55 protein-coding genes (1 of these 55 cut by a window edge) are annotated in these 55,894 nt (G+C 75.5%); 19 read left to right on the top strand and 36 right to left on the bottom strand.

Features of this window, described 5'->3' with window-relative positions; genetic code table 11:
- Together U5M74_RS13835 and U5M74_RS13830 are read right to left on the bottom strand one after the other, a co-directional pair.
- Nucleotides 1-302, bottom strand: partial view of a LuxR C-terminal-related transcriptional regulator gene (locus U5M74_RS13835; RefSeq protein ID WP_410909513.1) — the beginning only. Its footprint begins 388 nt before the window's first position; only the first 302 of its 690 coding nucleotides appear in the window; its start codon is at nucleotides 300-302; its stop codon lies off the left edge, out of view.
- Nucleotides 299-1,777: a PspC domain-containing protein gene (locus tag U5M74_RS13830; protein ID WP_410909512.1), complete on the bottom strand. Its 1,479-nt coding sequence runs from the start codon at nucleotides 1,775-1,777 to the stop codon at nucleotides 299-301. Before U5M74_RS13830 ends, U5M74_RS13835 begins: the two co-directional genes overlap by 4 nt.
- Before the next feature lie 148 nt (nucleotides 1,778-1,925).
- Here U5M74_RS13830 and U5M74_RS13825 point away from each other — a divergent pair, with 148 nt between their 5' ends.
- The 3 genes from U5M74_RS13825 (at nucleotide 1,926) to U5M74_RS13815 (ending at nucleotide 5,538) form a co-directional block, all read left to right on the top strand.
- A complete protein-coding gene (locus U5M74_RS13825; protein ID WP_410909511.1) occupies nucleotides 1,926-3,416 on the top strand; it encodes a PspC domain-containing protein in 1,491 nt (496 codons plus the stop codon).
- A complete protein-coding gene (locus tag U5M74_RS13820; protein WP_410909510.1) occupies nucleotides 3,413-4,231 on the top strand; it encodes a hypothetical protein in 819 nt (272 codons plus the stop codon). Before U5M74_RS13825 ends, U5M74_RS13820 begins: the two co-directional genes overlap by 4 nt.
- A gap of 131 nt (nucleotides 4,232-4,362) precedes the next feature.
- Nucleotides 4,363-5,538, top strand: coding sequence for a glycosyltransferase family 4 protein (locus tag U5M74_RS13815; RefSeq protein ID WP_410909509.1), 1,176 nt, complete (start codon nucleotides 4,363-4,365; stop codon nucleotides 5,536-5,538).
- 168 nt (nucleotides 5,539-5,706) lie between these two features.
- On the opposite strand, the gene guaA is transcribed toward U5M74_RS13815, so the two are convergent.
- The 4 genes from guaA to U5M74_RS13795 all read right to left on the bottom strand — a co-directional run bounded on the left by guaA (nucleotide 5,707) and on the right by U5M74_RS13795 (nucleotide 9,410).
- Nucleotides 5,707-7,326 (bottom strand): glutamine-hydrolyzing GMP synthase, encoded by a 1,620-nt coding sequence (guaA, locus tag U5M74_RS13810; protein ID WP_290438894.1) that lies wholly within the window; start codon nucleotides 7,324-7,326, stop codon nucleotides 5,707-5,709.
- Between the two features lie 114 nt (nucleotides 7,327-7,440).
- Complete coding sequence (locus U5M74_RS13805; RefSeq protein WP_410909508.1) at nucleotides 7,441-8,130, bottom strand: OmpA family protein; 690 nt, start codon at nucleotides 8,128-8,130, stop codon at nucleotides 7,441-7,443.
- Nucleotides 8,127-8,783 carry a hypothetical protein gene (locus tag U5M74_RS13800; protein ID WP_410909507.1) on the bottom strand — a complete coding sequence of 219 codons (657 nt, stop codon included), beginning with the start codon at nucleotides 8,781-8,783 and terminating at the stop codon, nucleotides 8,127-8,129. The genes U5M74_RS13805 and U5M74_RS13800 overlap by 4 nt, the downstream gene beginning before the upstream one ends.
- Nucleotides 8,784-8,900: 117 nt before the next feature.
- Nucleotides 8,901-9,410, bottom strand: a complete 510-nt coding sequence (locus U5M74_RS13795; RefSeq protein ID WP_410909506.1) for a DUF3817 domain-containing protein — start codon at nucleotides 9,408-9,410, stop codon at nucleotides 8,901-8,903.
- 70 nt (nucleotides 9,411-9,480) lie between these two features.
- Between U5M74_RS13795 and U5M74_RS13790 the strand changes: the two genes are divergently transcribed.
- Nucleotides 9,481-10,725: a MalY/PatB family protein gene (locus U5M74_RS13790; protein ID WP_410909505.1), complete on the top strand. Its 1,245-nt coding sequence runs from the start codon at nucleotides 9,481-9,483 to the stop codon at nucleotides 10,723-10,725.
- Nucleotides 10,726-10,762: 37 nt separating this feature from the next.
- On the opposite strand, the gene U5M74_RS13785 is transcribed toward U5M74_RS13790, so the two are convergent.
- The gene (locus U5M74_RS13785) at nucleotides 10,763-11,656 is read right to left on the bottom strand and encodes an SURF1 family protein (protein ID WP_410909504.1); all 894 of its coding nucleotides are present in this window, start codon (nucleotides 11,654-11,656) and stop codon (nucleotides 10,763-10,765) included.
- A gap of 244 nt (nucleotides 11,657-11,900) precedes the next feature.
- Here U5M74_RS13785 and U5M74_RS13780 point away from each other — a divergent pair, with 244 nt between their 5' ends.
- The 4 genes from U5M74_RS13780 to U5M74_RS13765 all read left to right on the top strand — a co-directional run bounded on the left by U5M74_RS13780 (nucleotide 11,901) and on the right by U5M74_RS13765 (nucleotide 19,003).
- A complete protein-coding gene (locus tag U5M74_RS13780) occupies nucleotides 11,901-14,405 on the top strand; it encodes a phosphoketolase (protein ID WP_410909503.1) in 2,505 nt (834 codons plus the stop codon).
- 172 nt (nucleotides 14,406-14,577) lie between these two features.
- Nucleotides 14,578-16,740 (top strand): phosphate acetyltransferase, encoded by a 2,163-nt coding sequence (pta, locus tag U5M74_RS13775; protein WP_410909502.1) that lies wholly within the window; start codon nucleotides 14,578-14,580, stop codon nucleotides 16,738-16,740.
- Complete coding sequence (locus tag U5M74_RS13770) at nucleotides 16,737-18,011, top strand: acetate/propionate family kinase (RefSeq protein ID WP_410909501.1); 1,275 nt, start codon at nucleotides 16,737-16,739, stop codon at nucleotides 18,009-18,011. The genes pta and U5M74_RS13770 overlap by 4 nt, the downstream gene beginning before the upstream one ends.
- 68 nt (nucleotides 18,012-18,079) lie before the next feature.
- Nucleotides 18,080-19,003 carry a DUF4031 domain-containing protein gene (locus U5M74_RS13765; RefSeq protein ID WP_410909500.1) on the top strand — a complete coding sequence of 308 codons (924 nt, stop codon included), beginning with the start codon at nucleotides 18,080-18,082 and terminating at the stop codon, nucleotides 19,001-19,003.
- 90 nt (nucleotides 19,004-19,093) lie between these two features.
- Here U5M74_RS13765 and U5M74_RS13760 read toward each other — a convergent pair whose 3' ends face one another.
- On the bottom strand, nucleotides 19,094-20,716 hold the full coding sequence (locus U5M74_RS13760) for a succinic semialdehyde dehydrogenase (RefSeq protein ID WP_410909499.1): 1,623 nt from the start codon (nucleotides 20,714-20,716) through the stop codon (nucleotides 19,094-19,096).
- A 145-nt stretch (nucleotides 20,717-20,861) separates the two neighbouring features.
- Nucleotides 20,862-21,986: a GuaB3 family IMP dehydrogenase-related protein gene (locus U5M74_RS13755; protein ID WP_410909498.1), complete on the bottom strand. Its 1,125-nt coding sequence runs from the start codon at nucleotides 21,984-21,986 to the stop codon at nucleotides 20,862-20,864.
- Between the two features lie 119 nt (nucleotides 21,987-22,105).
- Here U5M74_RS13755 and U5M74_RS13750 point away from each other — a divergent pair, with 119 nt between their 5' ends.
- The gene (locus U5M74_RS13750; RefSeq protein WP_410909497.1) at nucleotides 22,106-22,855 is read left to right on the top strand and encodes an exonuclease domain-containing protein; all 750 of its coding nucleotides are present in this window, start codon (nucleotides 22,106-22,108) and stop codon (nucleotides 22,853-22,855) included.
- Between the two features lie 149 nt (nucleotides 22,856-23,004).
- Here U5M74_RS13750 and guaB read toward each other — a convergent pair whose 3' ends face one another.
- Entirely contained in the window at nucleotides 23,005-24,519 is a 1,515-nt protein-coding gene (gene guaB / locus U5M74_RS13745; protein WP_410909496.1) for an IMP dehydrogenase, read from the bottom strand.
- Between the two features lie 114 nt (nucleotides 24,520-24,633).
- On the bottom strand, nucleotides 24,634-25,752 hold the full coding sequence (locus U5M74_RS13740) for a MerR family transcriptional regulator (RefSeq protein WP_410909495.1): 1,119 nt from the start codon (nucleotides 25,750-25,752) through the stop codon (nucleotides 24,634-24,636).
- A 190-nt stretch (nucleotides 25,753-25,942) separates the two neighbouring features.
- On the opposite strand from U5M74_RS13740, the gene U5M74_RS13735 reads away from it, so the two are divergent.
- A complete protein-coding gene (locus U5M74_RS13735; RefSeq protein WP_069982271.1) occupies nucleotides 25,943-26,233 on the top strand; it encodes a WhiB family transcriptional regulator in 291 nt (96 codons plus the stop codon).
- 214 nt (nucleotides 26,234-26,447) lie between these two features.
- Here the strand turns inward: U5M74_RS13735 and groES are convergent, their stop codons facing one another.
- Nucleotides 26,448-26,744: a co-chaperone GroES gene (gene groES / locus U5M74_RS13730; protein ID WP_069982270.1), complete on the bottom strand. Its 297-nt coding sequence runs from the start codon at nucleotides 26,742-26,744 to the stop codon at nucleotides 26,448-26,450.
- A gap of 201 nt (nucleotides 26,745-26,945) precedes the next feature.
- On the opposite strand from groES, the gene U5M74_RS13725 reads away from it, so the two are divergent.
- Both U5M74_RS13725 and U5M74_RS13720 read left to right on the top strand, forming a co-directional pair.
- Entirely contained in the window at nucleotides 26,946-28,217 is a 1,272-nt protein-coding gene (locus U5M74_RS13725; protein WP_410909494.1) for a THUMP-like domain-containing protein, read from the top strand.
- Between the two features lie 116 nt (nucleotides 28,218-28,333).
- Nucleotides 28,334-29,488: a glutamate--cysteine ligase gene (locus U5M74_RS13720; RefSeq protein ID WP_410909493.1), complete on the top strand. Its 1,155-nt coding sequence runs from the start codon at nucleotides 28,334-28,336 to the stop codon at nucleotides 29,486-29,488.
- A 25-nt stretch (nucleotides 29,489-29,513) separates the two neighbouring features.
- On the opposite strand, the gene tsaD is transcribed toward U5M74_RS13720, so the two are convergent.
- On the bottom strand, nucleotides 29,514-30,563 hold the full coding sequence (tsaD, locus tag U5M74_RS13715) for a tRNA (adenosine(37)-N6)-threonylcarbamoyltransferase complex transferase subunit TsaD (RefSeq protein WP_410909492.1): 1,050 nt from the start codon (nucleotides 30,561-30,563) through the stop codon (nucleotides 29,514-29,516).
- Between the two features lie 145 nt (nucleotides 30,564-30,708).
- Between tsaD and U5M74_RS13710 the strand changes: the two genes are divergently transcribed.
- Nucleotides 30,709-31,326, top strand: coding sequence for a malonic semialdehyde reductase (locus U5M74_RS13710; RefSeq protein WP_410909491.1), 618 nt, complete (start codon nucleotides 30,709-30,711; stop codon nucleotides 31,324-31,326).
- Nucleotides 31,327-31,410: 84 nt separating this feature from the next.
- Here U5M74_RS13710 and U5M74_RS13705 read toward each other — a convergent pair whose 3' ends face one another.
- From U5M74_RS13705 to U5M74_RS13680, 6 genes are read right to left on the bottom strand one after another with little or no spacing between them, the layout of a single operon-like run.
- Entirely contained in the window at nucleotides 31,411-32,316 is a 906-nt protein-coding gene (locus U5M74_RS13705) for a sulfurtransferase (RefSeq protein ID WP_410909490.1), read from the bottom strand.
- Entirely contained in the window at nucleotides 32,313-32,834 is a 522-nt protein-coding gene (rimI, locus tag U5M74_RS13700) for a ribosomal protein S18-alanine N-acetyltransferase (protein ID WP_410909489.1), read from the bottom strand. The genes U5M74_RS13705 and rimI overlap by 4 nt, the downstream gene beginning before the upstream one ends.
- Before the next feature lie 25 nt (nucleotides 32,835-32,859).
- Nucleotides 32,860-33,597, bottom strand: a complete 738-nt coding sequence (gene tsaB, locus U5M74_RS13695) for a tRNA (adenosine(37)-N6)-threonylcarbamoyltransferase complex dimerization subunit type 1 TsaB (RefSeq protein WP_410909488.1) — start codon at nucleotides 33,595-33,597, stop codon at nucleotides 32,860-32,862.
- Nucleotides 33,598-33,607: 10 nt separating this feature from the next.
- Nucleotides 33,608-34,159 (bottom strand): tRNA (adenosine(37)-N6)-threonylcarbamoyltransferase complex ATPase subunit type 1 TsaE, encoded by a 552-nt coding sequence (gene tsaE / locus U5M74_RS13690; RefSeq protein WP_410909487.1) that lies wholly within the window; start codon nucleotides 34,157-34,159, stop codon nucleotides 33,608-33,610.
- Nucleotides 34,150-35,541, bottom strand: coding sequence for an alanine racemase (gene alr / locus U5M74_RS13685; protein WP_410909486.1), 1,392 nt, complete (start codon nucleotides 35,539-35,541; stop codon nucleotides 34,150-34,152). Before alr ends, tsaE begins: the two co-directional genes overlap by 10 nt.
- 13 nt (nucleotides 35,542-35,554) lie before the next feature.
- On the bottom strand, nucleotides 35,555-36,487 hold the full coding sequence (locus U5M74_RS13680) for a pseudouridine synthase (protein WP_410909485.1): 933 nt from the start codon (nucleotides 36,485-36,487) through the stop codon (nucleotides 35,555-35,557).
- A gap of 91 nt (nucleotides 36,488-36,578) precedes the next feature.
- Between U5M74_RS13680 and U5M74_RS13675 the strand changes: the two genes are divergently transcribed.
- On the top strand, nucleotides 36,579-37,064 hold the full coding sequence (locus tag U5M74_RS13675) for a glutathione peroxidase (protein ID WP_410909484.1): 486 nt from the start codon (nucleotides 36,579-36,581) through the stop codon (nucleotides 37,062-37,064).
- A 17-nt stretch (nucleotides 37,065-37,081) separates the two neighbouring features.
- Here the strand turns inward: U5M74_RS13675 and U5M74_RS13670 are convergent, their stop codons facing one another.
- The gene (locus U5M74_RS13670; protein WP_410909483.1) at nucleotides 37,082-38,719 is read right to left on the bottom strand and encodes a bifunctional ADP-dependent NAD(P)H-hydrate dehydratase/NAD(P)H-hydrate epimerase; all 1,638 of its coding nucleotides are present in this window, start codon (nucleotides 38,717-38,719) and stop codon (nucleotides 37,082-37,084) included.
- Between the two features lie 65 nt (nucleotides 38,720-38,784).
- Here U5M74_RS13670 and U5M74_RS13665 point away from each other — a divergent pair, with 65 nt between their 5' ends.
- Nucleotides 38,785-39,837 carry a TIGR03560 family F420-dependent LLM class oxidoreductase gene (locus tag U5M74_RS13665; RefSeq protein WP_410909482.1) on the top strand — a complete coding sequence of 351 codons (1,053 nt, stop codon included), beginning with the start codon at nucleotides 38,785-38,787 and terminating at the stop codon, nucleotides 39,835-39,837.
- 214 nt (nucleotides 39,838-40,051) lie between these two features.
- Here U5M74_RS13665 and U5M74_RS13660 read toward each other — a convergent pair whose 3' ends face one another.
- From U5M74_RS13660 to glmS, 3 genes are all read right to left on the bottom strand, one after another.
- Nucleotides 40,052-40,402, bottom strand: a complete 351-nt coding sequence (locus U5M74_RS13660) for a holo-ACP synthase (RefSeq protein WP_069982072.1) — start codon at nucleotides 40,400-40,402, stop codon at nucleotides 40,052-40,054.
- Nucleotides 40,399-40,800, bottom strand: a complete 402-nt coding sequence (locus tag U5M74_RS13655) for a pyrophosphatase (protein ID WP_410909481.1) — start codon at nucleotides 40,798-40,800, stop codon at nucleotides 40,399-40,401. The genes U5M74_RS13660 and U5M74_RS13655 overlap by 4 nt, the downstream gene beginning before the upstream one ends.
- 112 nt (nucleotides 40,801-40,912) lie before the next feature.
- Nucleotides 40,913-42,817 (bottom strand): glutamine--fructose-6-phosphate transaminase (isomerizing), encoded by a 1,905-nt coding sequence (gene glmS, locus U5M74_RS13650; protein WP_410909480.1) that lies wholly within the window; start codon nucleotides 42,815-42,817, stop codon nucleotides 40,913-40,915.
- A gap of 116 nt (nucleotides 42,818-42,933) precedes the next feature.
- On the opposite strand from glmS, the gene U5M74_RS13645 reads away from it, so the two are divergent.
- Nucleotides 42,934-43,821: a DUF72 domain-containing protein gene (locus U5M74_RS13645; RefSeq protein WP_410909479.1), complete on the top strand. Its 888-nt coding sequence runs from the start codon at nucleotides 42,934-42,936 to the stop codon at nucleotides 43,819-43,821.
- Nucleotides 43,822-43,916: 95 nt separating this feature from the next.
- Nucleotides 43,917-44,954, top strand: coding sequence for a type I pantothenate kinase (gene coaA / locus U5M74_RS13640; RefSeq protein ID WP_410909528.1), 1,038 nt, complete (start codon nucleotides 43,917-43,919; stop codon nucleotides 44,952-44,954).
- Nucleotides 44,955-45,005: 51 nt separating this feature from the next.
- Here coaA and U5M74_RS13635 read toward each other — a convergent pair whose 3' ends face one another.
- The 5 genes from U5M74_RS13635 to rplM form a co-directional block, all read right to left on the bottom strand.
- Entirely contained in the window at nucleotides 45,006-45,695 is a 690-nt protein-coding gene (locus U5M74_RS13635) for a DedA family protein (protein ID WP_410909478.1), read from the bottom strand.
- A gap of 176 nt (nucleotides 45,696-45,871) precedes the next feature.
- Entirely contained in the window at nucleotides 45,872-46,615 is a 744-nt protein-coding gene (locus U5M74_RS13630) for a peptide deformylase (protein WP_410909477.1), read from the bottom strand.
- Complete coding sequence (glmM, locus tag U5M74_RS13625) at nucleotides 46,612-47,976, bottom strand: phosphoglucosamine mutase (protein WP_410909476.1); 1,365 nt, start codon at nucleotides 47,974-47,976, stop codon at nucleotides 46,612-46,614. The genes U5M74_RS13630 and glmM overlap by 4 nt, the downstream gene beginning before the upstream one ends.
- Before the next feature lie 147 nt (nucleotides 47,977-48,123).
- On the bottom strand, nucleotides 48,124-48,609 hold the full coding sequence (gene rpsI, locus U5M74_RS13620) for a 30S ribosomal protein S9 (protein WP_410909475.1): 486 nt from the start codon (nucleotides 48,607-48,609) through the stop codon (nucleotides 48,124-48,126).
- Nucleotides 48,610-48,643: 34 nt separating this feature from the next.
- The gene (gene rplM, locus U5M74_RS13615; protein WP_410909474.1) at nucleotides 48,644-49,093 is read right to left on the bottom strand and encodes a 50S ribosomal protein L13; all 450 of its coding nucleotides are present in this window, start codon (nucleotides 49,091-49,093) and stop codon (nucleotides 48,644-48,646) included.
- A 279-nt stretch (nucleotides 49,094-49,372) separates the two neighbouring features.
- Between rplM and U5M74_RS13610 the strand changes: the two genes are divergently transcribed.
- Complete coding sequence (locus U5M74_RS13610; RefSeq protein WP_410909473.1) at nucleotides 49,373-49,813, top strand: DUF5709 domain-containing protein; 441 nt, start codon at nucleotides 49,373-49,375, stop codon at nucleotides 49,811-49,813.
- 25 nt (nucleotides 49,814-49,838) lie between these two features.
- Here the strand turns inward: U5M74_RS13610 and truA are convergent, their stop codons facing one another.
- Nucleotides 49,839-50,777, bottom strand: a complete 939-nt coding sequence (gene truA / locus U5M74_RS13605; RefSeq protein WP_410909527.1) for a tRNA pseudouridine(38-40) synthase TruA — start codon at nucleotides 50,775-50,777, stop codon at nucleotides 49,839-49,841.
- 164 nt (nucleotides 50,778-50,941) lie between these two features.
- Between truA and U5M74_RS13600 the strand changes: the two genes are divergently transcribed.
- Nucleotides 50,942-51,700: an ROK family protein gene (locus U5M74_RS13600; RefSeq protein ID WP_410909472.1), complete on the top strand. Its 759-nt coding sequence runs from the start codon at nucleotides 50,942-50,944 to the stop codon at nucleotides 51,698-51,700.
- Nucleotides 51,701-51,822: 122 nt separating this feature from the next.
- On the opposite strand, the gene rplQ is transcribed toward U5M74_RS13600, so the two are convergent.
- The 7 genes from rplQ to U5M74_RS13565 form a co-directional block, all read right to left on the bottom strand.
- Entirely contained in the window at nucleotides 51,823-52,371 is a 549-nt protein-coding gene (gene rplQ, locus U5M74_RS13595; RefSeq protein WP_410909471.1) for a 50S ribosomal protein L17, read from the bottom strand.
- 61 nt (nucleotides 52,372-52,432) lie between these two features.
- Nucleotides 52,433-53,446 (bottom strand): DNA-directed RNA polymerase subunit alpha, encoded by a 1,014-nt coding sequence (locus U5M74_RS13590; RefSeq protein ID WP_410909470.1) that lies wholly within the window; start codon nucleotides 53,444-53,446, stop codon nucleotides 52,433-52,435.
- A 191-nt stretch (nucleotides 53,447-53,637) separates the two neighbouring features.
- Nucleotides 53,638-54,045, bottom strand: a complete 408-nt coding sequence (gene rpsK / locus U5M74_RS13585) for a 30S ribosomal protein S11 (RefSeq protein ID WP_410909469.1) — start codon at nucleotides 54,043-54,045, stop codon at nucleotides 53,638-53,640.
- 70 nt (nucleotides 54,046-54,115) lie between these two features.
- Entirely contained in the window at nucleotides 54,116-54,490 is a 375-nt protein-coding gene (gene rpsM, locus U5M74_RS13580) for a 30S ribosomal protein S13 (protein ID WP_069982082.1), read from the bottom strand.
- A gap of 175 nt (nucleotides 54,491-54,665) precedes the next feature.
- Nucleotides 54,666-54,779, bottom strand: coding sequence for a 50S ribosomal protein L36 (rpmJ, locus tag U5M74_RS13575; RefSeq protein WP_009740505.1), 114 nt, complete (start codon nucleotides 54,777-54,779; stop codon nucleotides 54,666-54,668).
- Between the two features lie 131 nt (nucleotides 54,780-54,910).
- Nucleotides 54,911-55,132 (bottom strand): translation initiation factor IF-1, encoded by a 222-nt coding sequence (gene infA, locus U5M74_RS13570; protein WP_012877432.1) that lies wholly within the window; start codon nucleotides 55,130-55,132, stop codon nucleotides 54,911-54,913.
- A 274-nt stretch (nucleotides 55,133-55,406) separates the two neighbouring features.
- The coding region (locus U5M74_RS13565) for a M24 family metallopeptidase (RefSeq protein ID WP_410909468.1) at nucleotides 55,407-55,894 on the bottom strand (488 nt) is incomplete at its 5' end.

Genomic DNA, 55,894 nt, shown 5'->3' with positions numbered 1-55,894 from the left:
GCGTCGGAGACGCTCAGCGCCAGGAACCGCGTCTCGCCGAGCAGGTCGGTGCACAGGCGGACCACCTCCGCGCCGCCGCCGCCGGTGCCGCCGGGCAGGTGCACGTCGAGCAGCACGACGGCGGGCCGCAGCGTGCGCACCGCCGCGGCGGCCTGGTCGACGTCGGCCGCCTCCCCCACGACGGTGACGCGCTCGTCGAGGCTGGCGCGCACCCCGGCCCGGAACATGTGGTGGTCGTCGACGAGCACCACGGGCACGGGCAGGGCGACGTCGGTCCTCGGGGGCGTGGCGGGGGTGCTCACAGGGGGTTCCTCGCTTCGTCGGGGCTCGGGGGGTGGGCGGCGGGCGGTGCGGCGGGCGGTGCGGCGGGCGCGGGACCGTCGGCCGCGGGGCCGTCCGCCGGCTGGCCGTTCGGGTGGCCGTTCGTGTGACCGTTCGTGTGGCCGTTCGTGTGGCCGTTCGTGTGACCGTTGGCGGGCGCCGTCGCCGCCCGCGGCATGCGCAGGCGCACCTCGGTGCCCCAGCCCGGGCGGCTGCTGACCTCGGCCGTGCCGCCGCGGCGGCGCACCCGCCCGAGGATCGACTCGCGCACGCCGAACCGGTCGGAGGCGATCGAGGCCATGTCGAAGCCGTCGCCGCGGTCGCGGACGAACACCTCGGCAGCCGCGTCGGAGACCTCGAGGTAGACGGTGACGGGCGGGCGCCCGTGGGCGACGGCGTTGACCAGCGCCTCGCGGGTGGCCTGCAGCAGCGCCGTGGTGGCGTCGGTGGGCGGGCAGTCACCCACGACGACGACCTCGACCGCCACCGCGCCGGCGCCGGCGTCGGGACCGCGGCCCGCGCGCCCGTCCTCGACCTCGGCGACCAGCGCACGCAGCTCGGCCGCCAGGGAGGTGCCCGGCTCGCGCCGGTCGTCGTAGAGCCACTCGCGCAGCTCGCGCTCCTGGGCGCGGGCCATGCGCGCGACGGCGTCGGCGTCGTCGGCCCGGGCGCGGATCAGCGCGAGGGTCTGCAGCACGGAGTCGTGCAGGTGGGCGGCGATGTCGGCGCGCTCCGCCTCGCGGGCCCGCGCCAGGCGCTCGTCGCCCAGCTCGCGCACGAGCCGCAGCCACCAGGGGGCGAGCACGAGCGCGAAGCCCGCCAGGACCGCGAGCGCCGCGAACGCCGCCTGCACCACGGCCCAGCCGGGGGTCTCCTGGCCCACGAGCAGGAGCACGCCGGCGGTCACCAGCACCACGCCGCCGGCCAGACGGCCGACGGCGGCGCCGCGGCGCCAGCGGCCCGGCCCCTCCTCGATGCCGCGCTGGGCGGCGTCGAGCTGGCTCCACGCGAGCGCCAGCCCACCGAGCGCCAGCAGCGCCGGCAGGACCCACGAGGCGCCCCAGTCCCAGCCCGCGCGGACCGCCACGAGCAGCGCCGCGCCGCCGAGCAGGACACCGCCGATGATCGCCTCGCGGCGCGGGATCCGGGCCGCGGCGCCCGTCAGCTGCAGCCGCGGCGCCAGCCGGCGCAGGGCGGCCGGCTCGCCGGCGGCGGCCGCGTCCCGCGGGTCGCCGGAGGGCACGGTGACCCACCAGAACACGTACACCGCGACGCCGCCGCCGCCGGCGAGGGTGAGCAGCGCCATCAGCACGCGCACGAGCACCACCGGCACGCCGAGGTGGGCGGCCAGGCCGGCGCACACGCCGCCGAGCCACCGGCCGGCCTCGGGGCGGCGCAGCGGCAGGCGTGCGGGCGCGGCGGGGCCTGCCGGGCCGTGGGGTGCGGTCGTGCTCACCCCACGATCGTGGCACGTCAGGAGGCGTGGCGGGTCCCCCCGAGGGCGGATTCAGGGTCGCGCGCCCACCCCGGCCGGCGGATCTCAGGGACGGCTCAGGGCGACACCCGATGGCCCGGTGACCGCCGACGCCGGAAGGATCGTCGGCATGAGCAGCGAACCGTTCCCCCCGCAGCCCGGGCCGGGCACCGCCGGCCCCTCCGGCGCCGGCCCGACCCCGCCCGCCGGCGGCGACCGCTTCTTCGACTCCGTCCGCCGCACGGGCCTGTACCGCTCCGAGGACCGCTGGGTCGGCGGCGTGGCGAGCGGCGTGGCCGACCGCCTCGGGTGGGACCCGCTGCTCGTGCGCGGGCTGCTGTTCCTCAGCTTCTTCCTCAGCGGCGCCGGCCTGGTGCTCTACGGCATCGGCTGGGCGCTGCTGCCCGAGCAGCGCGACGGGCGGATCCACCTGCAGCGGGCCCTGCACGGCGACTTCGACGTCGCCATCCTCGGTGCCGCGGCGACCGCCGTCGTGGGCTTCGCCTGGAACGGCGGCGTCGGCGGCTGGTGGGACGGCGGCGGCTGGGAGTGGCTGGTCGCGCTGGTCTGGATCGCGGTGTGGGGCACGGTCATCTGGCTCGTCGTGCGCTACGCGATGCAGCGCCGCGACGAGCGGCGCGACTGGGCGCAGGGGTGGCAGGGTCCGACGCCCGCCCCGGGGCCCGGCGCACCCCCGGCCCCCGCGTCCTCCGCACCGGGCGGGACGCCGTCGGCGCCCGGCGCGACCGCGGCGTTCGCCGTCCCGGCGCCCGCGCCCACCGCGGACGCGCGGGCCGACGCCGCGCGGCTGAAGGCCGACGCGCAGGACCGTGCGGCGCAGGAGCGGGCCCGTGCCACGCAGGAGAAGGCCCAGGCCCGCGCGTGGGCCGCACAGGAGAAGGCCCGCGCCCGCGCCGCGCGGCCGGTGGTCCGCGGGCCGGGCGGCAGCACCGTCGCCGCCGTGCTCGGCGTGACGCTCCTCGTGGGGGCGCTGCTGCTGGCCCAGGAGCAGGGCCTGCTCGACGTGCCGTGGAGCTGGGACGCGAGCCTCGGTCTCGTGTGGCTGGGCGCCGCGCTCGCGGTCGTGGGCCTGGGCATCGTGGTGTCCGGGCTGCGCGGCCGCTCCAGCGGGGTCCTCGGGTTCCTGGCCATCGTCGGGCTCGTCGTGGCCGTGCCGTTCGGCGCCGTCCTCGCCGACGAGGCTCCCTGGCCCGTGATGAGCCTCGACGGCCAGGGCCAGGAGCTGCGCGGGGATGCCGTCGTCGTCCCGCGCACGGCCGACGAGGCCGAGGCCGGGTACTCCCTGCGCTTCGGGGACCCGACGATCGACCTCACCCGGCTCGACCTGTCCGGCGTCGACCCGGACGACCCGGTCCGCGTGCCGATCGACCTCGCCGCGGGGTCCGCGCTCGTCGTCGTCCCCGACGGCGTCCCGGTGGTCGCGGACGTCGACGTGGCGGCCGGCACCGCGCGGTGGGACGTCGACACGCGCGGCGCCGAGCAGGCCGGCTTCGGCACCACCACGTTCGAGAACGACCACGCCCGCACCGCCGAGCCCGTGCTGGTGCTCGACGTCGAGGTGGCCGCCGGCGAGATCCGCATCCAGGAGGAGAACCGATGAGCGACAACCCCCGGGACGACGCCCGCACGCCCGACCACGAGCACGAGCCCGCGGAGCCGCAGGAGACCCAGGAGGCGCGAGAGACGCCGGAGACCGAGGCGACGCAGGAAGCCCAGGCGACGCAGGAGACCCAGGTCGTGGAGACCTCCGGGGCGACGCGGGTCCTGGACGCCTCCGGCGACACCCAGGTCCTCGAGACCACCGGCGACACCCAGGTCCTCGAGACCACCGGCGCGACCCGCGTCCTGCCGACGCCGGGCGGGGCCCGCGACGAGGCCGCGACGACTCCCGTCGCGGCGCCGGAGCACGACGACGAGCCGGAGGTGCAGCGCACCGACGTCCCGCTCGCCGTCTTCGACGAGCCGGGTCCGGCACCGCAGGGACCGGCGGCCGCCGCCCCGTACCCCGCCCCGTACCCCGCCCCGCACCGCGCGCCCTCCCCCAGCGAGCACCCCGCCGGGTACCCGACCGAGCCCGCGGCCGGATACCCGACCGGGCCCGCCGGCCCGTCCGGGCCCCCGCCGTACCCGCCGTACCTGCCGTACGGGCAGCCCGCGGGCTCCGGCCCGCAGCCCGCGCCCTACGGGCCGGCCGAGCCGCTGCCCGCGCCGCCGGTGAGCACCGCCGTGCGCACGGGCACGATCGTCTGGGGCCTGGTGATCCTCGCCGTCGGCCTGGCGCTGGTCGCCGTCGCCGCGGGCGCCCGCTTCGACGTCGGGCTCGGCCTCATCTGGCTGCTGGGCGGCGCCGGGCTGGTGCTCGTGGTCGCCTCGGTGGTGGGCGGCGTGCGGCGCCGCAACCGCGCCGACACCTGACGCCCGGCCGCGCAGGCCGTCCGGCCGACGTCCCCGGTGCCCCGTCCGTCCGGACGGGGCACCGGGGACCTCTCGCGTCCGCGGCGGCCGTCGCGCGCCGCGGCGGCGAGCGGGCACGAGAGGATGGGCCCGTGCGGATCCTCCACGTCACCGACTCCTACCTGCCGCTGCTCGGCGGCATCGAGACGCAGGTCGCCCGGCTGGCCGGGCGGCAGGCCGCCGGCGGGCACGACGTCGAGGTGCTGACCACCACCCCCGCGGCGCCCGGTGCGCGGGGCCGGTCGACGACGGTGGGCGACGACGGCGTGCGGGTCCACCGCGTCGCCGCGCGCGTGCCCGGCGGGTTCCCGATCCACCCCCGTTCGACCGCGCACGTGCTGGACCGGCTGCGCGCGCTGGACGCGGCGGACGAGCGGCCCGACGTCGTCCACCTGCACATGGGCGTGCTCGCCCCGACCGTCCAGGCGGCGCTGCGGCCGGTGACGCGCGCGGGCCTGCCCGCCGTCCTCACCGTGCACAGCGTCTGGGGGCCCGCGCGTCACGCCTTCGCCGCGCTGGACCGCGTCGTGTGCTGGTCGCGGTGGCCGGTGCTGTGGTCGGCGGTGAGCGAGCTGACCGCCGCTCCCCTGCGCCGCATCGTCGCGGCCGGCGGCGGCGACCCGGACGAGCGGGTGGCGGTGCTCGGCAACGGCGTCGACGTCGCGGCGTGGCGCCTGCCGCGGGTGGAGCGGGCCGACCGCTCCGAGGGCCCGGCGGTGCACGTGGTCTCGGCGACGCGCTTCGCCCCGCGCAAGCGGGTGCTGCCGCTGGTCGAGGCGGTCACGGCAGCGGCGCTGCGGCTGCCGCCCGGCGCCCTCGTCGCCACGGTCGCGGGCGCGGGCGAGCAGCTCGAGCAGGCGCGCCGGGCGGTGGCCGCGGCCGGGCTCGCCGACGTCGTGCGGCTGCCGGGGCGGATGACGCCGGACGAGCTGCGCGAGCTGTACCGGTGCGCGGACGTGTTCGTGGCCCCCGCCGTGCAGGACGCGTTCGGCATCGCCGCCCTCGAGGCCCAGGCCGCCGGGCTGGCGGTCGTCTCCCGCTCGCAGTCGGGCGTGGCCGAGCGGCTCACGGACGGCGTGGACGCCCTGCTGGCCGACGACGACGCGGCCATGGCCCGCGCCCTCGAGCGCCTCGTCACCGAGCCGGGCCTGCTCGACCGGATCGTGGCGCACAACCGCGCCCACGCCCTGGCCGCCGACTGGCCGCAGGTCCTGGCGGCCACGGAGGACGCCTACGCCCGCGCCACCAAGCTCGCCGAGAACCCCTGAGACGCGCGAAGGGCCGGAACCCCTCGGGGTTCCGACCCTTCTCCGCACGCACCACCCGACGTGAGGACGGGCTGCGGCGGCGCCGTCAGCGAGAGCCGAGCGAGCGCAGCGAGCGAATCATTCGAGCGGACGGCGCCGCCGCAGCCCGACCGACCGCCACGACCACCCTCACTCCCACTCGATCGTCGCCGGCGGCTTGCTCGTCACGTCGAGCACCACGCGGTTGACCTCGCGCACCTCGTTGGTGATGCGGGTGGAGATGGTGGCCAGCACGTCGTACGGCAGGCGGGTCCAGTCGGCGGTCATCGCGTCCTCGGACGACACCGGGCGCAGCACGACCGGGTGGCCGTACGTGCGGCCGTCGCCCTGGACGCCGACGGAGCGCACGTCGGCGAGCAGCACCACCGGGCACTGCCAGATCTCGCGGTCGAGGCCGGCGCGGGTCAGCTCCTCGCGGGCGATGGCGTCGGCGGCGCGCAGCACGTCGAGGCGCTCGGCGTTCACCTCGCCGATGATGCGGATGCCCAGGCCGGGGCCGGGGAACGGCTGGCGCCAGACGATCGCCTCCGGCACGCCGAGCTCCAGGCCGACGGCGCGCACCTCGTCCTTGAACAGGGTGCGCAGCGGCTCGATGAGCTCGAACTGCAGGTCGTCGGGCAGGCCGCCGACGTTGTGGTGCGACTTGATGTTGGCCGCGCCCTCGCCGCCGCCGGACTCGACGACGTCGGGGTACAGCGTGCCCTGGACGAGGAACTTGACCTCCTCGCCGTGCGCGCCGGCCTCGGCGACGACGTCGCGGGCGGCGTCCTCGAACACGCGGATGAACTCGCGGCCGATGATCTTGCGCTTGGTCTCCGGGTCGGTGACGCCGGCCAGCGCGGTGAGGAACCGCTCCTTCTCGTCGCGCACGACGAGACGCACGCCGGTGGCGGCGACGAAGTCGCGCTCGACCTGCTCGGCCTCGCCGGCGCGCAGCAGGCCGTGGTCGACGAAGACGCAGGTGAGCTGGTCTCCGACGGCGCGCTGCACGAGCGCGGCCGCGACCGAGGAGTCGACGCCGCCGGACAGGCCGCAGATCACGCGGGCGTCACCCACCTGGGCGCGGATCTTCTCGACCTGCTCGGCGATGACGTTCCCGGCCGTCCAGTCGGGGGCCAGGCCGGCGCCCTCGTAGAGGAAGTGCTCGAGCACGCTCTGGCCGTGCGCCGAGTGCTTGACCTCCGGGTGCCACTGCACGCCGAACAGCCGGCGGGAGGTGTCCTCGAACGCCGCGACCGGCGAGCCGTCCGACGTCGCGAGGACCTCGAAGCCCTCGGGCGCGCGGTGCACGGCGTCGCCGTGGCTCATCCAGGCGGTCTGGTTCGTGGGGGTGTCGGCGAGCAGCACGCCGGCCGCGCAGACCTCGACCTCGGTGCCGCCGTACTCGCGCAGACCCGTCTGGGCCACCTCGCCGCCGAGCGCCTTGGCCATCGCCTGGAAGCCGTAGCAGATGCCCAGCACGGGCACGCCGGCGTCGAACAGCGCCGGGTCCACGAACGGCGCGCCCTGGGCGTACACCGAGGCGGGGCCGCCGGACAGGATGATCGCCGCCGGGTTCTTGGCGAGCATCTGCTCGACCGTCGCCGTGTGCGGGACGATCTCGGAGTACACGCGCGCCTCGCGCACGCGGCGCGCGATCAGCTGGGCGTACTGGGCGCCGAAGTCGACGACCAGGACGGGGCGGTGCTGCTGCTCGGCGGCGGACTCGGCGGCGGCGTGGGAGACGGGGGCGGTGGCGGGAGACGTCACCGGTCCAGTCTAGTGGCCCGCCCCCGGCGGGCGGCCGTGAGGCCGCTCACCGGGGCCCGCTGCGCGCCCTGTCCGGCACGCCCGTCCCGCGGCCCGTCCCGCGGCCCGTCCCGCTCAGGCCCCGGGTGCGTCGTAGGTGACCTCGACGCGCCGGTTGAGCGCCCGCCCGCCGGGGTTGTCCTCGCCGTCGACCTCGTTCTCGGCCACCGGCTGCCGCTCGCCGTGCCCCGTGACCGTCAGGCGCAGGTCGGGGCGGACCTGCGCCAGCACCCCGGCGACGGCGCCCGCCCGCTCCCGCGACAGGTGGTCGTTGCGAGCCTCGTCGCCGACGGAGTCGGTGTGCCCGTCGACGGCGACGGCCGCGTCCTGCGGGACGTCCGCGGCGAGCGCCGCGACCGCGTCCGCGGCCGACGGGGTGAGCTCGGCCGAGCCGAACTCGAACAGCAGGTCCGCCGTCAGCCGCACCGTGGTGCGGCGCTCCTTCTGCACGCGCCGCTCCAGCGGCGTGACCGACACCTCCGGGCGCAGCACGACCGCGGCGTCCTGCGGGCGCAGCACGAACGTGGCGTCGGCCCGCATCGCGTCGGTGGGCGTCACGGCCGCCGCCCGCTCGGCGTCCTCGGCGAGCGACTCGGCCACGTCGGCCATCGCCGCGCGCAGCGCTTCGGTGTCGGCGTCCGCCGAGGCCGTCGGCTCGGCGCTCGGCGCCTCGCCGGCGGCGAGGGCCGCCGGTGCCGCGCCGAGGGCGAGGCCGAGGGCCAGCGACGCCGGCACGACGGCGCGCCGCAGCAGCGGGCGGCTCACGCGTCGCCGTCCGGGTAGGCCACCTCGACCCCGGTGAACGCGGGGAGCCCTTCGAGAGGCAGCACGTCGACGGTCTCGACCCGCTTCTCCGGCGCGGGCAGCAGCGACCAGCCCTCGACCGTGCCGTGGTTGGGGAACTGGAAGAAGATGTCCTCGAGCGGCGAGACCAGCATGGACTCCTCGCACCGCATCTGCAGGGCGGCGCGCTCGGCGATCCCGACCTCGTCGCCGGGCTGCCACGACCCCTCGGTGCAGAAGGGTCGGTAGGCCCGGAGGCTCGTCCCGTCGGTCACGGTCGTGACCGGCTGGACGCCCATGTCGTAGTAGCTGATCCCCGCGTCGGCCTCGGCCGCGTCGTCGTCCCACCGCAGGGCCCAGCGCACCGTCATCGTGCCGCCGGAGACCTCCACGGCGCGCAGCGTGACCGTCACCTCGCCGCCGCGGTGGTCACCCCCGCCGTGCGGCGTCTCGACCGTGTGCTCCGCCATCACCGACGTCGCCGCCCGGGCGCTGCCGGGCGCGCGCTCGTCCGCCGAGGCCGAGGCGGCCGCCGGCGGCGCGCCGGCCGCGGCGTCGTCAGCCGCGCCGGTGCAGCCGGCCAGCAGCAGCGCCGCGACGGCGGTGGGTACGAGAGCGAGCAGAGCACGACGCACGAGAGATCTCCCCTGGGAACACGGTGGGCGCCGCCTCGGCGCCTCCCGGAGGATGCCACAGCGGAGCCCGGACGAGCTCCTGGCCGGGCGGCGTGGTCGGCGGCCCGCCGACCGGCGTCAGCCCAGGTAGCGCTGCTCGAGCGACGCGAGCTTGGCCTGGCCGTCGGTGTGCACGCGGCGCTCCACGACGAACGACATCACCGGCACGACGCCCGCGAAGACCATCGTGGCCAGCCGGCCCCAGCCCCAGCGCATGGTGGCCCAGGCCTGCAGCACGGTGACCAGGTAGACGACGTAGACCCACCCGTGCACCGGCGCGACGATCCAGGTGGCGTCGACGACGGCGCTGACGTCCGCGACCCACCACTGCACGGGGTACTTGAGGATCATCCACACGGTGAGCAGCAGGAGCATCACGCCGGTGACGATGGCCATGACGCGGTAGCGCGCGAGGGCGCCGCGGGCCTTGCGGATGGCCTCGGCCGCCTGGGCGCGCGAGACGGCGGCGGCGGGGTCGCCCGACGTGGCGGCCGTCGTGGCGCCCGTCGTGGCGGCCGACGTGGCGCCCGACGTGGCGCCCGTCGGGTCGGAGGCGGGCTCGGGGGCGTGCTGCGGGGCGGTGCTCACGTGCCCAGCCTACGGGGACCGCCCGGGCGGACGGTGGCCCTGTGGCGGCGGTCACCCGTAGCGTCGGGTCGTGCGCCCGCTCCCCCTCGACGACGATGCCGCGACCCCCACGACGCCCGCGGGGCTCGCCCGCGTGCTCGACGCACGCACCGCGGACGACCTGCGCGCCGCCGGCTCCCTCAAGTGGACCGCCGCGGACGGGGCCATCGGGGCGTGGGTGGCCGAGATGGACTTCGGCACGGCCCCGGCGGTGACGCGGGCGCTGCACGACGTCATCGACCGCGGGCTGCTGGGGTACGCCCCGCCGGCGCTCGTGGAGCGCACGTCGGCGGCGTTCGCCGCGTTCGCCGCCGACCGGTACGGCTGGCACGTGCCCGCCGCGCGGGTGCGCCCCCTGCCGGACGTGCTGGCCGCCCTCGCCGCCGCGGCCACGCACCTCACCTCGCCGGGGTCTCCGGTGATCGTGCCGACGCCGGCGTACATGCCGTTCCTGGAGCTGCCGCGCGCGCTGGGGCGCGAGGTCCTGCAGGTCCCGCTGCGGCGCGAGCCGGCGCCCGACGGCCGCCCCGGCCGGTACGTCTACGACCTCGACGCGCTCGACGCCGCCTTCGCCGCCGGCGCGGAGCTGCTCGTGCTCTGCAACCCGCACAACCCCGTGGGCCGGGCGCTGGAGCCGGCCGAGATGCTCGCGGTCGCAGAGGTGGTGGAGGCCCGCGGCGGGCGGGTGCTGGCCGACGAGATCCACGCCCCGCTCGTGATGCCCGGCCACCGGCACGTGCCGTACGCCTCGCTGTCGCCCGCCACCGCCCGGCACGCGCTGACGGCGACGTCGGCCTCGAAGGCCTGGAACCTGCCCGGCCTCAAGTGCGCCCAGCTCGTGCTCACGAACGACGCCGACCTCGCGACGTGGGAGCACGTGGGCGAGCACGTCGAGCACGGGGCCTCGACGCCGGGCCTGGTGGCGAACGCCGTCGCCTACGAGCAGGGCGGGCCCTGGCTCGACGAGGTCCTCGCCTACCTCGACGGCAACCGCCGGCTCGTCGCCGAGGCGGTCGCCGAGCGGATGCCCGACGTGGGGTACGTGCCGCCCGAGGGCACCTACCTCGCCTGGCTCGACGTGCGCCGCGCCGGGCCCGGCGGCGCGGGCCTGGGCGACCGCCCGGCCGACGTGCTGCGCGAGCGCGCCGGCGTGGTCGTCGTCGACGGCGCGGCCTGCGGCGCCGCCGGCCGCGGCTTCGTGCGCGTCAACCTCGCGATGCCGCGCCCGCTGCTGGTCGAGGCGCTGGAGCGGACGGCCCGGGTCCTGGGCCGGTGAGCGCGGGGGCGGCGACGCCGGCCGCGGCCGGGCGCGGTCAGCCCGGCAGCCCCGCGATGCCGGCGTCCGCCCCGCGGCGCGGGCGCACCCGCCCCGTCCGGTCGGGCGCCTGGGCCGTGGCCTCGTCGAGCACCAGCCGCACCCACAGGCCCAGGGCGAACAGGCCGAAGACCCACCACTCGATCGCGTAGAACAGGCTCTGCATGTTGACGCTGCCCGAGCCCTCGATCACGGGGCGCGGCAGCGCGGCGGGGCCGCCCTCGGCGGCCGGCACCTGCTCCGGCTGCGAGCCGGTGAGGACGACGTAGCCGTCCCAGATCGGGCCGCCCCACGTGTTCACGAGCGCCGCGGTGGAGATGGCGTCGGTGAGCGGCGGGCCGCCGGGGTTCGCGGGCGACGCGACGCCGGAGGTCGCCTCCCCCGCCTGCAGCCAGCCGGTCACCCGCACGGTGCCCTCGGGCACCGCGAGGCCGGGCGCGTCCTGCGGCTCGGCGACCCATCCCCGCACGACCGGCACCACGGGGGCGCCCGACAGCCCGGCCCACGACGCGCCGCCGGTGCCGTCGTCGGACACGCGCAGCGGGGTCAGCACGAGGTAGCCGGTGCGCCCGTCGAGCGCGCGGCCCGCCACGAGCAGCTGCCCCGCCGGGTCGTACGTGCCCTCGACCCAGACGCTGCGGCCCACGAGCTCGCCGCCGAACGCGGTCTGCGGTGCGACGAGCTCGCCGAGCCCCGTCGGCCTCCCCGCCGCGGCGTCCGCCTGCTCCTGCTGGCCGACCAGCCCGGCGCGCTCGTACGCCCGGTCGAGCTGCCAGAACCCGAGCCGCACGCACAGGGCCACGGCCGCCAGCGCGACGACGAGGACGCCGAGCATGCGCGGCTGCAGGGCGACCGCCCAGAAGGGACGACGGGCGGGCACCGGGCTGCTCACGCACCCCACCGTATCGGCGCCGCGCGCGACGGGAGAAACCCGTCGGCGCCGATCGCCCTCGACGTGCCGAGCGTCACTGCGCCCCCGCCCGCACCTGCGGCGTCGCGGCGGCCGAGCGTGGTCAGGCCACACTCCTCCCCGGCCTCTCGGGGCGCCCGGAGCGCCCCGGTGCTCGCCCTGCGGCGCCCCAGGTTCTGCGGTGGAATGAGGGCGCAGCCGAGTACCCCACTCGAGGGAGCACGCGATGACGACGACCACCGCCACCCCGGCGGCCACCCCGACGGCATGGCGCGCGCAGGGCGTCACCGACCTGTCGGACGAGACGCTCGAGCGCATCGACAGGTGGTGGCGGGCCGCCAACTACCTGTCCGTGGGCCAGATCTACCTGCTGGACAACCCGCTGCTGCGCGAGCCGCTGACGCGCGAGCACGTCAAGCCCCGCCTGCTGGGCCACTGGGGCACCACGCCGGGCCTGACGTTCCTCTACGCGCACCTCAACCGCGCCATCCAGGAGCGGCAGCAGTCCACGATCTACGTCACGGGCCCCGGCCACGGCGGCCCCGGCCTCGTCGCGTCCGCGTACCTCGACGGCACCTACTCCGAGGTGTACTCCGACGTCACGCAGGACACCCAGGGCCTGCAGCGGCTGTTCAAGCAGTTCTCGTTCCCGGGCGGCATCCCGTCGCACGTGGCGCCCGAGACGCCCGGCTCCATCCACGAGGGCGGCGAGCTCGGCTACGCGCTCTCGCACGCCTACGGCGCCGCGTTCGACAACCCGGACCTGCTCGTGGCCGCCGTGGTCGGCGACGGCGAGGCCGAGACCGGCCCGCTGGCCACCTCGTGGCACTCCAACAAGTTCGTCAACCCGGCGCAGGACGGCGTCGTGCTTCCGATCCTGCACCTCAACGGCTACAAGATCGCCAACCCCACGGTGCTGGCGCGCATCCCGCAGGAGGAGCTGCGCGACCTCATGGTCGGGTACGGGCACAAGCCGTACTTCTTCGAGGTCGAGGACGGCTCCACCGAGTCGCACGCGGACGTCCACCGCCGGTTCGCCGCGGTGCTCGACGAGGTGCTCGACGAGATCGCCGCGATCAAGCAGCGGGCCGCGGACGGCGACGACTCGCGCCCCGTCTGGCCGATGATCGTGTTCCGCACGCCGAAGGGCTGGACCGGCCCGGACACCATCGACGACAAGAAGACGACCGGCTCGTGGCGCGCCCACCAGGTGCCGCTGGCCAGCGCCCGCGACACCGAGGAGCACCTGCACGTGCTCGAGCGGTGGCTGCGGTCGTACCGGCCCGAGGAGCTGTTCGACGACGACGGGCGCGTGATCGAGGACGTCGCCGCGCTGGCGCCCGAGGGCACCCTGCGGATGAGCGACAACCCGCACGCCAACGGCGGGCTGCTGCTCAAGGACCTGCGCCTGCCCGACTTCCGCGAGTACGCCGTCGACGTGCCGCGGCCCGGTGGCGCCATCGCCGAGGCGCCGCGCGCGCTGGGCCGGTGGCTCACCGACGTCGTGAAGCTCAACCCGCACAACTTCCGCATCTTCGGGCCCGACGAGACGGCCTCCAACCGCCTGCAGGCCGTCTACGACGCCACCGACAAGCAGTGGAACGCCGAGTTCCTCACCGCGGAGGTGGACGAGCACCTCGCCCGCGCCGGCCGCGTCATGGAGATGCTCTCGGAGCACCAGTGCCAGGGCTGGCTCGAGGGCTACCTGCTGACCGGGCGCCACGGGCTGTTCAACTGCTACGAGGCGTTCATCCACATCGTCGACTCGATGTTCAACCAGCACGCCAAGTGGCTCAAGGTCACCAACGACATCCCGTGGCGGCGCCCCATCGCGTCGCTCAACTACCTGCTGTCGAGCCACGTGTGGCGCCAGGACCACAACGGCTTCAGCCACCAGGACCCGGGCTTCATCGACCACGTGCTCAACAAGAAGTCCGAGATCGTGCGGGTCTACCTGCCGCCGGACGCCAACACGCTGCTGAGCACGTACGACCACTGCCTGCGCAGCCGGCAGTACGTCAACGTCGTCGTGTCGGGCAAGCAGCCCTCGCCGCAGTTCCTGACGATGGACGAGGCGGTCGCCCACTGCACCCGGGGCCTGGGCATCTGGGAGTGGGCCGGCACGGAGCAGCCCGGGCAGAACCCCGACGTCGTGCTCGCCTGCGCGGGCGACGTGCCGACGCTCGAGGTGCTCGCCGCGGCGGACATCCTGCGCCGTGAGCTGCCCGACCTCAAGGTGCGCGTCATCAACGTCGTGGACCTCATGCGCCTGCAGGACGAGAAGGAGCACCCGCACGGGCTGTCGGACCGCGAGTTCGACACGCTGTTCACCACGGACAAGCCCGTGATCTTCGCCTACCACGGCTACCCGTGGCTGATCCACCGCCTCACCTACCGCCGCCACGGCCACCAGAACATCCACGCGCGGGGGTACAAGGAGGAGGGCACCACGACCACGCCGTTCGACATGGTCATGCTCAACGACCTCGACCGGTACCACCTCGTCATCGACGTCCTCGACCGCGTGCCGTTCCTGCGCTCGAAGGCCGCGGGCCTGCGCCAGGAGATGCAGGACGCCCGCCTGCGGGCCCGGGCGTACACGCGCGAGCACGGCGAGGACATCCCCGAGGTGCGCGACTGGGTCTGGCCCGACGTCGGGGAGACCGCCACCGAGGGCGGCGGCCCCCAGTACACCGGCGGCGCGCAGGACACCGGCGGCGACAACGAGTGACCGCTCGGGCCGCCGGCCCGGGCCGCAGGCCCCGGCTCCGCCGGGCCGCTGACCTGAGCCGCTGATCTGGCCGCTCACCTGGGATGTGACCACCGTCCCGGTGACATCCGTGAGCCCGGCCGGGAGGATGTTCCCGGCCGGGCTCACGCGTACGACGAGGAGAACCCACCGCATGACCGCGACGCGCAGCATCGTCATCGCCTCGCCCGAGGGCGACTCGGGCAAGTCCACCGTGGCCCTCGGCGTCATCGACCTGCTGGCGCACCAGGGTCAGCGGGTGGGCGTGTTCCGGCCCGTCTCACGCGTGCCCGCCGCTCCCCCGGCGCCCGTCGCCGGCTCGACGGGAGCCGTCGACGGCACCGAGCGCGACCACGTGCTGGAGCTGCTGCTGGCGCACGACGGCGTCGACCTCCGCTACGAGGAGGCCGTCGGCGTCACCTACGACGAGATCCACGCCGACCCCGAGAGCGCGATGTCCCGGATCGTGGCGCGGTACCACGAGGTGGCCGACCGCTGCGACTGGGTCGTGGTGCTCGGCACCGACTACACCGACGTCTCCGGGCCCACCGAGCTGGCGTTCAACGCCAAGATCGCCGCCAACGTCGGCGCGCCCGTGCTGCTGGTCGTGTCCGGCCACGGCCGCTCCGACGACGACGTGCGCGCCCTGGCCGGCATCTCCCTGGGCGAGCTGCGCGCCAACCACGCCCAGCCGGTCGGCGTCGTCGTCAACCGGTACGAGGGCGAGCTGCCCGTCGCCGCCGCGACGCTGACGGCGGACCTGCCGGTGTGGGCGGTCCCGGAGGAGCCGTTCCTCGGCGCGCCCACCGTGGCCCAGCTGCGCGACGCCGTCGGCGGCGAGCTGCTGCTCGGCGACCCCGAGCTGCTCGGCCGCGAGGCCCTCGACGTGCTGGTCGGCGCGATGTCGCTCGAGCACCTGCTCGAGCACCTGTCCGACGGCGCCGTCGTCATCACGCCCGGCGACCGCACCGAGGTGGTCCTCGGCCTGCTGTCGGCCCAGACGGCGGCCGGGTTCCCGTCGCTCGCCGGCATCGTCCTCACCGGCGGGTACACGCCGCAGGGCACCACCGGGCAGCTCGTGCACGCGCTGCGCCCCAACGTCCCGGTCATCACCACGTCGTGGGACACCTATCCCGCCGCCCGGGCCGCCGCCCGCACCCGCGGCAGGGTGACGGTCGCCTCGACCCGCAAGATCGACACCGCCCGCCAGCTCTTCGAGCAGCACGTGGACGGCGCGGAGCTGCTCGCCCGGCTCGACGTGCCGCGCCCGGCGGTGGTGACGCCGCTGATGTTCGAGCACGAGCTCATCGAGCGCGCCCGCGCCGACCGCCGCCGCGTCGTGCTGCCCGAGGGCGACGACGACCGCATCCTGCGGGCCGCCTCGACCGTGCTGGCCCGCGGCATCGCCGACCTGACGATCCTCGGCGACGAGGAGCCCGTGCGGGCCCGCGCCGCCGAGCTCGGCCTCGACATCTCCGCCGCGACCGTGCTGTCGCCGCACGACCCGGACCACGTCGCCCGGTTCGCCGAGGAGTACGCCCGGCTGCGGGCGCACAAGGGCATGACCGTGGACCGGGCGAAGGAGATCGTCACCGACGTGTCCTACTTCGGCACGCTCATGGTGCACCTGGGCCTCGCCGACGGGATGGTGTCCGGGGCCCGGCACACCACGGCGCACACGATCCGCCCGTCGTTCGAGATCATCAAGACCAAGCCCGGCATCGCGAGCGTCTCGGGCGTGTTCCTCATGTGCCTCGAGGACCGCGTGCTGGTGTACGGCGACTGCGCCGTCATCCCCGACCCCACCGCCGACCAGCTCGCCGACGTCGCGATCACGTCCGCCGCCACGGCCGCCCAGTTCGGCGTGGACCCGCGCGTCGCGATGCTGTCGTACTCGACCGGCACCTCGGGCTCCGGGGCCGACGTCGACAAGGTCCGCGCCGCCACGCAGCTCGTCCGCGAGCGCCGGGCCGACCTGAGCGTGGAGGGCCCGATCCAGTACGACGCCGCGGTGGACGCGTCCGTGGCGGCGTCCAAGCTGCCCGAGTCCTCGGTCGCGGGGCGGGCCACCGTGTTCGTGTTCCCCGACCTCAACACCGGCAACAACACCTACAAGGCCGTGCAGCGCTCGGCCGGCGCCGTCGCGATCGGCCCCGTGCTGCAGGGCCTCAACAAGCCCGTCAACGACCTGTCCCGCGGCGCGCTGGTCCAGGACATCGTCAACACCGTCGCCATCACCGCCATCCAGGCGCAGGCCGCGCCGGCCGGGTCCACCGCGGACCTGGCCGGCCCGGCCGTGGAGGGAGAGCCCGCATGAGCATCGTCCCGGAGGCCGAGCGCCCCAACCCCTACAGCGCCTACGGCGCGCACGGCTCGGTGCTGGTGCTCAACTCCGGCTCGTCGTCGCTGAAGTACCAGCTCGTCAACCCGGTGGGCGGCGAGGCGATCGCCAGGGGCACGATCGAGCGCATCGGCGAGTCGTCCGGCATCGTCACCCACCGGTTCGCCGGCAACACCACCGAGCGCGAGCTCGAGGTACCCGACCACGGGGCGGCGCTGCGGCTCGCGCTGGGGCTGTTCGAGGAGGTCGGCCCGCGGCTCGCCGACGCCGGGATCTACGCCGTCGGCCACCGCGTCGTCCACGGCGGCGAGCTGTTCTCGCGCCCGGTGGTCGTCGACGACGACGTCGTGGCGAAGATCCACGACCTCGTGCCGCTCGCGCCGCTGCACAACCCTGCCAACGTGCAGGGCATCGAGGTGGCCCGCGAGCTGCTGCCGGACGTGCCGCACGTCGCCGTGTTCGACACCGCGTTCTTCCAGGCGCTGCCCGAGCACGCGTACACCTACGCGATCGACCGCGAGGTGGCGCGGGCGCACGGGGTGCGCCGGTACGGCTTCCACGGCACGTCGCACCAGTACGTCGTGGGCAAGGTGGCGCGCGTGCTCGGCCGGCGCGTGCAGGACCTCAACACGATCGTGCTGCACCTGGGCAACGGGGCGTCCGCCTCGGCCGTGCGCGGCGGCGTGCCCGTCGACACCTCGATGGGCCTCACCCCGCTCGAGGGCCTGGTGATGGGCACGCGCTCGGGCGACATCGACCCCGCCGTCGTGTTCCACCTGGCGCGCAACGCGGGCATGGACGTCAACGACCTCGACACGCTGCTCAACAAGCGCTCCGGCCTCAAGGGCCTGGCCGGCGAGAACGACATGCGCGAGCTGCGCCGGCTCATCGACGCCGGCGACGACGACGCCCGGGTGGCGTTCGACGTGTACATCCACCGGCTCAAGAAGTACATCGGCGCGTACCACGCCGTGCTCGGCCGGGTCGACGTCGTGGCCTTCACCGCCGGCGTCGGCGAGAACTCCGCCGAGGTGCGCGCCGCCGTGTGCGACGGGCTGGAGAGCCTCGGCATCGACGTCGACGAGCAGCGCAACGCCGTGCGCGGCGACGAGCCGCGCATCATCTCGCCCGCCTGGACGTCCACGCTGGTCATGGTGGTGCCCACGATGGAGGAGCTGGCGATCGCCCGGCAGTGCGTCGAGGCCGTCGAGGACCTGCGCCCGGCGTCGGGCATCACGGCCGGCTGAGCCCGTCCGCCGCCCGGCCGCCGGCCGGCGACCGCCGGTCGACCGCCGGGGCGGGCTAGGGTCGTGGCGTGACCGTGCTCGTCGACCCGCCTGCCTGGCCCGCCCACGGGACGGTCTGGTCGCACCTCGTCTCGGACTCCTCGCTGCACGAGCTGCGCACGTTCGCCCGCGCCGTCGGGCTGCCCGACCGCGGGCTGGACCTCGACCACTACGACGCGCCCGCCGAGCGGTACGACGAGCTCGTCGCCGCCGGGGCGGTGCCGCTCGACGGCCGCGCGCTCGCGCGCCGGCTGGCCGCCTCGGGCCTGCGGGTGCCGGGCCGGGAGCGCGCGGGGGCGAAGGCCGCCGCGCTGCGGCGGCGGTGGGCGGCGCTGTGGCCGGTCGCGTCGCCCGGACTCCTGGCCGTCGGCGACCGGCTCGTCGAGCGCTGGCGGGAGCCGCACCGGGTCTACCACGGGCCGCTGCACCTGGCGTCCGCGCTGGACGCCCTCGACCTGCTCGACCCGCCCGCTCCGGCGGGCCCGCCGGGCAGGGCCGGCCTCGTGGCTCGGCTCGCGCTGTGGTTCCACGACGCCGTGCACGACGGCGAGGCCGGCCGGGACGAGGAGCGCTCCGCGGCGCTGGCCGGCGAGCTGCTCGGCCCGCTCGCCGGCCCGGGCGGTCCACTGGTGCCCGAGGACGTCGCCGAGGTGCGGCGGCTCGTGCTCGTCACCGCCGACCACGCGCCCGCCGACGACGACGCGCTCGGCGGGCTGGTCAGCGACGCCGACCTCGCGATCCTCGGCGCCGGGCCGGCGGTCTACCGCCGGTACGTCCAGCAGGTGCGCGCCGAGTACGGCCACGTGCCCGACGACGCGTTCCGCGCGGGCCGGGCCGCCGTGCTGCGCCGGCTGCTCGCCCTGCCGCGCCTGTTCGCCACGCCCGACGGGCGGCGGCGCTGGGCGGACCGGGCGCGGGCCAACCTCACGGCGGAGCTGGCGTCGCTCGACTGAGGTCCCGCCCCGGGCGGCCGGCACGGGGTCTCCGCGGGTCAGGGCCGCCGGTCAGGGCCGCCGGTCAGGGCCGCCGGTCAGGGCCGCCGGTCAGGGCCGCCGCAGCGCCCGCAGCGCGCGCATGCCGGCCGTCATCGCCGTCGCCGCCCGGGCGCCGCCCAGGCCGTACACCCGGTCGACGCCCAGCCCGAGCCGGACCCCGCGCTGCACCGCGACCGTCTGCGCCTCGGTGACCGCCTCGACGATCTCGCGCCCGTGCCGGCGCCCCAGCCCCGAGCTGCGGAAGCCGCCCATGGGCGCGGCGACCGACCCGAACGCCGCCATGTAGCCGTCGTTGACGTTCACGGACCCGGCCTTCACCTGCGCCGCGACCCGCCGCGCCCGGCGCACGTCGTTCGACCAGACCGACGCCGAGAGCCCCAGCTCGCCGGCGTTGAGCACCTCGACCGCCTCCGCGTCCGAGGCCACGCGGCGCACCGACACGACCGGCCCGAACGTCTCCTCGGTGGCGCACAGGGCGTCGTCGGGCACGTCCTCGAGCACCGTCGGGGCGAAGAACCAGGGGCCGACGTCCGGCCGGTGGACGCCGCCCGTCAGGGCGCGGGCACCCTTGGCGAGCGCGTCGTCGACGTGCGCCGTCACGCGGGCCAGCTGCTCGGCCGAGACGAGCGAGCCCACGTCGGCGGTGTAGTCGAGGTCCCCGCCGAGCCGCAGCCCGCGCACCGCGGCCACGAACCGCTCGAGGAACGCATCCGCGACCCGCTCGTGCAGCACCAGGCGCTCCACCGAGACGCACAGCTGGCCGCCGCTGGAGAAGCACGCCCTCACGGCACCCGCGACGGCCGAGGGAAGGTCGGCGTCGTCCGCCACGTAGAGGCCGTTCTTGCCGCCGAGCTCGAGCGTCGCGCCGACGAGCCGCTCCCCCGCCCGCGCCGCGACCTCGCGGCCGGTGGCGGTCGAGCCGGTGAACACGACGTGGTCGACGTGGTCGACCAGCGCGCGCCCGACGTCGGCACCGCCCGCGACGACGAGGAAGAGGTCGGCCGGCAGGCCGCAGCCCTCGAGCGCCTCGGCCACCCACAGGGCGGCGAGCGTCGTCTGCGGGTCGGGCTTCACCACGACGGCGTCGCCGGCGACGAGCGCCGGCAGCGACTCGGAGACCGCCATGGCCAGCGGGTAGTTCCACGGCGTGACGGCGCCCACGACGCCGACCGGCCGGCGGTGCACCGTGGCGCCGGTGAGCCCGGGCAGCATGCCGGGCACCCGGCGGGGGGCGAGATAGCGCGGGCCGGCGACGGCGTAGTGGCGGGCGAGCTGGGAGGCGTACAGCACCTCCTCCAGCGCGTGCAGCCGCGCCTTGCCGGACTCCCGCTGCACCAGGTCGAGCAGCTCGGGCTGCCGGTCGAGCACGACGCCGGCGAAGCGCCGCAGCACCGCGGCGCGCTCGCGCACCGGCACCTCGGCCCACGCCTCCTGGGCGGCGCGGGCACGGGCGACCGCCGCGGCGACGTCGTCGGGCGACGACAGCGGGACGGTGGCCAGGGGCGCGCCGGTGGCCGGCAGCACGGAGCGGTGCTCGCCCGCGGTGTGCGAGGCGACGACGCGGGCGGTCAGGGGCACGACGGAGTCCGGCTCGAGGACGTAGGTGCCGGCGGGCAGCGCGGGGTCCAGGATCTCCGGGAGGGCGCCGTTGCTCTCGTGCGCGGTGGGCATGTTTTCACCCTACGCGGGCGGGCGGAGGTCGGCCCGGGCAACCGTCGTGGGCCTCGCCACGCTCGCGACGGCGGCGGGCGCGCGCGGCGCCCGCCGCCGTCGGCGGAGGTGTCGAGCCGGGGTCAGCCCGGGGTCCGGCCCAGGGTCAGCGCGGCTGGTACGGGGAGACGACGACCTCGATGCGCTGGAGCTCCTTGAGGTCGGAGTAGCCGGTGGTGGCCATGGCCCGCTTGAGGGCGCCCACCAGGTTGGTGGTGCCGTCCGCGGTGCGGCCCGGGCCGAAGAGGATCTCCTCGAGCGTCCCGGCCACGCCCACCTCGACGCGCTCGCCGCGGGGCAGCACGGCGTGGTGCGCCTCGGAGCCCCAGTGCCAGCCGCGGCCCGGCGCCTCGGTGGCGCGGGCCAGCGCCGCGCCGAGCATGACCGCGTCGGCGCCGCAGGCGATGGCCTTGACGAGGTCGCCGGAGCGGCCCACGCCGCCGTCGGCGATGACGTGCACGTACCGGCCGCCGGACTCGTCGAGGTAGTCGCGGCGCGCGGCGGCGACGTCGGAGACGGCGGTGGCCATCGGCGCGTGGATGCCGAGGCTCACGCGGGTGGTGTGGGCCGCGCCCCCGCCGAAGCCGACCAGGACGCCGGCCGCGCCGGTGCGCATGAGGTGCAGCGCCGCGGTGTAGGTGGAGGCGCCGCCGACGACGACGGGCACGTCCAGCTCGTAGATGAAGCGCTTGAGGTTGAGCGGCTCGGCGTCGGACGACACGTGCTCGGCCGAGACGGTCGTGCCGCGGATGACGAACAGGTCGACGCCCGCGTCGACCACGGTCTTGTAGTGCTCCTGGGTGCGCTGCGGCGACAGGGCGCCCGCCACGGCGACGCCGGCTGCGCGGACCTCGCGCAGGCGCTCGGTGATCAGCTCGGGCTTGATGGGCTCGGCGTAGATCTCCTGCATGCGGCGCGTGGCGTCGGCGGCCGGGAGCGCGGCGATCTCGGCCAGCAGCGGCTCGGGCGACTCGTACCGCGTCCACAGGCCCTCGAGGTCCAGGACGCCGAGGCCGCCGGCCCGCCCGAGGGCGACGGCGGTGGCGGGGCTCATCACGGAGTCCATCGGCGCGGCCATGATCGGCAGCTCGAAGTGGTAGGCGTCGATCTGCCAGCCGACCGAGACGTCCTTCGGGTCGCGCGTGCGGCGCGAGGGCACCACCGCGATGTCGTCGAAGGAGTACGCGCGGCGGCCGCGCTTTCCGCGCCCGATCTCGATCTCGTTGCTCACCGGGCCAGCCTACCGGGACGCCCCGGCCCGCCCACGGGGCCCGCGGGCGGGCCGTGTCGGTGGCCGGTGGCACAGTCGGCCGCAGCACGACGTAGGACGACGAACCAGGGGTACTCCAGATGACGCAGGAGTCGTACGAGGCATTCACCGCGAGCTGGGCGCGAGGTCCGCTGCTGGGCTTCGACACCGAGACCACCGGGGTGGACGTCACCCGCGACCGCATCGTCACCGCCGCCCTGGTGCTGCGGGTGCCCGGCGCGAGCACCGAGGTGCGCACGTGGCTCCTCGACCCCGGCGTCGAGATCCCGGCCGAGGCCGCGGCCATCCACGGCGTGACCACCGAGCACGCCCGCGCCCACGGCGTGGCGCCGGCCGCGGCGCTCGAGGAGATCGCCGCCGAGCTCGCCGCGCACGTGCGCGAGGGCGTTCCGGTGGTGGCGTACAACGCCGCGTTCGACCTGTCGCTGCTCGACGCGGAGCTCGCCCGGCACGGCCTGCCCACCGTGCCGGACCGGCTCGGCCACCCCGTCGCGCCCGTGCTCGACCCGCTGGTCATCGACCGCTGGCAGGACCGGTTCCGCAAGGGCAAGCGCCGCCTCGGCGACCTGTGCGGCCACTACGGCGTCACCGGGGAGGGCGACCTGCACTCCGCGGACGTCGACGTGCTCGCCACGCTCGACGTGCTCGACGCGCTGGTGCGGCAGTTCCCCGGGCTGGCGGAGATGGCGCTGGAGGACCTGCACACGGCGCAGGTGGGCGCCCACCGTGACTGGGCGGAGAGCTTCAACGACTGGCGCGCCCGGCAGGGGCTCGCCGGTCCCGGGGCGTCCAGCGCCTGGCCCGTGGAGCCGGTCGGCCAGCCCGCCTGAGGCGCCCGCGCCGCGTCCCGCGCGGCGTCCCGGACCCACCTCGGCCGGATGCACGGCGTCCGGACGCACGTCGGCCCGGCACCCACGGGGTGCCGGGCCGACGGACGAGGGCGCTGCCGCACCGGTCGGGACCGACCGGCGGCCGCCGGTCAGAAGCCGGAGTAGTTCGGCGCCTCGGCGGTCACCTGGACGTCGTGCGGGTGGCTCTCCTTGAGCGAGGCCGAGGTGATGCGCACGAACCGGCCCTTCTCCTGCAGCTCGGGGATGGTGCGCGCACCGACGTAGAACATCGTCTGGTGCAGGCCGCCCACGAGCTGGTGCGCCACCGCGCTCAGCGTGCCCTTGTAGGGCACCTGGCCCTCGACGCCCTCGGGGACGATGAGGTCGTCGCTGGTGACCTCGGCCTGGAAGTAGCGGTCCTTGGAGTACGACTTCTTGCCGCGCGAGGACATCGCCGCCATCGAGCCCATGCCGCGGTAGGCCTTGTACTGCTTGCCGTTGACGAGGATGGTGTCGCCGGGCGCCTCCTCGGTGCCGGCGAGCATCGAGCCGAGCATGACGGTCTCGGCACCGGCCACGATCGCCTTGCCGATCTCGCCGGAGTGGCGCATGCCGCCGTCGGCGATGACGGGCACGCCCGCCGGGCGAGCGGCCAGCGAGGCCTCGTAGACCGCGGTCACCTGGGGCACGCCCACGCCGGTGACGACGCGGGTGGTGCAGATCGAGCCCGGGCCCACGCCCACCTTGATGGCGTCGGCGCCGGCCTCGACGAACGCCTGCGCGCCCTCGCGGGTGGCGACGTTGCCGCCGATCACCTGCACGTGGCGGGTGGCCGGGTCGGTCTTGAGCCGGCGGACCATGTCGATGAGCATCCGGACGTTGCCGTGCGCGGTGTCCGCCACGAGCACGTCCGCCCCGGCCTCGACCAGCGTCGTCGCGCGCTGCCAGGCGTCGCCGAAGTAGCCGATCGCGGCGCCGACCAGCAGGCGGCCCTGGCCGTCCTTCGAGGCGTTGGGGAACTGCTCGGACTTGACGAAGTCCTTGACCGTGATGAGGCCGGCGAGCCGGCCCTCGTCGTCCACCAGCGGCAGGCGCTCGAGCTTGTGCTTGCGCAGCAGCGCCGTGGCCTCCTCGCGGGAGATGCCCGCGGCGCCGGTGATGAGCGGTGCCGGCGTCATGACCTCCTCGACCTTGGTCGTCGCCCACTCGGCGACGGGCGTGAAGCGCAGGTCGCGGTTGGTGACGATGCCGATGAGGCGGTCGTGGGAGTCGACGACGGGGAACCCGGAGATGCGGTACTCGCCGGCGAGCTTGTCGAGCTCCTCGAGCGTGCGGTCCGCCGTGATCGTGACCGGGTTCGAGATGATGCCCGTCTGGGTCCGCTTGACGAGGTCGACCTGGTAGGCCTGGTCCTCGATGGACAGGTTGCGGTGCAGCACGCCGATGCCGCCCTGGCGGGCCATGGCGATGGCCATGCGGGCCTCGGTGACGGTGTCCATCGCCGCGGACACGAGCGGCACCTTGAGCGAGATCTCCCGCGTCAGCCGCGAGGTCGTGTCGATCTCCGAGGGCGCGAGGTCGGAGTACCCCGGCAGGAGGAGAACGTCGTCGTAGGTGAGCCCGAGGAAGCCGAAGGGGTCGCGCGCCGCGGTCGAGTCCGTCATGCCATGAGTCTACGTTTCTGAGCGGGCCGATATTCCGGCCGTCCGGCGGCTGCGGCGGGCCTCACACCGGCCCCCGGGCGGGCGGCGCGGCCGCCCCGCCGGGGAACCGCCGCGTCACGGCGCGACGACGGCGAGCACCTCGTGCAGCAGGCCGGTGAAGCTGCGCACCCGCTGGACGCTCGCGGCGAGCGGGAGCTCGCCGGCGGACTCGTCGCGCCGCAGCCCGACGAAGATCGGCAGGTCGGGGTGGTCGTCGTGCAGCGAGTGGACGACGTCGAGGTCCGGCCGCGCAAGGCTGGTCGCCAGCACGACGGCGGCCGGCCGCACCATGGCGACCAGCTCGACCGACCGGTGGGTGCTGGCCGGGCCGGTCACCACGCGACAGGAGGCGCCCTTGGCCACCAGCGCGGCGGCCAGGGCGTGCGCGGCGAGCGGCACCACCTCGTCCGGCGCGGCGAAGACCAGCACGATTTTGCGCATCCGGCTGGGGTGGTTCGCCGGCGGGCCCCCGCCGGCGGACTGCGCCTGCTCGAACTCCTGCGTGAAGTCCCGCAGCGCCCGCAGCGCCGCCGTCGCGAGCACCAGCTCGGGCACCTCGCCGGGCGTGCCGAGCACCGTCCGCTGCGCGATGCGCGCCCAGGCGGGCTCGACCATCTGCGTCCACCAGGCGGCCGGGTCCGCCTCCGCGCCGAGGCGCAGCAGCGAGTCGCAGGCGGCCTGGTCGTAGGCGAGCGCCGCGTCGATGACGGCGGACACCCGCCCCGAGCCGGACGCTCCTCCGGGCGCCGGGGCCGCGCCGGCCGGCCGCGCGGGCGTGCCCTCGCCGCCGCCGGGCAGCGCCCGCAGGTGCCCGCGCGCGGCGCGCGGCTCGTCGTCGCCCTCGGGCTCCGCCTCCGGCGCGACGTCCTCGTCGGGCGCGTCGTGCACCGGCCGCACGTCGGCCGGGGTCTCGAGATCGGTGCCGTCCGCCTCGAGCGCCGCCCGCGCCGCGTCCACCGGCGCCACGCCCTCGAGCGTGAGCCGGCGCATGACGAGCAGCCGCGCCACGTCCTCGGTCGTGTAGCGGCGGTGCGAACCCGCGGTGCGTCCGGAAGGGCCGAGGCCGTACCGCCGGTCCCACGTGCGCAGCGTGGCCGGTGCGACCCCCAGGCGCCGGGCGACGGCCGCGACGGCGAGGCCAGGGCTCGACGCGCGGGTCCTGTCCTCGTCCTGAGCAGGCCGGGAGGAAGTCATGGCTCGATTCTGCCGACGCCCCGGTGGCCCCGCCACCGCGCCTCGCCCGGTGGCGCGATTTTGGGCCCCCTACCGCGCCAACCTCGGCGATCACCGCCTGAACCGGTTCAGAACTTGAGCAACAAACCTCTCGACGTCGAGACAGATTCGGGAGTTGAACAACTTCTGCCCAACTTGTAGGTTGTTCGCCATGACGGAGATCTCGAGGCTTCCCGGTCCGATGATGGAGCTGTGGGAGTGGCAGTACCAGGGCGCGTGCCGCGACGAGGACGACACCCTGTTCTTCCACCCCGAGGGCGAGCGGGGCTCCACCCGCCGCCGACGCGCGGAGGCGGCGAAGGCGATCTGCCGCACCTGCCCCGTGATGATGCAGTGCCGCGAGCAGTCGCTGCGCGTGCGAGAGCCCTACGGCGTCTGGGGCGGCCTGTCCGAGGACGAGCGGGCCGCGATCCTCGCCGGCACCGACCGCAAGTCCGGCTGACCTCGGCAGAGCGCCGCAGGCCCCGCTCGGCACGACCCCTTCAGCACGACCCCGACCGCACCGGCGACGCAGCGCCGCGCCGTCGGCCCCGGTTCCCCGTCCCGGGCACGCCGAGGTCGAAGCACGCGAAGGCCCCCCGCACCTCGAGGTGCGGGGGGCCTTCGTCGTGCAAGGCCCGGGATCGGGCCCCGTCGTCAGCGACCTGCCGGCAGGCTCAGTCGACGACGACGGCGAGGATGTCGCGGGCGGAGAGCACCAGGTACTCCTCGCCGGCGTACTTCACCTCGGTGCCGCCGTACTTGCTGTAGATGACCTTGTCACCGACCTTGACGTCGACCGGGATGCGGTTGCCCTTGTCGTCGAAACGACCCTCGCCCACGGCCAGGACCTCGCCCTCCTGGGGCTTCTCCTTGGCGGTGTCCGGGATGACCAGGCCGGAAGCGGTCGTGGTCTCGGCCTCGACGGCCTTGACGACGATCCGGTCCTCGAGCGGCTTGATGGGGACCGACACGTCGGACCTCCTTGTTCGCTGTGACTGCGTGGATGGACTGAGGTCGCGCCCGGAGGCTGGCCGTCGTCGCGGGTGCCGGCACAGCGCGCGTGCGCTGCGACCAATCTAGGAGCGCCGTTAGCACTCTGACAAGTCGAGTGCCAAGGTCCGTCCCGCGGCGCCCCGTCCGGGCCCGTGCGCGCCGTCTGGGACCATGGACGGGTGGACGCCTCGACCCTGAGCAAGCTGCTCAGCCCGGACGGCTGGGCCCTGCTCGGCTCGCTGCCCCCGTACGACGAGCAGCGCGCGATGGCTCTGGCCATGCGCCTGCGGGAGGCGGGCGTCGACCCCGACCTCGCCGCCGCCGCGCTCACGCAGTCGCGGCTGCGGGCCAAGGCGCGCGCCAAGCTCGGCGGCTTCGCCGACGGCATGCTCTTCACGCCCGACGGCGTCGAGCAGGCCACCCGGCTGGTCGTCGCCGCGCTGCACGCGCGGCGCTACCTCGAGGCCGGCGTCACCAGGGTCGCGGACCTCACGAGCGGCATCGGGGCGGACGCGCTGGCGTTCGCCGGCGTCGGGCTGGGCGTGCTCGCCACCGACGTCGACGAGATCACCGCGGCGATCGCGACGGTGAACCTGCGCCACTTCCCCGAGGCCGAGGTGCGCCACGGGGACGGGCTGGCGCTCGACCTCGCCGCCGAGGGGGTCGACGGCGTCTACGCCGACCCCGCGCGCCGCACCCGTGGCGGCAAGCGGGTGTTCGACCCGAAGGCCTACGCGCCGCCGCTCGACGCCGTCTGGGCGCTGCGCGAGCAGGTCCCCGCCCTCGGCATCAAGGTCGGGCCGGGCATCGCGCACCAGGGGCTGCCCGCCGACGCCGAGACGCAGTGGGTCTCCGTGGACGGCGACGTCGTCGAGGCCGGGCTGTGGTTCGGCCCGCTCGCCCCGGCCGGGCCCGGGCGCTCGGCGCTCGTGCTGCGCACGGTGACGGGCGAGGACGGCGAGGCGCGCACGCTGGCGCGCACGCTGCGGTCGGGCGACGCGGCCGGCGACCTCGCGGGCGTCGGCCACGAACCGCCGCCCGAGGTGGGCCCGGTCGGCCACTACCTGTACGAGCCGGACGGCGCGGTCGTGCGCGCCGGCCTGGTGGCACAGGCGGCGGCGGAGCTGGGCGGCCGCCTCCTGGACCGCACCATCGCCTATGTCACCACCGACGCGCCGGCGCCCGCCGCCGCCGTCGACCCGGCCACCGGGCGGGCGCCCGTGGCGACCGGCTACCGCGTGCTCGACGTCATGCCGTTCGGCCTCAAGCGGCTCAAGGCGTACCTGCGCGAGCGCGGTGTCGGGCGGCTGACGATCAAGAAGCGCGGCACCGCCGTCACGCCCGAGCAGCTGCGCTCCCAGCTGTCTCTCAAGGGCGACGCCGAGGCGACGCTGGTGCTCACGCGGGTGGGCGGCGCCCAGCACGTGCTCGTCGTCGAGCCGCTCGGCTGACGACCGCGCCCACGACGCGCCGGCGACGCGCCGGCACCGGACCGGTGCCGGCGGTCCGCGGCGCCCGCCGCGCGCCCGGCACGCGCCGGGGCCCCGGGACGTGTGAGCATGAGCGCATGGTGCTGGACTTCGCCGCCTCGCGGCGCTCGACGGTGGGACTGGAGTGGGAGCTCGCCCTCGTCGACGCCGACTCGGGCGACATGCGACAGGTGGGCCCCACCGTCGTCGAGCGGCTCGCGACCCCCGACGGCTCGCCGCACCCGCGCGTGCACCCGGAGTTCCTGCGCAACACCGTCGAGCTGGTGAGCGGGGTGTGCCGCACCGTCGGCGAGGCGGGCCGCGACCTGGAGCGCGCGGCCGAGGAGGTCCGCGGCGTCACCGACGCGATGCGCGTGGAGCTCATGTGCGCGGGGACGCACCCGTTCACGCGGTGGGTGACGCAGAAGGTCACCGCCAAGCAGCGCTACCAGACGATCATCGACCGTGCGCAGATGTGGGGCCGCCAGCTGCTCATCTACGGCGTGCACGTGCACGTCGGCGTCGAGGACCGGGACAAGGTGCTGCCGATCGTGCGCAGCCTGCTGGTGTACTACCCGCACCTGCAGGCGCTGAGCGCGTCGTCGCCGTTCTTCGACGGCAGCGACACCGGCTACGCCTCGATGCGCGCCCTGCTCTTCCAGCAGCTGCCCACCGCCGGGCTGCCGTACCAGTTCGAGCGCTGGGAGGAGCTCGAGCGGTACGTCGACGACATGGTGCGCACCGGCGTCATCGACGGGTTCGACGAGGTGCGGTGGGACCTGCGCCCGTCGCCGCGCTTCGGCACCATCGAGGTGCGCGTGTGCGACGGCGTCTCCAACCTCGCCGAGCTGCTGGCCCTCGCGGCCCTGACGCACTGCCTGGTCGAGCACCTGTCGACCATGATCGACGAGGGCCGGGCGCTGCCCACCATGCCGCAGTGGTACGTGCAGGAGAACAAGTGGCGCGCCGCGCGCTACGGCATGGACGCGATCATCATCCTGGACGACGAGGGCAACGAGGAGCTCGTCACCGACGCCGTGCGGCGGCTGGTCGACGAGCTGGCGCCGGTCGCCGAGCGGCTCGGCTGCACCGAGGAGCTGCGCGGCGTGCTGGACATCCTCGAGCGCGGGGCGTCCTACCAGCGCCAGCGCGCGGTCGCGGCCGCGCACGGCGGCGGGCAGGACGGCCTGGAGGCGGTCGTCGCCCGGCTCGTGGAGGAGATGCGCGCCGGGCACCCCCTCCCCGTGGCCTGACCTGCCGAGACACAGAGGCGGTGGGTCAGAGGCTGACGGTCGTCAGCGGCATCTGCGAGTCGACGCCGAAGTCGAGGGTCGACGGCGCCACACCGGCGCGCACGACGGCGGAGCCCAGGGCCGCGATCATCGCGCCGTTGTCGGTGCAGTACCGGATCGGCGGGATGCGCAGCTCGATCCCGGCCTCGGCGCACCGCTTGGCGGCGAGCTCGCGCAGCTGGCTGTTGGCGGAGAAGCCGCCGCCCACCACCAGGGTGTCCACCTCGTGCCGGTGGCACGCCGCGATGGTCTTGGCGGTGAGCACGTCGACGACGGCGGCCGCGAAGGACGCCGCGACGTCCGCCACGGGCACCTCGCGGCCGGCGTCGCGGCACGCCTCGACCCAGCGGGCCACGGCGGTCTTCAGCCCGGAGAACGAGAAGTCGTAGGCGTGCTTCTCCTGGTCCTTGGCCGCGGTGAGGCCGCGCGGGAAGCGGATCGCCTCGGGGTCGCCCTCGCGCGCCAGGCGGTCGATGTGCGGGCCGCCCGGGTACGGCAGGCCGAGCAGGCGGCCGACCTTGTCGAACGCCTCCCCCGCCGCGTCGTCGAGCGTGGAGCCCAGCTCGGTGACCCGCGTGGCGACGTCGTCGACGAGCAGCAGCGAGGAGTGCCCGCCCGAGACGACGAGCGCCATGACGCGCTCGGGGAACTCGCCGTCGACGAGCTGGTCGACGGCGGCGTGCCCGATGACGTGGTTGACGCCGTACAGCGGCTTGTTCAGGCCCACCGCCAGCGCCTTGGCGGCGGACGTGCCGATGGTCAGCGGGCCCACCAGCCCGGGGCCCGCGGTCACGGCGATCGCGTCGACCTCGGACAGGTCGACGTCGGCCTGGCCGAGCGCCTTGGAGATCGTGGGGACCATCGCCTCGAGGTGGGCGCGGCTGGCGACCTCGGGGATGATGCCGCCGTAGCGGGCGTGCTCGTCCATCGAGCTCGCCGTCGCGTCCACGAGCAGCTCGTTCCCGCGCACCAGCGCGACGCCCGTCTCGTCGCAGGAGGTCTCGATGCCGAGGACGAGGGGGTCACCGGAAGCCATGCCCCCATTGTCCCCCACCCGCCCGCCGGCGGGGACGCGCGGCGCGGCACGCGCGCCGGGAGGACGATCCTCTCGGGCAACCGTTGTGGCGATCGTCACCGTTGAAGGAGGAATCACCTCCGGCGAGCGGCGTGTTCCCGCAGGCATGACCGAGACGCTCTCCGCCCCCGCCCTCGCCGTCTCCGACGAGGTCGCGGACCTGCTGTTCCGCACCGCCCGCACCACCACGAGCTGGACCGCCGGCGAGGTCACCGACGGGCAGGTCGCCGCCGCCTGGGACCTGGCCAAGTTCGGCCCGACCGCGATGAACACGCTGCCCCTGCGCTTGCTCGTCGTCCGCTCCCCCGAGGCGAAGCAGCGCCTGGTCGCCCACATGGCCGACGGCAACAAGGCCAAGGTCGAGGCCGCCCCGGCCTCCCTCGTGCTCGCCGCCGACCCCGCCTTCCACGAGCACCTCGACGTGCTCTTCCCCGTCTACCCGGGCATCAAGGACCAGCTCGCGCCGGCCGCCGAGGTGCGCGAGGGCATGGCCCGCACCAACGCGCTGCTGCAGGCGGGCTACCTCGTCCTCGCCCTGCGCGCCGTGGGCCTGGCGGCCGGCCCGATGAACGGCATGGACTTCGACGGCGTCGACGGCGAGTTCTTCGCCGAGTCCGGCTGGAAGTCGTTCCTCGTGGTCAACGTGGGCCAGGCCGAGGGCGACGGCACCCCGCACCCGCGCCTGCCGCGCCTGGGCTTCGAGCAGGTCGCCGAGGTCCTCTGACCTCACCCGCCCCACCGTTGTGGGTACAGAACACGCCGTGCGTATCGCGATCCGCACGGCGTGTTCTGTACCCACAACCTGCCGTCAGGGGCGGGCGCCGGTGGCCGCGGGGCGCGACGGGTCGGCCGACCACTGCGACCACGACCCCGTGTACAGCGCCGCGGTCACGCCGACCGCGGCCAGCGCCAGGACCTCGTGGCTCGCCGTGACGCCCGAGCCGCAGTAGACCCCCACCGGCCGGCCGGCGCCGGGCCGCACGCCGAGCGCGGCGAACCGCTCGCGCAGCGCCGCGGTCGGCAGGAACGTGCGGTCCGCACCGAGGTTCTCGGTGGTCGGCGCGGAGAGCGCCCCGGGCACGTGGCCGGCGCGCGGGTCGACCGGCTCCACCTCGCCGCGGTACCGCTCGGCCGCCCGCGCGTCGAGCAGCACGCCGTCGGCGGCGACCTCCGCGGCCTCGTCGGCGTCCAGCACCGGCAGGTGGCCGGGGCGCACGACGACGTCGCCCCGCTCGGGGACCACCTCGCCCACCTCGAGCGGCAGGCCGCGGGCCGCCCACGCGTCCAGGCCGCCGTCGAGCAGCCGGACGTCCTTGACCCCGAAATACCGCAGCAGCCACCACGCGCGGGCCGCGGACGTGCCGCCGACGGCGTCGTACACGACCACCCGGGAGCCCGCACGCACGCCCCAGCGCCGGGCGGCGCCCTGGAGCTGGGCGGCGCTGGGCAGGGGGTGGCGGCCCGCCTGGGGCGAGGCCGGCGCGGCCAGCTCCGTCTCGAGGTCGACGTAGGCCGCGCCCGGCAGGTGGCCCGCCAGGTACCGCTCCTGGCCGTCGGTCTGCCCCAGCGCCCAGCGCACGTCGAGCAGCACGGGGGCGCCGTCGGCCGGGTCGGTGCCGGACAGGCGCAGGTCGGCGGCGAGCTCGTCCACGGTGACGAGGACGGCGGCGCGGTCGGTGTCCTGCGGGACGCCTCGGTCGGCGGGGACGGTCATGCGGGCGCCTCCCCCACGGGGCCGAGGAGCAGGCGCATCGTGTACGCGTCCTTGTCCTCGGGCTGGTAGTAGCGCTTGCGCAGGCCGATGCGCTCGAACCCGAACGCCTCGTACATCGTCAGGGCGGGCGCGTTGTCGACCCGCACCTCGAGCAGCACCGCCGCCGCGCCGAGCGCCCGCGACCTCGCGACCAGCGCCTCCATCAGCGCCCGCCCGATGCCGTGGCGCTGCCAGCCGGGGTCGACGCCGATCGTCATCACCTGGGTCACGTCGCCGTCGAACCAGAGCCCGGCGTAGCCGACCACCCGCCGCCGCCCCGGCGCCAGCGTGGGGTCGTCCGTGCGGTCGGCCTCGGCCACCACGTACCAGCGCCCGAGCGCGGCGAGCTCGTCGGCGAGCATGCCGTACGTCCAGGCGCCCGCGCCGAACAGCAGGCGCTCGAGCTCCAGCACGCGGTCGAAGTCGTCGTGCCGCAGGTCCCGCAGCCGCACCTCGCCGCCTCCCACCGTCGCAGCCACCGCCGGCTGTGCCACGGTGCGCCCGTCAGCCGGCCACGGCGCCCGTGGCGGGCACCACGCGTGGGCCGCCGGCCGGCTCGTGGACGTCCGGGCGGCGCAGGTACAGCGGCTCGGCGGGCAGCTCGTGCCCCGCGTCGCGACGCTGCAGCGCCACGCGCGCGAGCACGACGGGGTCCGGCAGCAGCGGCGCGTCCTCGTCCAGGCCGAGCACGTCGGCGTACAGCGACGCGCCCTCGCCGACGACCGCGAGCCGGCCGGCCGCCGGCCGGTCCTCGAGCCGCTCGGCGACCTGGGCGGCCTTCGCGACGTCCGGCCCGGCCACGGCCCGCACGACCGGCACGCCGTGCGTGGACTCGTGGGACACCACCCGGTAGCGGGCCCAGTAGACCTCCTTGCGGCGCGCGTCCGCCGCGACGAGGACCTCGTCGTCGGGCGCCAGGCCGAGGTCGGCCACCGCCTGCACGGCGAGCGCGTCGAGGCTGGGCACGCCCAGCACGGGGACGCCGAGGGCCAGCGCGAGCGTGCGGGCGGTGACCAGCCCGGCGCGCAGGCCGGTGAACGGCGCCGGGCCGGTGCCGGCGACGACGGCGGTCAGCGCCGTGCGGTCGGTGCCGGCGTCGGCGAGGACGGCGGTGACCAGCGGCGCGAGGGACTCGGCGTGCCGGCGCCGCTCGTCCACGCTGCGGGCCGCCAGGCGCTCGCCGGTCTCGGAGACCACGGCGACGGCGACGGCGGCGGAGGTGTCGACGGAGAGGACTGCCACGGTGCCCAGCCTAGTTCTCGGCGGACGGGACGAGCCCCGCCACCAGGCCCGCGAGGTCGACGGCGGCCCACCGCTCGCCGACGCCGCGCAGGGTGGCGCGGCGCACCCCGGCCGACGGGTCCGCCATGTCGACCTCGCCGCCGTGCGGCCGCTCGAGGTCCACCTCGAGCCGGTCCTCCGTGAGCGCCTCGGCCAGGCCCCGGCCCCACTCGACCACGGTGACCGACTCGTCCAGCGAGGAGTCGAGGTCCAGGGCGTCGAGCTCGCCGAGCGACCCGAGCCGGTAGGCGTCCACGTGCACCAGGCCGGGGCCGCGGGTGCCGTCCTCGCGGGGCAGCGCCTCGTGCTCGCGGGCCACGATGAACGTGGGCGAGGCCACCTGGCCGCGCACGTTCAGCGCCTGGCCGAGCCCCTGGGTGAGGGTCGTCTTGCCGGCCCCGAGGTCCCCGGTGAGGATCACCAGGTCGCCCGCGCGCAGCACCCCGGCCAGGGCGGCGCCCAGCGCCTTCGTCGTGGCGGCGTCGGGCAGGTCCACCCGCGCCTCGGTCGAGCTCACGACCACGTCGCTTCCTCCCACTGCGTCGTCTGCGGCGACCGCGCCGGACCGCGAGGGGCCCCGCCCCCGGCCGCCGCCGGTTCCTGCGTCTGCGTCCCGGCCGCCGGCGCCGGGTCCTCGTCCAGCACGTGCGCGCCCACGTAGGTGCGCGGCACGCGCACGCCCAGCCGGGTGACGATCTCGTAGCTGATGGTGCCCGCGGCCTGCGCCCAGTCCTCGGCGCTCGGCACGGCGGCGGCGTGCTCCAGGCCGTCGCTCTGGCCGAAGAGCGTCACCACGTCGCCGGCCCGCTCGGTCGCGTACGGGCCGAGGTCGAGCACCACCTGGTCCATGCACACGCGGCCCGCGACGCGCACCACGCGGCCGCCGTCGTCGGGCGTGCCGCCCGCGGCCGGGCCGAGGCCCGCCGTCGCGGGCCCGCCGACGTAGACGGGACCGCCGACGCCGACGCGGCCGCCGGACGCGTGGCGCGGGATGCCGTCGGCGTAGCCGAGGGGCACGACGCCGAGGGTCGTCTCCTGCGGCGTCGTGTACTGGTGCGAGTACGACACCCCGTGGCCGCCGGGCACCCGCTTGACCGTGGCCAGCCGCGCCTGCAGCGTCATCGCGGGGCGCAGGCCGAAGTCGCCGGGGGTGCCCGCCTGCGGCGCGGGCGACAGGCCGAAGACCGCCAGGCCCGGGCGCACGAGGTCGTAGCGCAGCCGCGGGGCCGTGAGCGTCGCCGCCGACGCCGCGATGTGCCGCAGCGCGACCGTGAGGCCGCCCGCCTCGGCGGCGCGCACCGCGTCGTCGAAGGCGTCCGCCTGCGCGTCGAGGGACGGGTGGCCCGGCTCGTCGGCGAAGGCCAGGTGCGACCACACGCCCACCACCTCGACGAGGCCCTCGGCCTGCAGCGCGGCGGCGCGGGCGACGGCGTCGGGCCAGTCGGCGGGCACGATGCCGTTGCGCCCGAGGCCGGAGTCGATCTTCAGGTGGACCCGCGCGGTGCGGCCGGTGGCGCGGGCGGCGTCCGCCACGGCGTCGAGCGCCCAGGCGGCGGCGACCGACACGTCGACGTCGGCGGCCAGGAGGCGCTCGAACGGGGCCCCGGGGGCGTGCAGCCAGGTGAGGACGCGCGCCCGGTCCGGGCCGATGCCGGCGGCGCGCAGCGCGAGCGCCTCGGACGCCTGGGCGACCCCCAGCCACGTGGCGCCGCCCGCGAGCGCCGCCCGGGCCGACGGCACCAGACCGTGGCCGTAGGCGTCGGCCTTGACCACGGCCATCACCGCCGCGCCGGCGGCGTGGCCGACGAGGGCGCGGACGTTGTCGCGGACCGCCTCGAGGTCGACGACGGCGCGCGCCGGGTAGTCGGCCGGGAACGCGAGGGGCGTCGGCGTCGCGGAGGTCACGGGCCCGATTGTCTCACCGTCGCCACTCGCGCAGCGTGCGGCGGGACTCGAAGCGCCGCGGCGCCCCGCTGAGCGGGTCGGTGAACGCCAGCGACCGCGCGAGCAGCTGCAGCGGGCGCTCGGGGTCGTCGGGGGCGTCGGGCCGCAGGACCGGCCAGAACGGGTCGTGCAGGATCGGCAGCCCGAGGGAGGCCATGTGCAGGCGCAGCTGGTGCGTCTTGCCGGTGTGCGGCTCGAGCCGGTACAGGCCGAGCCCGCGCGCGTCGTCGCGGGCGACGAGGTCGACCAGCGACACGGCGTTCGGCTCCCCCGGCTCCTCCTGGGCCGGGGCCGTCCCCCGGTGCTTGACGATGCGGCTGCGCACCGTCGTCGGGAACGCGCGCCCGTCGCCGGGCAGCGGGGCGACGGCCTCGTAGACCTTGCGCACCTGGCGCCGGGCGAACAGCTCCTGGTAGGCGCCGCGCACCTGCGGGCGCACGGTGAGCACCAGCACGCCCGCCGTCGGCCGGTCGAGGCGGTGCGCCGGGGCGAGCTCGGGCAGGTCGAGCTCGCGGCGCAGGTGCACCAGCAGGGTCCGGGTCACCCACCGCCCGCGCGGCATCGTGGCCACGAGGTGCGGCTTGTCGACGACGAGCAGGTCGCGGTCGCGGTGCAGCACCGCGATCTCCGCGAGCGCCGGGGCGGGCGGCTCGTCGGGCGGCGGGTCGCGATAGAGGAACAGGAACCCGCGCGGCTCGTAGGGGGTGCGCTCGTCGACCGGCTGCCCCGCGCCGGTGACCACCTCCCCCGCCGCGACCTTCTCGCGCAGGCGGTCGGCGTCGTCCGGGAACCGCTCGAGCAGGTACGCCAGCGCGGTGCCCCACCGGGCCACCGACGCCGGGTCGTGCGGCAGCACGAGCCGCGTCGGGTTGAGCCCGTCGCGCACGGGCAGCGGATGGAAGGGCACCGGCCCATTCTCCCCGCCCCCGCCGGTCGCCCTGCCGCTCCGGCCCCCGCCCGCGCTGTCGCCCCGGCAGCCCGCCGGGCAGGATGGGGCCATGGCCGACCTCTACGAGATCCCGTTCGAGCGCATGGACGGCACCACCGCCACGCTCGCCGAGCACCGCGACGACGTCGTCCTCGTGGTCAACGTGGCCTCGCGCTGCGGCCTGACGCCGCAGTACGCCGCGCTCGAGCAGCTGCAGGAGAAGTACGCCGACCGGGGCTTCACCGTGATCGGCTTCCCGAGCAACCAGTTCCTGCAGGAGCTGAGCACTGACGACAAGATCGCCGAGTTCTGCTCGACGACGTACGGCGTGACGTTCCCCGTGGTGTCGAAGGTGCGCGTCAACGGCCGCCAGGCACACCCGCTGTTCGAGGCCCTGAAGCGGACGCCGGACGCCGGCGGGCACAGCGGTCGCGTCCGGTGGAACTTCGAGAAGTTCCTCGTCCTGCCCGGCGGGCAGGTGCGCCGGTACGCGCCGACGACGGTGCCCGACGACCCGGCGATCCTCGCCGAGATCGAGGCGCACCTGCCGCGCTGACGCGGCGGGCCCCCGCCTCAGCGCAGGGCGAGCAGGCCCGCCACCGTCGCGGGCAGCGCCCCGGCGACGTCGAGCGCGGCGACCGGCCCGCCGGGGTTCGCCCGCTCCGCGGCCCGGCCGTGCACCAGCGCCGCCGCGGCGGCGACCTCGGCGGCGCGCTCCGGGCGCGCCACCACCTCGGCCGAGCGCCCGGCGAGCATCGTGCCGAGCAGGCCGGCGAGCACGTCCCCGGCGCCCGCCGTGGCGAGCCAGCCGGGCGCGTCGGCCTGCGCGTACGCCCCACCGGGTCCGACGACGACGGTGGCGCCGCCCTTGAGCAGCACCGTCGCCCCGAGGAGCTCGTGCGCCCGGCGCGCCCAGCGCAGCGGCTCGGCCTCGACGTCGGCCCGCTCGACGTCCTCCCCGCGGGCGGACAGCAGCGTCGCCAGCTCCCCCGCGTGCGGGGTGACCACGACCCACGGCGGGCACGGCGCGTCCAGCAGCCCCAGCGCCCCGGCGTCGGCGACGACCGGCACGGGGCCGTGACCGCCTCCGTCCGACGGCTCGTCCGCGCCCGTCGCGGCGGCGAGCGCCGCGCGCGCCCGCCCGCGCTGGCCGTCGTCGGGCCCCTCGGCCGGCAGGCCGGAGCCCAGCACCCAGGCCTGCACCCGCCCCGTCGCCGTGACGACCTCGGGCCGCGCGGCGACCACGGCCCGGCCCACCGCCTCCGGCCCCAGGTAGCGGACCATGCCCGCGCCCGCGTGCACGGCGGCGGAGCTCGCCAGCACCGCCGCGCCCGGGTACGTGGCGGTCCCCGCGACCACGCCGACGACGCCGCGGGTGTACTTGTGGTCGGTCGGGCCCGGCACGGGCCAGGCCCGGGCGACGTCGGCGTCCTCGAGGCGCGCGACGGCGGCGCCCGCCGCGGGCAGGTCGAGCCCCAGGTCGACGACGGCGCCGCGGCCCGTGAGGTGGGTCGCGGGCGGCAGGAGCAGGCCCGGCTTGGCGGCGCCGAAGGTCACGGTGCGGTCGGCGGGCAGCACCGGGCCGGGCACGGTGCCGTCGTCGACGCCGATCCCGGACGGGGCGTCGACGGCCACGACCCACGGCCGACCACCGCCACCGCCACCACCGGCGCCGCCACCACCGGCGCCGCCGCGGTCGTCATCGCCGCCGAGGCGCTCGCGCAGGCCGGCGACGAGCTCGGCCGCGAGGCCGCGCAGCGGCCCCTGGGCGCCGATGCCCACGAGGCCGTCGAGCACGACGTCGGCCGCCGCGACGTCGTCGAGCACGGCGTCCCACCGCCGGCGCCCCGCGGGCTCGTGCAGCGGCACCACCCGTCCGCCGGCGCGGCGCAGGGCGGCCAGCCCGCCGGCGTGCGCCCGGGCGTCGACCAGCAGCGCGGTGACCGCCATCCCGCGCACCGCCAGGTGCGCGCCGGCGTGCAGGGCGTCGCCGCCGTTGTTGCCGGCGCCGACGAGCAGCACAGCGCGGGCGCCCCGGACCGGCCCGTCGGCGAGCTCGCCGTCGATCCCCGGCGTCGCGCGGCGCCGCGCGACGTCGCGCACCACCACCACGGCCAGCGCGAACGCCGCGCGCTCCATGAGGGGAACGCCCGTGTCCAGCAGCGGCCGCTCGGCGGCGCGCACCGCACCGGAGTCCCAGGCCTCGATCATGGGGACCACTGTGGCAGGCGGCGGGTGGCCGGGCACGCGCTGACGTGCGGGCATACGCTGCGCCCATGCGATTCGGACTCTTCATCCCCCAGGGATGGCGCTTCGACCTCACGGACGTCGAGCCGGGCGACCACTGGAAGACGATGCTGTCTCTCCTCCACTACGCGGACAACGCGGCGGCCGGCGAGGCCGTCCCGGGCGGACCCTTCGCCTGGGAGTCCGTGTGGGTCTACGACCACTTCCACACCACCCCGGTGCACAGCACCGAGGCGACGCACGAGGCGTGGACGCTGATGGCGGCGTTCGCGGCGGCCTCCCAGCGCGTGCGCCTGGGCCAGATGTGCACCTGCATGTCCTACCGCGAGCCCACCTACCTGGCGAAGGTCGCCTCGACCGTGGACCACGTCTCGGGCGGCCGCGTCGAGATGGGCATCGGCGGCGGCTGGTACGAGCACGAGTGGCGCGCGTACGGCTACGGCTTCCCGTCCGCCGGCGAGCGGCTGCGTGCCCTGGACGAGGGCGTGCAGATCATGGCGAGCATGTGGCGCACCGGGTCCTCGGGCACGTTCGAGGGCCAGCGCTACCAGGTGGACGGCGCCCTGTGCTACCCGCAGCCGCTGCAGCAGCTGCCCGTGGGCGACGGCGGCGCCGACGTGCCGAGCATCCCGCTGTGGATCGCCGGCGGCGGCGAGAAGAAGACGCTGCGCATCGCCGCGCAGCACGCCCAGTACACCAACTTCGACGGCTCGCCCGAGGGCTTCGCGCACAAGTCGGAGATCCTGGCCCAGCACTGCAAGGACGTCGGCCGCGACCTCGACGAGATCACCCGTTCCGCCAACTACAACGTGGTGATCGGCGAGAACCAGGCCGAGGTCGACGACCGGCTCGCCTGGATCGAGGCGCACTACCGCAAGCACACGCCCGAGCACGCCGACGGCCAGATCGAGTCGTGGCGGGGCGGCCCGCTGGTGGGCACGCCGGAGCAGATCACCGAGACGCTCCAGGGGCTCAAGGACCAGGGCCTCGGCTACACGATCACGTACTTCCCGAACGCCGCGGGCGACCGCGACCAGATCGAGCTCTTCCAGCGCCGGGTCATCCCGGAGCTCCAGGACTGACCCACCGCACCACGGACGACGACGGCCCGGGACGCCCAGCGTCCCGGGCCGTCGCCGTCCCGCCGGCCAGTCGAGCGGTGCGGGGTGCAAGAGCCGCGGGAGCGCACCGCCCCGTCACCACGCGAGCGGTGCGGGGGTGGGCGCCGTCGGCGAGAGCCGAGGGAGCGCAGCGACCGAATCATTCGAGCCGGCGGGGCCCACCCCCCGCACCGCGTCACCTCTCCGCCACCACCATCGCCGACGCGATCCCCGCGTCGTGGGAGATCGACAGGTGCCACGACGTGACGCCCAGCTCCTCGGCGCGCGCCTGCACGGTGCCGCGCAGCTCGACGCGCGGCGGCCCCCCGAGCACGCGGTGCACGGTCGCGTCGTGCCAGCGCAGGTCGCCGGGGGCCCCGAGCGCCTTGGCGATCGCCTCCTTGGCCGCGAACCGGGCGGCCAGGGACGACGCGGGCAGGTCCCGCTCCTCGGGCGTGAACAGCCGCTCCCGCAGCCGCGGCGTGCGCTCCAGCGTCGCCATGAACCGGTCGACGTCGACCACGTCGATGCCCACGCCGACGATCACGCGCGCACCCCCGCGGCGCCCGGCTCGACGAGGTCCTGCGGCTCGACGAGGTGGCGCCACCGGAACCACTTGCGCTCGAGCTCGGCGTCGAGGTCGACGCCGAACCGCCGCGCCACGAGCAGCAGCTGGGCCAGCACGTCGGCGACCTCGGTGCGGAACGCGGCCTCCGGGTCGCCGTCGCGGTCCCGCGAGCGCCCGGAGCGGGCCAGGTAGGCCTGCACGAGCTCGCCCAGCTCCTCCTGCAGCTTGAGCACCAGCCAGTCGTCGGTGCGCTCCACGCCGAACCGGCGCTCGTAGACCCGGGAGATGACCTCCAGCTCGTCGGCGAGGTCGGCCAGCCGGGTGCCGCCGGCCGGGAGGCCCGGGCGGCCGGGTGGGATCTCTGCGGCGTCGCTCATGGCCCGATCCTCCCACCCCGCCCCGACGACGACGGCGGGGCGGCGGGGCCTGCACCCCACCGCCCCGCCGTCGTGGCCGGCGCCCGCCGTCAGCGGGCGAGCCGGCGGCGCGTCACTCGACGGTGACCGACTTGGCCAGGTTGCGCGGCTGGTCGACGTCGAGCCCCTTGGCGGTGGCCAGGGCCATGGCGAAGATCTGCAGCGGCACCACGGCCAGCAGCGGCTGGATGAGCGTCGGCACCTGCGGGATCCAGAAGATCTCGTCGGCGTACCGGCGCACCTCGTCGTCGCCGTCCTCCGCGATGACCAGGGTGCGGGCGCCGCGGGCGCGGATCTCCTGGATGTTGGACACGACCTTGGAGTGCAGCGAGTCGCGGCCGCGCGGCGACGGCACGACGACGAACACCGGCTGGCCCTCGTCGATCAGCGCGATCGGGCCGTGCTTGAGCTCGCCCGCGGCGAAGCCCTCGGCGTGGATGTAGGCCAGCTCCTTGAGCTTCAGCGCGCCCTCGAGCGCCACCGGGAAGCCCACGTGGCGGCCGAGGAACAGCACGGAGGTCGCGTCCTGCATCGACCGCGCGGTCGCGCGCACGTACTCGCCGCGCTCGATGACCGTCTGGATCTTGGCCGGCACGTCCCGCAGCTCGCCGAGCAGGTAGGCGACCTCGTCGGCGAACTTGTTGCCCCGCAGCTGGGCCAGGTACAGGCCGAGCAGGTAGGCGGCGGTGATCTGCGACAGGAACGCCTTGGTCGAGGCGACGGCGATCTCCGGGCCGGCGTGGGTGTACAGCACCGCGTCGGACTCGCGCGGGATCGTGGAGCCCTGGGTGTTGACGATGGACAGCACCTTGGCGCCCTGCTCGCGGGCGTGGCGCACGGCCATGAGGGTGTCCATGGTCTCGCCCGACTGCGAGATCGCCACCACCAGCGTCTTCTCGTTGAGGATCGGGTCGCGGTAGCGGAACTCGTGGGCGAGCTCCACCTCGACCGGGATGCGGCACCAGTGCTCGATGGCGTACTTGGCCACGTGGCCGGCGTAGGCGGCGGTGCCGCACGCGATGACGATGATCTTGTCGACCGCGCGCAGCACGGCCTCGTCGATGCGGATCTCGTCGAGGGTCAGGTTGCCGTCGACGTCGGTGCGCCCCAGCAGCGTGTCCGCCACGGCGTGCGGCTGGTCGTGGATCTCCTTGTCCATGAAGGACTCGAAGCCGCTCTTCTCGGCGGCGGCCGCGTCCCAGTCGACCGTGAAGCGCTTGGCCTCCGCCGGCTTGTTGTGGAAGTCGACGACGTCGACGGACGTCGGCGTGATCGTGACGATCTGGTCCTGGCCGAGCTCCAGCGCCTCCTTGGTGAAGGCGATGAACGCGGCGACGTCGGAGCCGAGGAAGTTCTCGCCCTCGCCGAGGCCGACCACCAGCGGGGAGTCGTGCCGGGCGCCCACGACCTTCAGCGGGTCGTCGGCGTGCACGGCCAGCAGGGTGAAGGTGCCCTCGAGGCGGCGTGCCGTGGCCGCCATGGCCTCGGTGAGGTCGCCCGCGCGGCGGTACTCGCGCGCCAGCAGCTGGGCGGCCACCTCGGTGTCCGTCTCGCTGCGGAAGAAGACGCCCTCGGCGAGCAGCTCCTTCTTCAGCTGGGCGAAGTTCTCGATGATGCCGTTGTGGATGACGGCGAGCCGGTCGCCGTCCGCGAGGTGCGGGTGGGCGTTGACGTCCGTGGGGCCGCCGTGCGTCGCCCAGCGGGTGTGCCCGATCGCGGAGGTCGCCTCCGGCATCGGGTGTGCCTCCAGCTCACCGACGAGGTTGCCGAGCTTGCCCGACTTCTTGGCGAACGCGACGTCGTCGCGCCCGGGGCCGACGAGCGCGACGCCGGCCGAGTCGTACCCGCGGTACTCCAGCCGACGCAGGCCCTCCAGGGCCACCTCCAGGGGGTGCCCCGAGGGCACCGGGGTGGTCTCGGTCGTCGCCTGCTGACCTGCCGCCAGCCCGAGACCCGTGTACCCGACGATTCCGCACATGCGGGCGATTCTAGTGGGACCTGCCGACGGGAACTTCCCCCACCGCCCGGCCCGGCCGGGTGAGACTTCCCGAGCCCGGGCGGGTGAGCCGCGCCCGGGCGCCCTAGCGTCGGGGCGTGCAACCGTCCGTCCGCATCGGCCTGTCGGGGTGGCGCTACGCGTCCTGGCGCGCCCGCTACTACCCCGCCGGGCTCCCCCAGCGCCTCGAGCTGGCCCACGTCGCCGCCACGTTCCCCACCGTCGAGCTCAACGGGTCCTTCTACTCGACGCAGCGGCCCTCGTCCTACCTCGCCTGGCGCGACCAGACGCCGCCGGGGTTCACGTTCGCCGTCAAGGGCGGGCGCTTCATCACGCACATGAAGCGGATGCGCGGCGTCCGCGTGCCGCTGGCCAACTTCTTCGCCAGCGGGGTTCTCGCGCTCGGCGACCGGCTCGGGCCGGTGCTGTGGCAGCTGCCGGAGCGCGAGCGGCTGGACCTGGACGTGCTGGCCGAGTTCCTCGCCACGCTGCCGACGTCCACGGCCGCCGCCGGGCGGCTGGCCGAGGAGCACGACGACCGGCTCCGGGCGGAGCCGTGGACGGACACCGACGTCGACCGCCCGCTGCGGCACGCCCTCGAGGCCCGCCACGAGTCGTTCACCGACCCGGCGGCGCTGCGCCTGCTGCGCGAGCACGACGTGGCGCTCGTCGTCTCCGACGGCGCCGGGCGCTGGCCGGTGCTCGACCACGTCACCGCCGGCCTCGTCTACGTGCGGCTGCACGGCCCCGTCGAGCCGCTGTACGCCACGGCGTACGACCCGCCGCTGCTCGACGCCTGGGCCGACCGGGTGCGGGCGTGGCACGACGCCGGCCACGACGTCGTCGTGTACCTCGACAACGACGGCGAAGCGCACGCGCCGCGGGACGCCCTCGCGCTGGCGGAGCGCCTCGCCGACGTCGCCGTGCCGGCGCCCGGCGCGCCGGTGGCCGTCCCGTCCCGGGCGCGGCGCCGGGCGGCGGGATGACGGCACCCCGGGCGGCGTCCGGGCCCCCGTGCGCGACCCCGTCCTCGCCACCGTCCCCGCCGCCGTCCCGGCCCCGGTCCTGGTGGGAGCCGGGGCTGCGGCAGAATCGGTCCGTGGCCGCCCTCCCCCAGGACGCGTCCGGCGCCGCGCCGTCCGCGTCCAGCACCGCACCCTCCGGCTCCCCGCTCGTGGGCCCGGCGCCCGTGTCGCCGTACGTCGACCTCGACCGTGCCGCCTGGAGCCGCCTGTCGGAGTCCACGCCGCTGCCGCTGACCGACGCCGACGTCGAGCGGCTGCGCGGCCTGGGCGACCCCATCGACCTCGCAGAGGTCGACGCCGTCTACCGGCCGCTGTCGCGCCTGCTCAACCTGTACGTCAACGCCACCACCGGCCTGCACCGGGCCACCTCGACGTTCCTGCGCGAGGCCGCGCCGCGCACGCCGTACGTCATCGGCGTCGCCGGCTCGGTCGCCGTCGGCAAGTCGACGACGGCGCGCATCCTGCGCGAGATGCTGGCCCGCTGGCCCGAGACCCCGCACGTGGAGCTGGTCACCACCGACGGCTTCCTCTACCCGAACGCCGAGCTGCGCCGCCGGGGCCTGCTGGAGCGCAAGGGCTTCCCCGAGTCGTACGACCGCCGGGCGCTGGTGCGGTTCGTCTCGCGGGTCAAGGCCGGGCAGGAGGAGGTGCGCGCGCCCGTCTACTCGCACGTCACCTACGACATCGTGCCGGGCGCCGAGGTCGTGGTGCGCCGGCCGGACGTGCTCGTCGTCGAGGGCCTCAACGTGCTGCAGCCCGCGCGGCCGAGCGCCGCCGACGAGCCGACGGTCGCCGTCAGCGACTTCTTCGACTTCTCCATCTACGTCGACGCGCGCACGCGCAACATCCGGCAGTGGTACGTGGACCGGTTCCTCAAGCTGCGGCAGACGGCGTTCTCCCGCCCGGAGTCGTACTTCCGCCGCTACGCCGACCTGTCCGACGTCGAGGCCACCGAGAAGGCGCTGTCGATCTGGGAGTCGATCAACGCCCCCAACCTCGAGCACAACATCCTGCCCACCCGGGGGCGGGCCACCCTGGTGCTGACCAAGGGGACCGACCACGCGGTGCAGCGGGTGCGCCTGCGCAAGCTCTGACGGTCGGCGCCGTCGCCGATCCCTGCCCTGCCGGCCGCCTGGGTCGCCGGGTCAGGCCGCGACGTCGTCGCGCCTGGCCGGCCGCGGCGCCACGGCGTGCGCGAGCGCCTCCTCGGTGCGCTCGGCGGCCCTCCGGCGGGTGAGCCGGCGCACCACCTGGTCGAGCAGGACGCCGAGCAGCACGCCGACCACGACGCCGACGACCATCGCCAGCAGCGGGTGGTGCTCGAACCACGCGCCGGCGACGACGCCGATGAGCATCGAGTAGATCGCCCACGTGACGGCGGCAATGGCGGAGAAGATCATGAAGCGGCGGCGGGGGTAGCCGACGGCGCCGGCGGACATGTTGACCGCCACGCGCCCGATGGGCACGTAGCGCGCCGCGATGATGAACGACGCCCCGCGCCGGGCCAGCGCGTGCCGGGCGAAGGCCACGGCCTCGCGGCCGCGGCGGGTGCGCAGCACGCGAACCCGGTCGGTGCCCACCTTCTTGCCGATCTGGTAGGCGATCTGGTCGCCGAGCCAGGCGCCCACGGCCGCGGTCATGAGGATGCCCGGCAGCCACGGCTCGCCCGACGACCGTGCGGCGACGGACAGCGTGATGATGACCGACTCGCTCGGCAGCGGCGGGAAGAAGCCGTCGATGGTCGCCAGCGCCGTCATGACGGGGTAGACCCAGGGGGACCCGGCGAGCTGGAGGATCCAGCCCTGCAGCTGGTCCAGGAACGTCGTCAGATCCATGGGCGGTCCCTCGCGTCGGTCGGGCGTCCCCACCCGGTCGGCCGGCACCGGCCGGTGCCGAGACCAGCCTAGGTTCCGCACCGCCCCCGGATCATCGGTGATTGCCCGGGGACCACCCTGATCCTTCGAACCTTCACCCGGGGTTCACCTGGGCCGGGGTCCACCTGGGCCGGGGTTCACCTGGGCCGGGGTCCACCTGGGCCGTGGTTCACCTGGGCCGGGTCCGGTCGACCCAGCGGGAAGCCCAGGGCGTCGGCGGCCGGGCGCGGGTCGGGCGACGCCGACCAGTACCGGACGAGGTTGTCGTTCGACGTCAGGGACCGCGTCTCGGCGTGGTCGAGGTACAGCTCGCCGCGCAGGTGGTCCGTCTCGTGCTGCACGATGCGCGCCGGCCAGCCGGTCAGCACCTCGTCGACCGGCGCTCCGGCGGCGTCCTGGCCGGTGAGGCGCACCCGCCGGTGGCGCGCGACGACGGCCTGCCACCCGTGCACCGACAGGCAGCCCTCGAAGAACGCCGCGCGCCCGCCGTCCGCGCCGTCGACTCCGTCCGGCCCCGCCGCCGGCGCGTAGTCCGGGTTGACGAGCACGCGGAACGGCAGCGCCGTCCGCTCGCGCGGGTCGTCGGGCGCGCCGCGGTCCTCGACGACGGCGACCGCGAGCCCGATGCCGACCTGCGGCGCCGCGAGCCCCACGCCGGGGGCGGCGTGCATCGTGCGGCGCATGACCTCCACCAGGCGCGGCAGCACGTCGCCGAGCTGGCCCGTGTACGGGGCCGCCGGGGTGCGCAGCACCGGGTCGCCCGCCTGGACGATCGGCAGCACGCCGTCGCCCACCGCGTCCAGGAGCGCGGCGACGGCGTCGCGCAGCTCCGGGTCCGGCGCGCCCCACCCGGCGCCGCCGAGCGGGCTCGGGTCGGTCACAGGGCGAGCCGGTCGCGCACCACGGCGGCGAGGGTCTCGGCGACCCCGTCGGCCTGCGTCTGCGTGGCCGCCTCGACCATGACGCGCACGACCGGCTCGGTGCCCGACGGGCGCAGCAGCACCCGGCCGGTCTCGCCGAGCAGCGCCTCGGCGTTCTCCACCGCGGCGAGCACGCCCGCGTCGGTGCCGGCCCGGGCCTTGTCGACGCCCCGGACGTTGACCAGGGTCTGCGGCAGGCGCGGGATCTCGGCGGCGAGGTCGGCCAGGCGCTTGCCCGACCGCTTCACCTCCGCCGCGACGTGCAGGGCGGTCAGGACGCCGTCGCCGGTGGTCGCGTGGTCGGCGAGGATGATGTGCCCGGACTGCTCGCCGCCGAGCCCGTAGCCGCCCGCGCGCATCTCCTCGAGCACGTACCGGTCGCCCACCGCGGTCTGCAGCGTGGTGATCCCGGCGTCCTTCATGGCGAGCAGCAGGCCCAGGTTGCTCATCACCGTCACCACGAGGGTGTCCTGCGGCAGCGCGCCGCGCTGCTGGAGCGACCGCGCGAGGATGCCCAGGATTTGGTCGCCGTCGACGAGGACGCCGCCGTGGTCGACGGCCAGGCAGCGGTCCGCGTCGCCGTCGAACGCCACGCCGAAGTCGGCCTCCGCGGCCACCACGACCGCCTGCAGCTGCTCCGGGTGCGTCGAGCCGGCCTTCTCGTTGATGTTGCGGCCGTCGGGGCTGGCGTTGATGACGACGACGTCGGCGCCGGCCAGGCGCAGCGCCTCGGGGCCGACCTGGCTGGCGGCACCGTTGGCGGCGTCGACGGCGATGCGCAGGCCGTCCAGCGGCCGGTGGTCCGGCGTGGTGCCGATGCTCGCGGTGAGGTGGGCGACGTACTGCTGCTGGGCGATGCCGGTGTCCACGCGCACGCGCCCGACGGCCGCGCCGGTGGGCCGCTCCCACTCCTCGCCCAGGCGCGCGGCGATCTTGTCCTCGATCGCGTCGTCGAGCTTGAGCCCGCCGCGCTGGAAGAACTTGATTCCGTTGTCCGGCATCGGGTTGTGCGAGGCCGAGATCATCACGCCGAGGTCGGCCTCCATCGCGCCGACCAGGTAGGCCAGCGCGGGCGTGGGCAGCACGCCGAGGTCGACGACGTCGACGCCCGCGCTCGCCAGGCCGGCGGTGACCGCCGCGCCGAGGAACTCGCCCGACGCGCGGGGGTCGCGGCCCACGACGGCGCGGGGCCGGCGGCCGGTGAACTCGGGCGACGAGCCGAGCTCGTGCGCGGCCGCGCTGCCCAGGTCCAGGGCGAGCTCGGCGGTGACGTCCCGGTTGGCGAGGCCGCGCACCCCGTCGGTGCCGAACAGTCGAGCCATGGATCCTCCTCGTGGTGAAAAACTCGTCCGATCGTAGACGCCCTGCCGCGCGCAGCCCGAGCCGCGCGGGCGCACCCCGGACGGCCGACGGCCCCGCCGGACGATGTCCGACGGGGCCGTCGTGCGATCTCGCAGGAGCGAGCGCGATCAGCGCTTGCTGTACTGCGGGGCCTTGCGGGCCTTCTTGAGACCGGCCTTCTTGCGCTCGACGACGCGGGCGTCGCGGGTGAGGAAGCCGGCCTTCTTGAGGGCCGGGCGGTTGGCCTCGCGGTCGATCTCGTTGAGCGCGCGGGCGATGCCCAGGCGCAGGGCGCCGGCCTGGCCGGACGAGCCACCGCCGTCGATGCGGGCGATGACGTCGAAGCGGCCCTCGACCTCGACCAGCTTCAGCGGGGAGTTGACCAGCTGCTGGTGCACCTTGTTCGGGAAGTAGTCCTCGAGGGTGCGGCCGTTGATCTTCCACTGGCCGGTGCCGGGGACGAGGCGCACGCGCGCCACGGCCTCCTTGCGGCGGCCCAGGGCCTGGCCCGGGGCGGTGATGGACTGGCCGCGGTCGGCGACGTCCGCCACGGTCTCGGTCGTGTAGGTGCTGGGGACGTTCTCCAGCTCGGTGTCCACGGTGGTCTCTGCCACGTCAGAATCCTTCGTTCAGCTCGGCGGCAGCGGCTCAGGCCTGCTGCGCCACCTGGGTGATCTCGAACGGCTTGGGCTGCTGGGCGGCGTGCGGGTGCTCCGAGCCGCGGTAGACCTTCAGCTTCGACAGCTGCTGACGGCCGAGGCTGGTCTTGGGGAGCATGCCGCGCACGGCCTTCTCCACGGCGCGCTCGGGGTTCTTCTCGAGCAGCTCGCCGTAGGCGACGGAACGCAGACCACCCGGGTAGCCGGAGTGGCGGTAGGCCATCTTCGAGTTCCGCTTGTCGCCGGACAGGGCGACCTTGTCGGCGTTGATGACGACGACGAAGTCACCGCCGTCGACGTGCGGGGCGAAGGTCGGCTTGTGCTTCCCGCGCAGGAGCGTGGCGACCTGGCTGGCCAGGCGGCCCAGGACGACGTCGGTCGCGTCGACGACGTACCAGTCACGCTGGACGTCGCCGGGCTTCGGGGTGTACGTACGCACGGTTCGTAACCTTTTCGTTTCGGGTCGTCGGGCGAGAAGCGGCGCCCGATGAGTCAGGTGTTGTGCGCGGGATGCTCCGGGTGACGTCCTGGCCGTGCGTCGACATCGGCGAGTGGGCGCACCGTCGACACGGGACGTCGGAGCGGGAGCACAACGACTCATCAGTCTAGGGGTGCGCAGGCAGCAGGGTCAAAGCGACGCCGCTCACCCCCCGACCGTCCCGCCGTGCGCCGGAGGCCTCGCGCTGCGACGACGGCGGCGCAGGTGCACGGTGGAGGCATGACCGAGGAGACCCCTGCCACCAGGCCCGACCCGGAGCTCGTCGCCGAGGGCGACACCAACCAGCTCGCGAACGACGACACCCTGATGCCCTACCCGGGGCGCGAGGAGCCGCTCGACCAGGGCTACTCCCCGCCCGAGCGGGACATGACCGGCCGCTGGGGCGAGACCGAGTGGGAGCAGGCGCACGACGAGCCGATGGACCGCCGGCTGGCTGCCGAGGAGCCCGAGGTGTGGGACGCCGACGCCCCGCGCCCCGACACCATGCGCGCCGGGCGCATCGCGGCGGACCCCGACGCCGAGCAGGACCTCGGCCCCGGGGAGGGCGGCTCGCGCACGAACTCGATCTACGGCTCCGACGTCGGCATCGACGGCGCCGCCGCGTCGGCCGAGGAGGCCGCCGTGCACTGGACGAAGGACCCGGGCGAGACGACGGACTGACCGGCCCCCGCCGGCCCGGCGCCGCTCACCGCGCGGGCAGCGCCGGGTCGGCCACCTCCTCGTCCATCCGCAGCGCCCGGACCCGGTCCGCGCGCGCCGCGAGCTCGTCGTCGGCCGGGTACACGACCTCCTCGAGGACGAGCCCCGGCGCGGGCACCACCGCCGCGTTCGCCTCGCGCCGCCGCGAGGCGAGCACCTCCGCCGGCCACCGCACGTCCCGGCGTCCCTCCCCCACCGCCACGGACGCGCCGACGAGCGCGCGGACCATGTTGTGGCAGAACGCGTCGGCCACCACGCTCGCGACCACCAGCCCGGCGTCGGGCCCCTCGTCGGGCCGCTCCCACGACATGTGCTGCAGCTCGCGGATCGTCGTGGCGCCGGGCCGCGGCTTGCAGAAGGCGGCGAAGTCCCGCAGCCCCAGCAGCGGCTGCACGGCGGCGTGCATCGCCTCCTCGTCCAGCGGCCGCCGCGCCCACAGCACGTGGGTGCGGCGCAGCGGGTCGCGCAGCGACGCGGTGTCGGCGATGCGGTAGGCGTACCGCCGGTAGAGCGCGGAGAACCGGGCGTCGAAGCCCGCGGGGGCGGGCGCTGCGCGGTGCACGACGACGTCGGGCGGCAGGACGCCGGCCAGGCGGGTCACCAGGGAGTCCCCGGGCCCGCGGTCGGAGCGGCCGGGCAGCGCCTCCCACCGCTCGACCGGCACGTCGACGTGCGCCACCTGCCCGCGGGCGTGCACGCCCGAGTCCGTCCGCCCCGCGACGGTGAGGCGCGGCGCCGGCAGCCCCAGCGCCTGGGTGCGCAGCACCCGCTCGAGCCCCTCCTCGAGCGCCCCCTGCACGGTCCGCAGCCGCGGCTGGCGGGCCCAGCCCGCGAAGTGCGTCCCGTCGTACGACAGGTCGAGCCGCACGCGCACGGCGGCGACGCGCGGCCGGGCGGCCGCGGCCTCGGCGTCCGGCTCGGCGATCGGCTCGGCGATCGGCTCGGCGTCCGGCTCGGCGATCGGCTCGGCGATCGGCTCGGCGATCGGCTCGGCGATCGGCTCGGCGGCGGGTGCGGGGGTCGGCTCGGTCGTCGGCGTCACCGCACCATTCTCGCCGGTCCGCGGCGCGCAGCCCTCATCATGGGGGCATGCCCGACCTCCTCACCCTCGCCGTCGACTGCGGCGGCGGCGGCATCAAGGCGAACGTGCTCGACGACGCCGGCACGGCGCACGCGGCGCCCGTGCGCGTCCCGACGCCCTACCCGCTGCCGCCCACGCTGCTCGTCGAGACCGTCGCCGAGATCGCCGCCGGGCTGCCGGCCGCGGACCGTGTGACGGTCGGCATGCCGGGCATGCTCCGCCACGGCGTCGTCGTGCACACGCCGCACTACATCACCCGGTCGGGCCCCCGCTCCCGCGTCGAGCCGGAGCTGCTCGAGGCGTGGTCGAGCTTCGACGTCCAGGCCGCCGTGGCCGCCCGGCTGGGCATCCCCGCGCTCGTGCTCAACGACGCCGAGGTGCACGGGGCGGGCGTCATCGCGGGGTCCGGGTTCGAGCTCGTGCTCACGCTGGGCACGGGCCTCGGCTCCGCCCTGTTCGACGGCGGCCGGCTGGCGCCGCACCTGGAGTGGTCCCACGCGCCCGTGCGCCGCGGCGCGACGTACGACCAGTACGTCGGCGAGCCGGAGCGCCGGCGCCTGGGCGACGGGCTGTGGTCCCGCCGGGTGGTGGCGGTGGTGGACGGGCTGCGGCCCGTGTTCCGCTGGGACCGGCTGTACCTCGGCGGCGGGAACTCCCGGCGCATCACGCCGGCCGCCCTCGCGCGGCTCGGCGACGACGTCGTCATCGTGCCGAACTCCGCCGCCCTCGTCGGCGGCGCGCGCGCCTGGGACCTGCCCCAGGGGTGAGGCCCGCCCCATCACGACCACGGACAGGGCCCCGCGCCCGAGGCGCGACGAGGGCCCCGCACCGGCGTGGTGCGGGGCCCTCGTGCGCGGTCCGGGGCGCGGCCCCGGGAGCGGAGGGAGGCTCAGGCCTCCTTCTTCTCCTCGGTGTCCGCGGTGCCCTCGGCGGCAGCCTCGGCGGGGGCCTCGGTGGCCTCCGCCTCGGCCGGAGCCTCGGGCGTCTCCTCGACGGTCTCGTCGGCGGCGGGCTCGGTGACCTTGGCGGCCTTCTCGGTGGCCTTCGTGGCCTCCTTGACGACGGCCTGCTTCGGGCTCACCGGCTCGGTGACGAGCTCGATGACCGCCATGGGGGCGTTGTCGCCCTTGCGGTTGCCGATCTTCGTGATGCGCGTGTAGCCACCGTTGCGCTCGGCCATGGCCGGGGCGATCTCGGTGAACAGCGTGTGCACCACGCCCTTGTCGCGCACGACCGTCAGGACGCGACGACGCGCGTGCAGGTCGCCGCGCTTGGCGAACGTGATGAGGCGCTCGGCCAGCGGGCGCAGGCGCTTCGCCTTCGTCTCGGTGGTCGTGATGCGGCCGTGCTCGAAGAGCGCCGTGGACAGGTTCGCGAGGATCAGGCGCTCGTGAGCCGGGCCACCGCCGAGCCGCGGACCCTTGGTGGGGGTAGGCATTCTTGGTTCTCCTTGAGGGTGGTTCCGCGTCGCGCGGCGCTAGGCCGCGGCGACGGGGACGTCAGTACGGCTGCTCGTCGGTGTACGCGGTCTCGTCGTCGCCACCGTCGTAGTAGGCGGCCGAAGCGTCGAAGTCGACCGGCGAGTCCTTGAGGGACAGGCCGAGCTCCGAGAGCTTCTCCTTGACCTCGGTGATCGACTTCGCGCCGAAGTTGCGGATGTCGAGCAGGTCCGCCTCGCTGCGCGCGACCAGCTCACCCACCGAGTGGATGCCCTCGCGCTTGAGGCAGTTGTACGAACGGATGGTGAGGTTGAGCTCCTCGATCGGCAGCGCCAGGTCCGCGGCCAGCGCGGAGTCCGTCGGCGACGGGCCGATCTCGATGCCCTCGGCCTCGGTGTTCAGCTCGCGGGCGAGGCCGAACAGCTCGACGAGCGTCTTGCCGGCGGAAGCGAGCGCGTCGCGCGGCGAGATCGCCGGCTTCGCCTCGACGTCGACGATCAGCTTGTCGAAGTCCGTGCGCTGCTCGACACGGGTGGCCTCGACCTTGTAGGTGACCTTGAGGACCGGCGAGTAGATCGAGTCGACGGGGATGCGCCCGATCTCGGCGTCCGCCATCTTGTTCTGCGCGGCGGACACGTAGCCACGGCCACGCTCGACGGTCAGCTCGATCTCGAGGCGACCCTTGTCGTTCAGCGTGGCGATGTGCAGGTCGGGGTTGTGCACCTCGACGCCCGCCGGCGGCACGATGTCCGCGGCGGTGACGGCACCGGCACCCTGCTTGCGCAGGTACATCACGACGGGCTCGTCGTTCTCGGAGGAGACGACGAGGTTCTTGATGTTGAGGATGATCTCGGTGACGTCCTCCTTGACCCCCGGCACGGTGGAGAACTCGTGGAGCACCCCGTCGATGCGGATGGAGGTCACGGCAGCGCCCGGGATGGACGACAGCAGGGTGCGGCGGAGCGAGTTGCCGAGCGTGTACCCGAAGCCGGGCTCCAGGGGCTCGATGGCAAAACGCGAACGGTGCTCCGAGATGACCTCTTCGGTCAGGGTGGGGCGCTGTGCGATCAGCACGGTGGTTGTCCTTTCAGTGTGCGTCCGCCATATGACGCATCACGGATCCGCGATCACTCGCGTCCCGGGCGGGACTCCGTCCGTCCGCCCGGGCAGGGTTCTGCCGGCCGGGCCGCGGGAGCGCCGGGGAGACCTCGTCGACGACGAGACGCTCCCGCGGCGGGCCCCCGGCCCGGCCGGCCGGGACAAGGTCAGACCCGGCGACGCTTCGGGGGCCGGACACCGTTGTGGGCCTGCGGCGTCACGTCCTGGATCGAGCCGACCTCGAGGCCGGTCGCCTGGAGGGAGCGGATCGCGGTCTCGCGACCGGAGCCCGGGCCCTTGACGAAGACGTCGACCTTCTTGACGCCGTGCTCCTGGGCGCGGCGGGCGGCCGCCTCGGCAGCCAGCTGCGCGGCGAACGGCGTCGACTTGCGCGAGCCCTTGAAGCCGACGTGGCCGGCCGAGGCCCACGAGATCACGGCGCCCGACGGGTCCGTGATCGAGACGATCGTGTTGTTGAACGTGCTCTTGATGTGCGCCTGGCCGAGCGGGACGTTCTTCTTGTCCTTGCGACGCGGCTTGCGCGTGCCGGCGGCGGCACGAGTCTTGGGAGGCATGTGTGGTGATCTCCTGGTCTGAGGTCGTCGGACCGGCGGCGGGCGTCAGCCCGCTACGCGGCTGCTGACGTCAGCGGGCCTTCTTCTTGCCCGCGACGGTGCGCTTCGGGCCCTTGCGGGTGCGCGCGTTGGTCTTGGTGCGCTGACCGCGCACCGGCAGGCCCCGGCGGTGACGCAGACCCTGGTAGGTGCCGATCTCGACCTTGCGGCGGATGTCGGCCGCAACCTCGCGGCGGAGGTCACCCTCGAGCTTGAAGCTGCCCTCGAGGTAGTCGCGCAGGGCGACGAGCTCGGCGTCGCCGAGGTCGCGCACGCGCAGGTCCGGGCTGATCCCGGTCGCGGCCAGCGTCTGCTGGGCGCGGGTACGGCCGACGCCGTAGATGTAGGTGAGCGCAACCTCGAGCCGCTTCTCGCGGGGGAGGTCGACGCCGACAAGACGTGCCATGTGCCTTCCGGCTCCTGAACTTCGTCCGGAGGTCTGCCGCACCGCCCTCCCGCGAGGTCCGCGGGCCCCGGCCTCCGGACCGGGGGTTCCCCTGCCCGCACGCAGGGCGTGCGGACGAGGTTCGTGGTGGTGCGCTGGGGCGACGGCGAGCGCTGCCGTCACCGGGGTGCTGCGATCAGCCCTGGCGCTGCTTGTGGCGCAGGTTCTCGCAGATCACCATGACGCGACCGTGCCGGCGGATCACCTTGCACTTGTCGCAGATCTTCTTGACGCTCGGCTTGACCTTCATGTGTGTTTCCTTCGCCGCCTCGGCCCCGGACAGCCGTCACAACTGTTCGAGGACCCCGTGGCTCGCACCGCGGGTGTCGGCGTGGTCGGTGGTGGGATCCGCCCGGAGACCCGGGAGGACGTGACGGTTGACTACTTGTAGCGGTAGACGATCCGGCCACGGGACAGGTCGTACGGGCTCAGCTCCACCACGACCCGGTCCTCGGGGAGGATGCGGATGTAGTGCTGACGCATCTTGCCCGAGATGTGAGCGAGAACCTTGTGACCGTTGGCGAGCTCGACGCGGAACATCGCGTTCGGCAGAGCCTCGATCACGCTGCCCTCGATCTCGATGACACCGTCCTTCTTTGCCATGTCCTCCGCTAACTCTCGTCCGGTACGTTCGACTGCTCCCACGCCTGGGGGCGAGGCCCCTTCGCACCGCGCGGCAAGGCCGCGGGCGTGGTGATGACGTGGGATCGAGTGCTGCCGTCCTGCCGGTCCCTCGCCGCAGGGCTGGGCACCGCGGCGCGAGCGGGCGCGGACGGACTACACCCGACGAGCCATCCTAGCGGACGGATCCTGGAGGGGGAACCGCGCCCCGGGTGCCGCGGGTCACTCGCTCGGGGCGGAGTCGGTACCTCGCGGGTCAGTCCAGGAGGACGACGTCGACGCCCAGGGCGCCGAGCCGCTCGGCGCCGCCGTCGCGCGCCGTGAGCACGCTGATGCCGTCCTCGAGGATCGCGACGGAGTGCTCCCAGTGGGCGGCGCGGGAGCCGTCGGCGGTGACCACGGTCCAGCCGTCCTCGAGCTCGCGGGTGGCCCCGCTCCCCCGCGTGATCATCGGCTCGATGCACAGGCACATGCCCGGCCGCAGCCGCATCCCCCGGTCCGAGGTGCGGTAGTTGAGCACGTCCGGCGGCTGGTGCATGGCGGTGCCGATGCCGTGGCCAACGTACTCCTCGACGATGCCGAGCTCGGCGCCGGCGGCGCCGGCCAGCTCCACGGCCGCCTCGACGGCGGTGCCCACGTCGCCGAGGCGCCGGCCCGTCGCCAGGGCGGCGACGCCGGCCCACATGGCGGCCTCGGTGGCCCGCACGAGGGCGTCGTCGGCCGGGTCTCCCCCGGCGGCGCCGC

This window comes from Puerhibacterium sp. TATVAM-FAB25 (assembly GCF_046535855.1).
GTDB classification, from domain to species: domain Bacteria; phylum Actinomycetota; class Actinomycetes; order Actinomycetales; family Cellulomonadaceae; genus Puerhibacterium; species Puerhibacterium variabilis_A.
This window is presented reverse-complemented; position numbering and strand designations above follow the sequence as displayed.

Excerpts from the sequence above, each read along its gene's own strand:
- U5M74_RS13675 (WP_410909484.1), top strand. The coding sequence starts at position 36,579 with ATGGCCGACCTCTACGAGATCCCGTTCGAGCGCATGGACGGCACCACC.
- U5M74_RS13670 (WP_410909483.1), bottom strand. The coding sequence starts at position 38,719 with ATGATCGAGGCCTGGGACTCCGGTGCGGTGCGCGCCGCCGAGCGGCCG.
- U5M74_RS13600 (WP_410909472.1), top strand. The coding sequence starts at position 50,942 with ATGCCCGACCTCCTCACCCTCGCCGTCGACTGCGGCGGCGGCGGCATC.
- U5M74_RS13655 (WP_410909481.1), bottom strand. The coding sequence starts at position 40,800 with ATGAGCGACGCCGCAGAGATCCCACCCGGCCGCCCGGGCCTCCCGGCC.
- rpsK (WP_410909469.1), bottom strand. The coding sequence starts at position 54,045 with ATGCCTCCCAAGACTCGTGCCGCCGCCGGCACGCGCAAGCCGCGTCGC.
- U5M74_RS13720 (WP_410909493.1), top strand. The coding sequence starts at position 28,334 with ATGGTGCTGGACTTCGCCGCCTCGCGGCGCTCGACGGTGGGACTGGAG.
- infA (WP_012877432.1), bottom strand. The coding sequence starts at position 55,132 with ATGGCAAAGAAGGACGGTGTCATCGAGATCGAGGGCAGCGTGATCGAG.
- U5M74_RS13735 (WP_069982271.1), top strand. The coding sequence starts at position 25,943 with ATGACGGAGATCTCGAGGCTTCCCGGTCCGATGATGGAGCTGTGGGAG.
- U5M74_RS13820 (WP_410909510.1), top strand. The coding sequence starts at position 3,413 with ATGAGCGACAACCCCCGGGACGACGCCCGCACGCCCGACCACGAGCAC.
- U5M74_RS13780 (WP_410909503.1), top strand. The coding sequence starts at position 11,901 with ATGACGACGACCACCGCCACCCCGGCGGCCACCCCGACGGCATGGCGC.
- glmM (WP_410909476.1), bottom strand. The coding sequence starts at position 47,976 with ATGGCTCGACTGTTCGGCACCGACGGGGTGCGCGGCCTCGCCAACCGG.
- U5M74_RS13750 (WP_410909497.1), top strand. The coding sequence starts at position 22,106 with ATGACGCAGGAGTCGTACGAGGCATTCACCGCGAGCTGGGCGCGAGGT.
- U5M74_RS13760 (WP_410909499.1), bottom strand. The coding sequence starts at position 20,716 with ATGCCCACCGCGCACGAGAGCAACGGCGCCCTCCCGGAGATCCTGGAC.
- tsaD (WP_410909492.1), bottom strand. The coding sequence starts at position 30,563 with ATGGCTTCCGGTGACCCCCTCGTCCTCGGCATCGAGACCTCCTGCGAC.
- glmS (WP_410909480.1), bottom strand. The coding sequence starts at position 42,817 with ATGTGCGGAATCGTCGGGTACACGGGTCTCGGGCTGGCGGCAGGTCAG.
- guaB (WP_410909496.1), bottom strand. The coding sequence starts at position 24,519 with ATGACGGACTCGACCGCGGCGCGCGACCCCTTCGGCTTCCTCGGGCTC.
- rplQ (WP_410909471.1), bottom strand. The coding sequence starts at position 52,371 with ATGCCTACCCCCACCAAGGGTCCGCGGCTCGGCGGTGGCCCGGCTCAC.
- U5M74_RS13635 (WP_410909478.1), bottom strand. The coding sequence starts at position 45,695 with ATGGATCTGACGACGTTCCTGGACCAGCTGCAGGGCTGGATCCTCCAG.
- U5M74_RS13740 (WP_410909495.1), bottom strand. The coding sequence starts at position 25,752 with ATGACTTCCTCCCGGCCTGCTCAGGACGAGGACAGGACCCGCGCGTCG.
- U5M74_RS13825 (WP_410909511.1), top strand. The coding sequence starts at position 1,926 with ATGAGCAGCGAACCGTTCCCCCCGCAGCCCGGGCCGGGCACCGCCGGC.
- U5M74_RS13710 (WP_410909491.1), top strand. The coding sequence starts at position 30,709 with ATGACCGAGACGCTCTCCGCCCCCGCCCTCGCCGTCTCCGACGAGGTC.
- rpmJ (WP_009740505.1), bottom strand. The coding sequence starts at position 54,779 with ATGAAGGTCAAGCCGAGCGTCAAGAAGATCTGCGACAAGTGCAAGGTG.
- rpsM (WP_069982082.1), bottom strand. The coding sequence starts at position 54,490 with ATGGCACGTCTTGTCGGCGTCGACCTCCCCCGCGAGAAGCGGCTCGAG.
- U5M74_RS13770 (WP_410909501.1), top strand. The coding sequence starts at position 16,737 with ATGAGCATCGTCCCGGAGGCCGAGCGCCCCAACCCCTACAGCGCCTAC.
- U5M74_RS13610 (WP_410909473.1), top strand. The coding sequence starts at position 49,373 with ATGACCGAGGAGACCCCTGCCACCAGGCCCGACCCGGAGCTCGTCGCC.
- U5M74_RS13665 (WP_410909482.1), top strand. The coding sequence starts at position 38,785 with ATGCGATTCGGACTCTTCATCCCCCAGGGATGGCGCTTCGACCTCACG.
- pta (WP_410909502.1), top strand. The coding sequence starts at position 14,578 with ATGACCGCGACGCGCAGCATCGTCATCGCCTCGCCCGAGGGCGACTCG.
- U5M74_RS13705 (WP_410909490.1), bottom strand. The coding sequence starts at position 32,316 with ATGACCGTCCCCGCCGACCGAGGCGTCCCGCAGGACACCGACCGCGCC.